Below are 54730 nucleotides of genomic sequence, written 5' to 3'. Positions count from 1 at the left end.
ATCCTCGGCGCGGTCGTACTCGCCGTTGGACACGTCGCCGTGGGTCGACGGGGACTGGCCGGTCGCAAGCGTCGTCTGAGAGGGCAGCGTGACGGCCGGAAACGGCGGTTCGAGCGGCGCCGTCGGCTGCCCGTCGAGCAAGGCCGCGATGTTCGGAGCGAGTTGTTCGTCGACGTGGTGGGGTTCGAGGCCGACCACGTCGAGGACGATAGCGCGCCGTGGTGTGTCGGATGTCGCTGTCATTCCTGTCGGTGTTCCGTGGCGTAGTTCTGGAGCTGTTCGTGCTGGCGCGAGAAGTCGTGTGTCTCGTATGCCATCGGCGATTTGAAAAACGCGGCGAGCTGTGGCTGTACGCCGCTTCTCCCCTGCGCGTCGGCGTGTGAGACGAGTCGAATCAGGTCCAACACTAGGGGTGCAGCGAGCGCCGAATCCGACCCCTCCCAGGTGAACTGCAGTTTCATCTCGGTCCCGAGAAAACCCTCGAAGTGGATGTGGTCCCACGCCGTCTTGCGGTCGCCCAGCGAGGGCGTGTAATCGATGCGGACCCGGCTCTGTGTCTCGTAGCCGAGTATCTCCTCCAGCAGGCCGTCTTTGCTCTGTACCTTGCCCGCCTTGTTGTCGTCGTCTTCGAGGACCAGTCCGTCGGTGTTGCCGAGGATGTTGTGTCCCTCCCACGAGAGGACGCGAAGATTGCGACCCGCGAACATCGGCGCGAGTGCCGACTTCACCAGTGTCTCGCCGGTCTTTGCGTCCTGTCCCATGTGGGGGACGCCGCGCTCTCTCGCCAGCTCGCACAGCCCGTCGAGGTTGCTGCCCGTACTCGGCGTGAAGTTGACGTAGGGGTGGCCGTCTTCGAGCGCGGCGTAGGCGTAGAGAACACTCGCCGGGAGCGCCCGGTCGTCGTTCTCGATAGCCGACCTGACTGCGTCGGCGGTATCGTATCGCTCGGGCTCGTCGATAGGCGGCTCCGTCGAGGCGACGTTGACGACGACGAGCCGGTCGAGGTCGTGGTCGGCGACGAACGCCTCGTAGTCCGCTCGAATCGCCGAGACGAGGTCGGGGACGGTCTGCTCGGCGGTCGCGTCGCCGTGTGCGAGGTCGCCGACCACCTGCCCGCAGTTTATCGCCGTCCCGGTCTCGATTCGGCTGTCGATTGCGTCGAGGTCGTCCTCGACGGCCTCGATTGTCGATTTCGGGGGGACGCCGCTGGACTCGCTCGCGGCCAGTGCCGTCTCCGTGATGGACTGTGACCGGATGTCGTGTCCACCGAAGACGAGGTCCTCGACCGCCGGCAAGTCGAGTGCTGACAGCGGCTCGCGTGCTGTCACCATCCCCGTCGTATCTGTACGGCCCTGCGCGATTGCCTTCGCACCCACCATAGAAACTGCCGCGACGTTTCCGCGCGCGCCGATGAGCCACACACCTGTCTTCATACTCTCCCGTATCGACTGTGCGGTATTATATCGTGCGACTCTGATTCGGACGGCGAAACGATGCTACAACCGCTGTAGTGGCGATAGTCGGGAGTTCTCACCGGTCGACTGCGGTTGTCGCCCTCTCGGCCTGTTCCTTTCAACTGTTCGCCAGTTGTCTCGCTGGCGTCACCAGCCGGTATCTGTGTCCGACTCTCGGCGAGACAGTTGGCTGTCGCTCGCGCTGAAATCGAGGCTCCTGTCGAGTATCGTCTCCTCGGGGTGGCGCCACTCCTCGCCACAGTCCGGACAGCGCCACACCTCGTAGGGGCGTTCATCCGCCGGCGTCCGGCGCTCGGAGTCGACCGGTTCGTCACAGTGCGGGCAGGTCTCGGGCATGGTTCACCCTCGGGCGCGACCGGCAAATATCTGCCGCGCGACGCGTCAACGAAGCGAAAGACTGTGACAAAGAGGGAGGCTATTAGTAGCTTCTCTGCCAAGGTTCAGGGGTATGTCGCTTCCCATCATCGACCCCCACATGCACATGGTCTCGCGCTCGACGAGCGACTACGAGCGGGCGCGACTCTCGGGCATCGAGTGTTGCATCGAGCCAGCGTTCTGGAGCGGGACAGACAAACAGCACGCGGAGTCGTTTTTCGACTACTTCGAGCAGATTATCGACTTCGAGACCAAGCGCGCACAGCGGGCCGCGGGCGTCGACCACTACGTGACGATTGCCCTCGAACCAAAGGAGGCGAACTACCCCGAGATGGCCGAGCGCGTGATAGAGCGCATCCCGGAGTATCTCGACCGCGACAACGTCGTGGGCGTTGGTGAAATCGGGCTCGACCAGGGCACAGAGGCCGAGGAACGAGCGTTCCGGCGACAGCTACAGATGGCCGAAGAGCGCGACCTCCCTGTCATCGTCCACACACCGCACACGAACAAGCCGGAGGGGACAGAGCGCCTGGTCGAACTCATCCAGGACGAAGACGTGACCGAGGAGCGTATCGTCATCGACCACAACACGGAGAACACGATAGATATCTCGCTACAGACCGACTGCTGGGTGGGGTTCACGCTGTACCCCGGCAAAATCGACGCCGAGACGACAATCGACCTGCTCGAAGAGTACGGCACCGAGAAGATGTTGCTCAACAGCGCGGCCGACTGGGACCCCTCTGACCCGCTCGCGGTTCCGAAAGCGCGTGACAAGATGCTCGACAGGGGCTGGGACCGCGACGAGGTCCGGCAGGTCGTCTTCGAGAATCCCTACGAGTTTTTCAGCCAGTCGCCGAACTTCGAATACGAGCTCTGAATCATGGATTTCGCGTTCTCTACCAACGCCTTCCGCCAGTACGACCTCGGCGAGGCAATCGAGATACTGGGCGATATCGGCTACGACGGTGTCGAGGTGCTTCTCGATACGCCTCACCTGTATCCGCCCGAAGCCACCACAGACGAGGTCGAGGGCGTCCGCGAGGCCCTCGACGACGCCGGGCTGGCGGTCAGCAACGGCAACGCGTTCATGCTCACCGCAATCGAGGACTTCCACCATCCGTCCTTTCTCGAGGAAGACACCTCCTACCGACAGCGCCGCATCGACTACACCGTCAGCGCGCTGGAGACCGCCGACGCCCTCGGCGTCGAGCATATCTCCATCGAACCGGGCGGCCCGGTTCCGGACGGCCGCTCGCGAGCGTGGGCGATGGACACCTTCGAGGCTGGCCTCCGTGAGGTGCTCGATGTCGCAGAGAAGGTCGGCGTCGACGTGATGGTCGAACCCGAGCCGGACCTGCTGATAGAGACCTCCGACCAGTTCCTCGAACTGGCCGACCGCATCGACTCGCCGCGCCTGAAATGTAACTTCGACGCCGGCCACTTCTTCTGTGTCGGCGAACAGCCCGCAGACCTCGTCGAGAAACTCTCGTCGTACACCACCCACTACCACCTCGAAGACATTCCGGCGAGCAGGGAACACGAACACACCCAGCTCGGCGACGGCGGCATGGACATCGAGGGCGTGCTCGACGCGATTGCGGCCGACGGCTACGACGGTTACGTTACCGTCGAACTCTATCCCTACGAGGAGACGGCCGCCGAGACTGCCCGCGACGCGATGGCCTATCTCACCGACCACGGCTGGACATGAGTGGCTCCGCGGGGACGCTTCGCGCGTATGCGACGCTCCTCCGCGTGCCCAACCTCGCGACCGCACCGCCGGACGTGCTACTCGGCGCGGCACTCGTCGCGCCCGTCGCCGACATCCGCCTCGCACCGCTCGCCGGTCTCTGTGTCGCCTCGGTCTTGCTCTATGCCGGCGGAACGACGCTGAACGACTACGTCGACGCCGCCGAGGACGCACGCGAGCGACCGGAGCGCCCGATTCCGTCGGGTGAGGTGTCCCGGACCGCTGCTCTCGCCGTTGGCCTCTCTTTTCTGGTCTGTGGCGTCGCCGTTGCGGCGGCCACCAAGCCACAGTCTGGTGGCGTCGCCGCTGCCCTCACAGCCTGTATCCTCCTTTATGACGGCGTGTTCAAACACCGACCGGTCGGCGTGGTGTTCATGGGCGGTGCCCGGGGGCTGAATGTCCTCCTCGGCGTCTCACTGGGCGGTGCGCTACTCGATTTGTCACCTATTGTTCTGGTAGTGCCGGCGGTCGTGTTCGTCTACATCGCCGCGGTCACGTTCATGGCGGCCGGCGAGACGGTCGGGGACAACCGCGGCGCTGTCGCCCTCGCCATCGGCGCCGTCGCTCTGGCTGGGCTGGCGGTCGTGGTTCGTCTCGGTGTCCGCTCGCCAGGACTGGCTGCCACGGCGCTGACCTTCGTGCTGGTGGCTTGTTTTCTCGCCTGGACCGGGCAGGCGCTCCGACGGGCCTACCTCACTCCCAGACCGGAGACGGTCGGACCGGCTGTCGGGACCTGCGTGCTCGCGCAGGTGGTGCTCGACGGCGCGTTCGCGTCGACGGTCGGCCCGGCCTGGGGGCTCGCCACCGTGGGTCTACTCGTCCCTGCGGTCGGTCTCTCTCGAGTCTTCGACGTGTCCTGACCCAGAAGAAACTGGTTTGTCGCTGGCGACGAACCGCCGATATGGTCGAACTCGCCTTCTCGACGAACGCCTACACCGAGTTTACGCTCCCTCAGGCCATTGACCGCATCGCCGATATCGGCTACGACGGCGTCGAGATACTTGCCGACGAACCCCACGCGTTCTTGCCCGGGTTCGGTGACGACGACAGAGCGCGCCTCGAACGCCGACTCGACGCCGCCGGCCTCGACGTGGCGAACGTCAACGCAAACACCGCGGTCGGCTACTACGACGACGCCCCGCCCTCGGCGTTTTTCGAGCCCAGCCTGTGTACGGCGGCCGACGACGACCGCCGCTGGCGTATCGAGTACACTAAAGACGCTATCGACCTCGCACAGCGGGTCGACGCTCCGGCGGTCAGCGTCACCTCCGGCCAACCCCTCGCGGGCAACCCGCCCGAACAGGCCCGCGAGTACCTGAGGCGGTCGCTCCACGAGATTCTCGACTACGCCGAGCCACGGGGCATCGACGTGGGTATCGAGTTCGAACCCGAGCTATTAATCGAGTGTACCGCGGAAGTACTCGACCTCATCGACGAGATGGGTCGGGACGGACTCGGCGTCAACCTCGATATCGGACACGCGGCGGTCTACGGCGAGGACCTCGCGGAGACAATCACACAGAGCGTCGACTACATCACCGGAGTCCACCTCGAAGACATCGTCGGGGGCCGCCGGGGGAAACACTACCACCGGATTCCCGGCGAGGGTGACCTCGACTTCGAGGCTATCTTCGCCGCGCTCGACCGGGCCGGATACGACGGCTACGCCACCCTGGAGCTGTACACGTACCCCGAGGAACCCGACCGCGCCGCCGAAGAGAGCCTGGCATACCTAACTAACGTCCGGTAACCCGGCCTACAGCTCGGGCGCGACCTCGTCGCCGAGACGGTGGATGCAGTCGACCATCTCGTCGGTACCGACGCCGGGGTGGTAGGTGCGGAAGATGAAGTGGATGTCGTCGCCAAGCGCCTCGCTGTAGGTTTCGAGCTCGTCGGTCACCTGCTCGGGCGTGCCGAAGATGGCCTGTTCTTTGAGTTCCTCCTTGCGCTCGGCGTCGAGTTCGTCGACAGCCTCGCCGGAGAAAATCTCCTCGTAGCGCCGCTGAATGTAGAAGTAGCCGTCTTTCATCGTCTCCCAGGCGTCCTCGCGGGAGTCGCCGACCCAGCCGTGCTGGATGACGTAGGTCTGGAAGTCGCCGTCGATTCCCTCCTCGTCTCGGACGGTCCTGATATCCTCGACGCGCTTTTTGACCGCTCCGACCGACAGCGCCGAGGGGGCACACCACGCCTCTGCCTGTCGTGCCGCCCGGCGGACGGCTGGCTTCGCGGCACCGCCGAGCATCAGCGGAATCTCTCGTGCTGGTTTCGGCGTTATCGACACCTCGGGTGACACGTCGTGAAACGTCGACTCGTAATCGAGCGGCCCGTCGCTCCAGCCAGCCCGGAGGAACGGGACGAGGTCTGCCAGTCGGTCGGCACGCTCCTCGCGGGGGACGCCGAATACGTCGAACTCTCGGGGGTTCGAACCGATAGAGAGCCCGAGCGTGAGCCGTCCGTCGGCGATGAGGTCGACCGTCGCGGCGTCCTCGGCGAGCCGAACCGGGTCATACAGCGGGCCGAGTGCGATACAGGGGCCGAGTTCGATGTCGCCGGTTTCGGCGGCCATCGCCGACAGCGTCGGCATCGTCGCCGAGAGATAGCCGTCCTCGGCGAAGTGGTGTTCGGACACCCAGGCGCTATCGAGGCCCGCGGCCTCGATTTCCCGGGTCACGTCGAGTATCTCGTCGTAGAGGTCGGTCGCCGCGCGGTCGTCGTCTGGTCGCTGCTGGGCGGTGAACAGACCAGTGCCGAGTTGCATACACGCACGTCGTGGGCATGGGGGTTAAGGGTTGGTGGCGTCGCCACATACCGACTCACAGACATCGGTCAACGCGTCGTGACGGCCGTGCAGACGCCCACACGCTGTCCGCGCCACCACCGTTGAGACGACGAGACCACTCTCACGGGGCCGGTCGCAGATGTCTCCCCGGACTAGTCGCTCAGGCGGACCGTAACGACTGGCACCGGCGACCGACGGACGACTTTCTCGGCGACGCTACCGATGAGATAGTGGTCCAGCCCGGTCCGGCCGTGGGTGCCCATTACCACCATATCCATCCCCTCGTCTTCGACGTAGTCGAGAATCGCCGTCTTGGGGACACCCTCGACGATAGCCGTCTCGACTGGGACCTCGTCGCCCACCAACTCGACCGTGGTCTCGATGGCGCTTTCAGCCCGGTCGTGTTCGGCGTCGGTCCACGCCTCCACCGAGAGGCCGCCGGTCGGGCTCTCGAAGCGGTTGCGCGTGTCGACAACCGAGAGCACGTGAAGCGTCGCGTCAGAGCGGTCGGCGAGGGTTTTGGCGTGTTTTGCGGCCGCTGCGATACTGTCGCTTCCGTCGGTCGGGAGAAGAATATCGTCGTACATAGTTGCGTGAACAGCCCCCGTCAACTTAGAAACCACCGGCTGCCATCACGAACAGCGCGACGGCGATAATCGCAAAGAGGACGCCGACGCCCTTCTTGATGAGGCTCGTGTCCAGTGCCGCCGAGACGTACGGCGCAATCTGACCGCCGGTGACCGTCGCTGGAACCGTCCAGACGACCATATTCCAGGGGGTTGAGGCGAGGCTGATGCTGTGGCCGCCGGGGACGTACTGGCCACCGAATACGTGGACTAACGACGCCAACACCGCAGTCAGCGCGACGACGATGTGGTTGGTGCCGATAGCGACCCGTACGGGGACCTTGGTCCGAAGCATCGAGATGATACCCAGTTCACCGATACCGAAGCCAGCGAGCCCCTGAAATATGCCGCCGACGCTGTAGTTGGCAAAGCGTTCGAGATACCCCTCGCGGGAGTAGTTGTAGTCGTTGCCGTCGCGGTCGACCCGCGTGACGGTGCCGTCGTCGGCCGTCTCGACGCCGGCCGGGCCGAGTTTTTCGGCGTCGTTCGGCATCGAACCCCCATCGGCCGAAACTTCGGCTCTCTCTTCGGGTTCGTCGCTCCGGCTGGGCTCTTCGTGGCCCAGGTCGGCCTTGAACAAGAGATACGAGGCGGTCAGCAACGCCAGTCCGAGCAGCAGATGAAACACCGGTGCGGGGATGACAAAGGAGAGCAGTGCGCCAGCGACGACGAAGGGCACACCACCCGCAACCAGCGTGAGCGCGAGGCGTCGGTCAACTAGGCCGTACTGGATGAACGCGAGCGCGGAACTGGAGAGACCGAAGGACTCGCTGATGAGTCCGACCTTCACGAGAGTCTCGGGCGTCAGTGTCTCGCCCGCGATAATCGGGAAGATGAATATGAGGAAGGGGACGAACAGCGCGGAGCCGCTGATGCCGACCGTATTGACGATGGTGGCGCCGGTGATGAAGGGGATAAACATCCACCAGTACTCGAGCCAGTAGCTCGTTCCCGAGCCCTCTGTCGGGGCTCCGAAGTATACACCCACCACGAACAACAGCGGGGCGAGGAATACAAACACGTGCTGATACTTGAGAAACGTCTTCTGGACAGTATCCGACCCTGAGGACGTATTCATTGCAGCTTGGCGCCACGATTGGAAATCCCGACATAAGTCCGTTGTCTTCTATGGTATTTGTCTCGATAATTCATGTAATATTTCGAGGAGCGGCGCGTGTGCTACTGTGTCGAATTCACCGTACAGCTCATATGAAGACGTAGATAGAGAGTGCGTGTAACTCTCTCCGAAACGCTCCGTACACCTCGAAACCTCACTCCTCTGTGGCCGCGACCACGTTTCGACGCTCGCGGCGCTGTGACAGGGCTGCGTCTCTGAGCTCCTCCTGGGCCTCGGTGGGACACGCGAGGCACGGGACGCTCGTCGGTCGCTCGTCGGCATCGAGCGCGACGAAGCTGAAAAACGAGGCGGCGGCGTCTTCGGTCAGCCCGTCGCTCGGGCGCTCGACTTGCACGTCGACTTTCACGTTGATACTTGTCTCGCCGGTGTCGAAGACGTATCCCGTCACCGTGACAACGTCGCCGAGTTCGATTGGCTGGATGAAGTCGACGTGGTCCATCGACGCCGTGACGACCTGTCGCTGGCTGAACCGCCGCGAGGCGATTGCGCCACAGATGTCCATCCAGTGCAGCACCGACCCACCGAGGGCTCGCCCGAGGTTATTCGTGTCGTTGGGCATCAGTATCTCGCTCATCTCGGTGTACGACTCCTGCAGGGTCGCCGTCTCCGCGACCGGCTGTTGGGACTGCATACGCCGCGGTAGCGGGTCACTCTACATAACACTGTTTAATTTTCACTAGTGAAACTCTATTTGCAGTATATTCAGACCTGGTCTGTTGGCTGGCGGTACCCGTGAGGGACGGTGAACCTGACAGTTGTCCCGTCGTCCGTCTCGAAGTCGAGTTCGCCACCCATCGTGGTCACGGCCCACTTGAGTTGCCACAGCCCAAGACCGGTGCCGTGTTCGAGCGCCGTCTCGGTCCCGTCGTCCAGCGAGGCGAGTTCTGCCTCCGGGATGCCCGGCCCGTCGTCGGCGATGGTGACCTCGTAGCTGGTCTCTCCCTCGGAGACGGTAATCTCGATGCCACTCTCGGCATAGGTGACGGCGTTTTCGACGGCGCTGTCGAGTGCGCCGTGTAACGCCTCGCTGTTCGTCTCGACGGTCGCACGCTCGGGGAGGTCGAACGAGACGGTGACGCCGTCGGTGGCTGTCTCGTTGACGGTCGTCCTGACTGCCTCGACCACGTCGACCATCGAACTGGCCTGTGAGCAGGAGACAAACTGGTCGATAGTCCGGGCGCTCTGCCCGAGGTCGGCGATGTCGTCGGCGGTGTCGACGATGGTCTCGGCGTGGCCGTTCTCGTGGTGCTGGCCCAGGACCTCCGCATGGCTTTTTACGACCTCGACTTTGTTCCGGAGGTTGTGGCGCAGGACGCGGTTGAGGACCGCGAGGCGTTGCTCGCGGAGGTCGTGCTCGGTCACGTCGTGGAGACTCACGAGCGAGCCGAGTTCGCGGCCGTGCTGGTCGGTCACCGTCGAGACCTGGGCGTCGTACCGACGCGAGCCGTCGGCCGTTTCGAGTGTGACAGTCTCTCGGTCCTGGAACCGCTCGATGTCGTCGTCGAGAACCGTCGAGAGCGGTTTGCCGTGAGTCGTCTCACGGGAGAGGCCAAGTGTCTCGATTGCGGCCTCGTTGAGTTTGATGAGGCGGTCGTGGTTGTCGACGACGAACACGAGGTCGTCGATTTCGCGGGCGATTTCGCGCTCGCCGATTGTTCCGACCGCGGGCGTCGACTCGAAGGTGTCGTACCGGAACAGAGCGAGACCGAGTGCGAGGGTTGGAATCGCGAACGTGACCAGATATGCCTCGGCAATTGTCGCCCGGGTCGAGAGCGCATTCGCCGCGTTAAGGCCGATGACGACGGCGAGCGGGGCAGCACTGAGGCTCACGCCCGCCCGCAGTGACAGGTGGCTGTACTCGGCGGTTGTCTTGAGCACGATACCGACACCCAGGGCCAGGAGACCGAACATGTATACCGCGACGACGCCCCCGACGATCAACGCGAGGACGGAGCCGCCGGCGGGTGCCAGCAACTGGAATGTCAGCCCGCCGATGACCAGCACGTACGGGACCAGAAGAAAAGCGATATTTCGGCGGCTCAGACGGGTGTATCGGCCGGAGTACTGCAGCCCAAACAACCCCCAGGGGAGACACCACAGTGCAACACCGAGCAGTCCAGACACTGCCCAGAAGGCTTGGTCTTGTGCCCCCGCTCCGAGAACAGACTGTCCAATCCCACCGGCGAGGCCGCTGAGTCCGAGTAGGACTGTAAACACTGCAAACGACAGCACACCGGGCTCGTCCCAGCGGCGGTAGCTGTAGAGACCGAGCAGACACAGCACGAGACTTACGAAGATACCGCCGCCAAAGAGCACCGTAGCCAGGGAGACCATTATCGGTACTTTTGTCGCGGAGCTAAAAAGTATATGCCGCGGTAAACAGCTATCTTTCGCTATTGAGGGTGACGGGTGGCGGCGTCACGGCGATAATTAGCGTATGAGGAAAAACACGTCTTTCTGTCTCAGCCCCGGCCGTCACTCGATGCGCGTAATCTCTTCGACCGGCCACTGACTGAGGAGTTCGACGCCGTTTTCGCGGACGACGACCATCTCCTCGACGCGGACACCCTGGCGACCTGCGGGCTCTTGGGTCTCGACGGCCATCGTCATCCCCTCCTCGATTTCGATGGGATGCTCCGGTGAGAGGCCACGCCAGATGAGCGGCGTCTCATAGAGCTGGAGACCCAGCCCGTGTGCCCAGTGGTTGGTGGTCATCTGCCAGGGTTCCTCGGCCCCGTAGTAGTCAGCGTGTTCGCCCGCCATGTCGGGGAACCCTTTTGCGATTTCGTCGGTGGTCGCGCCGGGCTCGATGCGTTCGAGCACGTCGTAGAGGTTGTCGCGGGCGATTTCGTAGGCGTCTTTTTGTTCCTGAGTCGGCTCGCCCATCGAGAACGTCCGATAGTAACAGGAGCGATAGCCAAGATAGCCGATGTTGTAGAAGTCGGCGTACACCAGGTCACCCGGTCGGAGCATCCGGTCGGTGGTGTTGGCTTGGTGTTTCGGCCAGGTGTTCGGGCCGCTCGTGAGGTAGCCGCCGCCGACGAACGCGCCGTGACGCCACAGCTCCTGTGCGGCCTCGCCCCAGATTTCGTTCTCTTTCATGCCCGGCTTGGCCGTCTCGGTGATGCGCTGGAACCCAGCCTCACAGATGGCCGCAACCATCCGGAGACACTCGATTTCGTCTTCGGTTTTGGTCTTGCGGGCGTCGAGCATTACGTCCTGTGCGGTCCCGGTGTCGACTTCGACACCGGCGTCTTCGAGCGCGTTCACAAGACCCTGATTACCGATGTCCAGTCCGAGGCGCTCGTTTCCGACGCCGTACTCCTCCATCGCACCGGCGACCAGTTCGGCCATCTTCGAGAGGAGGAACTGCCGGGCCGAGTCGCGACCGGACGCCCGAGGCACGTTCCCCAGGCCGGGACAGGCATACCGGATGTCGTCTAGCCACGGGCAGTTCTTTCGCTGGTTCGAGGCGTGGTCCGCGGTGTCCCAGTGGACGATATCGCCGTCTTCGGTCAACAGCGTGTAGTGGTCGGCCCCGCTGCCGCCGGTCATCGCCAGCCCGGTCACGTACCGGATGTTCGGGTCCGAAACCAGGAGGAGTGCACCCAGGTCGCTGTCCTGCAAGCGGTCGAGCGCGCGCTGTTTGCGCTCCTCGCGCAGGCGCTGGGTATCGATGCGCTGCTCCCAGTCGACCGCCTGGGTTCCGAGCGTTCCCTCCATGTAGTCGCGTTCGTGAAACGTCATCACTGGCCGTTCGACTGGGGGCCACTAAACCGTGCTGTTCCGCCCTGTCTTCCCGACCGAGACGCGCAGCTGATGCCATGTGATACAGTCACACGTCCTGTGTCGGTGGATTAATGAGAAGTATTATATTACGGTGGGCCATTAACATCTCGCATGTCACCAGACATCGACCGACGGACGTTTCTCACCGGGGTAGGGTCCGTAGCGACGGCTGCACTCGCCGGGTGTAGCGGTGGCGACGACGACCCAGTCGAAGAGAACACCGACGGCGACAGCACCGACGGGACCGACGGCGACACCGGCAGTGACGGCGGCTCCGACGGCGGCTCGACCGGTGGACAGGTCCAACTGGTCCAGATTCCACAGGAGACGACCGACCCAATTGGCATCTCCGGGCCGATAAACGCGTGGACGAACTGGCAGGTCCACGAGCAGCTGTTCACATACGAAGCCGGCACGCCGCCGGTTACCGGCTCGCTCGCACAGGATTACACGGTCTCTGACGACTACCTGACCTACCAGTTCGAGCTCCAGGAGGGTGTGACCTTCCACAACGGCGAGGAACTGACCGCCGAGGACGTGGTGTACTCCTGGCGGCGTCTCGCCGAATCCGAGAACAACCGCGGCCAGTCCGACCGCATCGTCAGGGGCCCGATGTCGGTCGAACACGAGGTCGACGACGACGACGAGACCGTTCCGGACTCGCTGGCGCTGGAAGCGGTCGAGGAATACGTCGTCGAGATGACGCTCGAAACGCCGTTCCACGGCACGCTCGGCAACCTCGCCGACCCGCGGCTCTCGGTCATCCCCGAGGGCGTCGTCGGCGACATCGAGGGCTACGACGGCGAATACGAGTACGACGAGTGGGTCACGCAGCATCTCCACGGCACCGGACCGTTCCAGTTGGATAGCTGGAACCGTGGGAGCGAAATCATCCTCGAACGCTTCGACGACTATCACGGCTCGGTCGCCGACGTCGACGGCGTCAGACTCCAGATTCTCGGCGACTCGAACGCCGTGTTCACGACTGCGGTCAACGAGCAAAACATCGATATCTTCGACCTGCCTCAGTCGCAGTTCGACCCTAACCTGCTCAGCGTCGAGGAGAACCTCGGCGGCGACCGCCGCCAGGGGACCTACGGGCCCGTCGCAAACGACGAGACCCTCAACTACGGCGAGACGAGTCTCCCACGAACCCAGTACGCGATATTCAACACCCAGCGGGTCGAAAAGCCGGCCCGGAAAGCGATTGCGTATCTGGTCAACCAGGAGACGATTACCCAGACCGCTCTCCGTGGGCAGGGAACGCCGGCCTATCTGCTGACGCCGCCGAGTGGCTTCCCCGGCGGGCCCCAGGAGTACCAGCAACTCGCCGAGAGCGACTACCCCTACGGCTACGCCCAGTCCGACATCGAGTCCGCCCGGCAGGTCATGGAAGACGCCGGCTACAGCGAGGACAACATGTACGAGACGACCATCCAGCACCCATCGGACAGGCAGGCATCCGAGTGGACCGCCATTGCCGACCTCCTTCAGGACCAGGCCCAGGCGGCACACATCGACATCAGCATCGAGGAGGCGCCGTCCTCGACGCTGACCAACCGGGCCTTCGAGGGCGATATCACGATATACTTCGTCTGGAACGCGCTGAACTGGCTCGAAGCCGACGCGATGTTGCGCTTTGCGTACCCGAACCAGTACGCCTGGTCACAGTGGGGTGCCGAGGCGGACTTCGAGTACGAACAGCTGTCGGATGCGGCCCAGCAAGCGACCGACGCCTGGGACAGCTACGAACAACACCAGACGCCCTCCGAGGCAGACCAGGAGGCCCGCAACGAGGCCTATCTCGACATCGAGCGGGCGAACTGGGAGGATATGACGATGCTGCCGCTGTGGCATCCAATCGAGGACATGTACTGGTACGACTGGGTCGAAGGCTTCGAGATGCACGGCCCACAGCGCCGGCCTGCGCTCAACAACGTCTCGCTCAACCGTTAACGCGGCTCTTTCTCGCTCGGACTGTCGCTGCCCTCGTGGGCGGCCCACTGTTCGCGGTACGCGCGCTGTTCGTCGGGTATCTCGTCGATATCGACGCCGATAGCGTCCAGTTTCTCGCGGGCAACCGCGCGGTCGATAGCCTCCGGCAGCGGGTGTAGTCCCGGCGAGAGGTCAGCACCCTCGGCAAACGCCGCCAGCCCGCGGCTCATCAGCGCGAACGTGGTGTCCATCACCGGCGTCGGATTCCCCTCACCGTTCGGGGCAGCCAGATTCACCACCTGCCCGTCGGTGAGCAACGTCACAGTCCTGCCGTCGGGGAACTGGTACCGGGCCACGCCCGGCTCCGGCCGGGTCACGTCGCTCGCCATCTCGCCGAAGGCCTCGGTATCGATTTCGATTATGCTGCCGATAGACGCGACCACTGCCCCGTCCGCCAGCGCCTCGATGTGTTCACGCCGGAGGATGCCGAAGCGACCGGTCGCCGTCACCACGAGGTCTGCGTCCGGCACCGCCTCGCGCATCGGCCGGACTTCGTGGCCGTCGGCGACGGCTTCGAGCGCTTTCCGGGGGTCGGCTTCGGTCACGATGGTCCGCGCACCGAGGGCCCGGAGCTTGCGGGCGAGCCCGCGGCCACACTGTCCGTAGCCGCCGACGACCGCCACCGAGCCCGCCACCAGCATATCTGTCAGCGAGGTCAGCGCCGACAGCGAACTCTCTGCGGTCCCGTGGACGTTGTCGAAGTGCTGTTTCATCGGGGCGCCGTTGACGTCGTACACCGGAAACGAGAGGACGCCCTGTTCGTCCATCGCCTGCAGGCGGGTGATGCCGCCGGTCGTCTGCTCACAGGCACCCCGGACGTTTGCGGCCGCCTCGGGGAACTCGTCGTGAGCGAGACTCAGCAGATAGGCTCCGTCGTCGGCGAGCAGGTCGGGCTCAGCCGCGAGGAGTTCCCGGCGGGCGTCGGCCAGCTCTGTTTCCGACATGCCGACCGTCGACAGCGGCGTAATCCCCTCGTGGTCGTCGAGCCATGCGAGCACGTCGGCGTGTGCGCTCCCGAACTCGCCGGTGACGAGAACCTCTGCGCCGCCGGCCGCCAGCACGTCCAGAAACAGGCCCGTGTGTGGCGTCAGCGGTGCCGAGACGCCGATAGTCAACGCCTCGAACGGCGTCGACTCGCGGTAGCGCTCGGCACAGGCACGCAGGAGTGGCGCGCGCTCGCGCACGCCAGACACCGGGCTCTGCTCTGTGGTATTGCTCATGGTCGTACCCCGGATTCGACGGGCAAAACGCTTTGCGTGTTAAGAGTCCGCTACTCCGGCAGATAGTCGCCAGCGTCGCGCAGATAGTCGCCGGGCTCTCTGTACTCCTCCCTGTGGCGGTGACAGCGACTCGACCGGCCGTTGCCGACCTCGTGTTGCTGGGGCGACTCGTGTTCACAGACGGTGCTGAACTCGTCGTCGAGGAGGTCGCGTGCTTCGGTCACGTCGCCGTCGGCGACCAGCTCTGTCGCACGCGTCAGGGTCTCCTCGACCGCCTCGGGGTAGGTCAGCGACCCGAACAGGTCTTCGGCCACCTCCCGAATCGGGGTAAACTGTGTGCCCATCCCCAGACGCTGTTTTGCCCGTTCGAGAGTAGTAGAACTGGCCCGCTCGCGAATCATGCGTCGAAACTGCGCGATTGCGGCCCACTGCTCGTCGCCAAGTTCCTCGTGCTCGGGCTGGCGAATCGCAAACGGACACCGCGTCGAGAAGACACAGCCCGCCGGCGGGTCCCGCGGGTTCGGCGGCGTGCCACGGAGCGTAATCCGGTCTGCACCCACGTCCGGGTCCGGCTGTGGAATCGCCGACAGCAACGACCGCGTGTAGGGGTTCTGTGGGGACGTGAACAGCCGCTCTGTCGGCCCGACCTCCATGAGTTTCCCCAGGTACATCACACCGACCCGGTCACAGATGTGACGCACCACAGAGAGGTCGTGGGCGATGAGCATGTACGTGAGACCAAACTCCTCTTGGAGGTCCGAGAGCAGATTGAGAATCTTCGCCTGGACCGACACGTCGAGCGCGCTGACGGGCTCGTCGAGGACGATGAACTCCGGCTCCAGGGCGAGCGCCCGAGCGATGCCGACCCGCTGGCGCTGGCCGCCCGAGAACTGGTGTGGATAGCGGTGGTAGTGTTCCGGCCGGAGGCCGACCCTGTCGAGCAACTCTTGGACGCGCTCGCGGCGGCTGGCGGCAGTCTCCCAGTTGTGGACCTCCAGCGGCTCGCGGACGATTTCGCCGACGGTCATCCGCTCGTTGATGCTCGACATCGGGTTCTGGTAGACCATCTGGGCGTCGCGGCGCCACTCCTTGAGTCCCCGCCGTCCCAGCGTCGTCACGTCGGTGCCGTCGAAGGACACACGCCCCTCATCGACGTCTTCGAGCTGGAGGATACTCCGGCCAAGCGTCGTCTTCCCACAGCCGCTCTCCCCGACGATGCCGAAGGTCTCCCCGCGTCCAATCTCGAAGGAGACGCCGTCGACGGCCTTGACGGGTTTGCCGCCGACGAGTTGCTCGCTCTCGTAGTAAGTCCGTAACCCGTCGACGGTGACGAGTGGGTTGCTGGCGTCTGTGCGCCCGGCGTCATCGGCTGTCGTACTGTCACTCATGGGTCTCCTCCGTGTCGTGGTGTCGGTCTAGGCGCTCGGCGAGGCCTGCAGATTCGGGGTAAAGCAGACAGGCCGCCGTGTGGTCGCCCTCGCCGACCGAGACGTGTTCCGGGTGTATCGTCTCACACTCCTCGAACGCCTTCGGACACCGCGGTGCGTACCGGCAGTACGTCGCGGGCTCGTTTGGCGTCGGGACGCTGCCGTCGATTGTCGGCAGTCGGTCGACGTCGCCGGTCAGTCCGGGGATGCTCTGGAGCAGCCCGCGGGCGTATGGATGTTTGGGGTCGTCGAACAGCCGACTGACCGACGCCCGCTCGACTATCTCCCCGGCGTACATGACTGCCACCGAGTCCGCTACCTGTGCGATGACACCCATATCGTGGGTGATGAAGACAATAGAGAGCCCGCGCTCGCGTTGCAGGCGCTCTAACAGTTCGAGAATCTGTGCCTGAATCGTCACGTCGAGTGCGGTCGTCGGCTCGTCACAGAGCAACACCGACGGGTCACAGGCCAGCGCCAGCGCGATGACCGCCCGCTGTTGCATCCCGCCGCTGAACTGGTGGGGGTACTCGTCCAGCCGGCGTTTCGGGTCCGGAATGCCGACGCTTTCGAGCAACTCCGCGGCTCGCTCGGTCGCCTCGCTCCCGGTTACCCCCTGATGGATGCCGAGCAGTTCTCGTATCTGGTTGCCGACGGTGTACACCGGATTGAGACTACTGAGCGCGTCCTGGAACACCATCGCAATCTCGCTGCCCCGGACCGACCGGACGACGGTATCTGGTGCGGCCACGAGGTCGACCGACCCGCGCTCGACGGTCACCGAGTCACCCTCACCGGACCCTGCCTCGACGGTGACGAAGCCGTCGCCGTCGTCGTCCCACTGCACCTGGTCGGGGTATTTGCGTGCAATTTGCTGGACGAACGTCGGGTCGTGGTACCGGATTTCGCTGTCAGGGTGGACCTCGCCGGGCGCGTCGACCAGGCCGAGAATCGACCGGGCGGTGACGCTCTTGCCCGACCCGCTCTCGCCGACGACGCCGAGTGTCTGTCTCGAGGGGACGCTGAACGAGACGCCGTCGACCGCGCGAATCTGTTCTTGGTCTGTCGTGAACGTCGTCCGCAGGTTCTCGACGGACAGCAACGGCTCCTCGCTCATACCCCACCACCTCTGGATTCGGTTTCGCTGGCGTCGGCGACGCTGCTGTCGCTCTGTGGGTCGACGGCGTCTCTGAGCGCGTCACCGACGGCGTTGAACCCCATGACCACAAGCGTCACCATGGCCCCCGGAATCAGCGAGATGTGCCAGGACTCGGTGGCGACGAACTTCCGGCCGAGGTCGACGGCACGCCCCCATTCGGGGGTCGGCGAGGTGATACCGAGCCCGAGGAAGGAGAGCCCGGCGACCGCCAGGATGACCCCGCCCAGCACCAGCGAGCTGTAGATGAGCAGATAGCCGAGCAGGTACGGTAGCATATGCAACCGCATGATACCTGTCGCTGACTGCCCGTAACTCCGGGCGGCGTCGACCCAGTCCTCTTCGGCAATCTGGAGCGTCGGGCCGCGGAAGGCCCGCCAGAGGAACGGCCACCCGGTCGCGGCGAGGACGAGCGCCAGCAAGACGCCGCCGTTGTACAGACCACCGAGCCACGTATCACCCAGCAGGACCGTCAGCAGTATCAACAACAACAGCCGGGGAACGCCCATGATGGTGTCGCCGGTAACCACGAGTATCAGGTCTGCAACCCCGCGGTAGTACGCCGAGATGAGCGCGAAGACGGTCGCGAGCAGTGCGCTGGCACCGACACTCAACAGGCCGATAAGTAGGGAGACGCGTGCGCCGTGAACGAGGAAGGTAAAGAGGTCCTTGCCGTTGGTGAGCGTACCGAAGGGGTGGAACCGGTCGAATCGGTCGTAGGTCATCGGACTGACGTTCTCTCCGGGGTATCCCTGCGACCGGGTTTCGAGGTTCGCGTTCCCGACGAGCGTCTCGGTCACCTCCCCAAGCGAGGCGTCGTAGTAGGTGATGCTGTTCGAGAACGGCGCGTAGATGTTCTGGTTGGCGGGAGCGGTCCCGAGGGAAGGGGCAAACGCCGCCATCGTCAGAAAGAGGACGACGATGAGCAGCCCGAACTGCCCCCAGCGGTGATAGCGGAGCCGGCTGACAACGTCGTCACGCGGCGTCCAGTCGGCCTGGCGGTAGTGGCGGCGGTACCGCTGGTACCCCGACCAGAGCCACCCCAGCCAGGCGGCGACATAGAGGTGGATGAGGAGGACTCGCAGTCCCCACGCAAGCGCCGGCGAGAGCCCGAAGAAGGTGCCGTGCCAGGTGCCGTCTGGCGTCTGGTACCCCTGGTTCGGAATCGTCTCGCGGGCGGTCAGTGTCGGAAGCTCTGCCAGTCGGGCGACGCCCGACTGGAGCAGGTCACCGAGCGCGTGGACGACGCCGACCGCGCCGGTCACGACTGCGAGCCCGACGACGACGCCGAGACAGAGCCCGAAGGCCAGACCGTCGAGCAGTCGCTGTGACCGCAGCGGAATCCGGTCGGTGACCCGCAAGACGACCGTGGCACGGGTCGCGGTCACGACCCCCAGCCCGACCAGCCAGAGCCCGGCGAGGAGGCCAACAGCCGTGAGAACGCCACCTGTCCCGCCGGAAGCGAGGCCGTCCGCGAGGCCGCCGTAGCCGGCTCCGGCCGCCGTGACGACCGCGCCGCCGATGTTGTGAAGCCCCGACGCGATACGGCCGAGTTCGATTGCGACCAGCAGGCAGACACCCAGCAGCCACACGACGGCAGGCCAGGGGGTCGCCCGGACGCGTTCGGTGAGTGGTGTGTACTCCATCGTTATCGCCCTCCGTACCCGACTCGCGGGTCAATCAGCAGATACAGCAGGTCCTGAATGATGTTCATCAGGACGACGACCACGATAAAGACGAACACAAGCGCGGTCACCAGCGGCAGGTCGCCGTTCTGTGCCGACTGGAAGAACAGCCAGCCGAGGCCGTTGATACCGAAGACAACCTCGACGATGACGGAGCCACCGATGAGCAAAAACGCCTCGTTGGTAATCGTCGGCACCAGCGGCACCAGTGCGTTCCGCAGGATGTGTTTCCACACGAGCGAGCGCCGGGAGACGCCGTTTGCTTTGGCGGTCTCGACGTAGCTCGAATTTATCGTTTCGAGCACGGCGGTTCGGGCGATGCGGAGTTCACTCCCCATCGACGCCGACCCGAGCACGACCGCGGCCGGTAGCACCTTCTTCGTCGCGGCGATGAACCCGTCGACAGAGGTCAGATTCGACAGGTCGGGCGTCCCGGTGACCGACGTATCGGCCAAAAACGAGTTCCAGTCAAAGCCAAGCAGCGCGTCGGACTGTGAGAGCACGGCGAGCAGGATAATCGCGAGCCAGAAGTTCGGCATCGCCCGCCAGATGATGCCGAACATCGAAATCAGGTAGTCCGTGAACGTATTCGAGTGCAGACCGGCGTACACGCCGAGTGGAATACCGACGAAAATCGGAATCAGAACCGCCCAGAGCACAATCCACATGGTCCGTGGTCCGTAGATGACCAGCAGGTCGACGACATCTGTTCCCGGTGCCAGCACCCACGACTGGCCGAGGTCGAAGGTGAAGAAATCAACCATGAACTTCCGGTAGTGTTCGAACACGGGCTGTTCGAGACCCAGCTGTTCGCGCACTCGGAGATACTCGGCCTGTGAGGCCTCCGTTGCCGTTTCGCCGACGATTGCCGCCGCGGGGTCGATTGGCCCGAACCGGAAAATCACGAAGGTGAGCGTCGCGCCGAAGTACAGTACCGGAATCGACAGCACAAGCCGACGGAGAAAATACCGCAGCCGACTCATTCCGACAGCCCCCCCTGTTCCGGCCGCTGGCCCGGAGCGAGTCTGTACTCGTACACGTAGTCTGTCTCTACGGTCCGCGGCCGTGTACTTAGTGGCTTCGGACCTGCCAGCAGCCTCTCACTCGTCTGGAAAGAACGGCTCGTAGTCGGCGTGCTCGAACGACCCGAGGTGGGTACCGTCGACCTTGAACAGGTGTGTGTACATCTGTCCGTCTGCCCGTGCGTGGCCGCGACAGGTCTCGAGGTCGCTCCGGTCGAGTGCGCCGGCGACCAGTATCGCGGTCTCGGTCGCCGGGTCGAGCACGACCGTCAACAAAAAGAGGTGACTCGCGGTTGTCGCCCGATAGACCTCCGTGCGGGGGAACCCCTCGGAGTCGAACAACGTAGCGAACCTGTCGGCGGCGTCGCCGGGGACGACGTAGCTGTAGCCGTGGCGGTCGGTGCGACCCTCCTCGGGACCGACCGGGGCGGCGTCGCCGGCCGGTATCGACAGCGTCTCCCAGCCGTCGTCGTCGAACTCCGCCGCCATCGCGTCCATCTCGTCGAGGAGCCGGACCCACCCCTCGTTTGTCGCGTCGTCTGACACGGATGACTCCTCGTGAGCCACAGTAAAAAGCCATGCGTTGAGGACTCACTCGCGTGCACTCTGCCACGACCGGGTCGGCTCCCAGCCCAGCACCCGGCCCGCCTTGGCCGTCGAGTACGCCGAGGCGTCGCCCTCGACTGCGTAGTCGTCGGGTACGTCGCCGTAGTGTTCCTCGAACAGCTCCCGGAGCGGGCGACCCAGTGCGTTGTCCGGAGCCACGCAGTTAAAGGCCTCGTGGCCGTCGAATGCGCCCTCACGAACGCCCGCCAGGGCGGCCTCGACGAGGTCGACCACGTCCCGAACGTCGACGTACGACCAGTAGTTGCCCGCTCCGGCCCCGAGGTACTCGACGTACTCGGAGTCGCGACAGGGGTACTCGCCGGGGAGCTGAATCCACGAGGGGCGAATCGACGCCACGCGGATGCCGTCCCGGCGGGCGACGGTCGCGGCGATCTCCTCGGTGACGACCTTCGAGAGGCCGTAGGGGTCTTCGGGTCTGCGCGGGTGGGACTCGGTGATGGGGACCGCGTCTGGAAGTGGCGTCTCCTCGGCGAAAAAGAAGCCGTACGCGCCGTCGGAGGAGGCCTGCACCACCGCCGCGTCGACCCGGCCGGCGGCGGTCAAGACGTTGTAGGCCGCCAGCGTGTTGTTCCGGTACACCTCGACGCCCGGGTGGGTGCCGGCGACGGGGATGGCCGCCCAGTGGACGACTGCGTCGGGGTCGACCGCGGTGACGGTATCGAACACCGCGCCCGCGTCGGTCAGGTCGACGCGCCGGTAGTCGACGCCGTCGCGGCCGCTCTCGGGGAAGCGTCTGTCGAGACAGGTCACCTCGTGTGTCTCGGCGAGGCGGTCGAGAATCCACGTCCCAGATTCGCCGACTCCGCCCGTGACGAGAATCTCCATACCGATACCGGGGGCGCGACGGTCCAAAAGCTGGCGGTCGGTAGGCTGTCGTCGGCCCCGACTGACCGGCACGCTGTCGCGTGGTTGTCCCTGCAGTCATGCCACTGAAACGACATAGTTATCTGTCGGCTGGAAGTGCAGACCGGTATGAACATCGTCGAACTCCCCGCCGAAGAGCCCCCCGTTCGTCGGTTCGTCGAGGAGCTCTGGCTGCCGTACAACCGCGAACTCGAAGCGACAGTCGACGGGTTTGGGCTGGCCGAGGGCGTCGACCTCGTCTCGGCGGAGGTCCCGTTTCGCCTCGACCGCGTCGACACCGAGGGCTACCGCCTGTGGATTGCCGTCGACGGGAGCGTAGACCTCGTTGAGGGAGAGTTGGCCGGCTTCATCGCGGCCGAAATCGACGAGGCACCGACCGTCTTCGACCGCCCCGACCGGCTGTTCATCTGTGACATCTACGTCGAGGAATCCTATCGCGGTACCGGGCTGAGCGAGACGCTTTTCGACCGACTCCGAGAGTGGGCCCGCGAGGCCGGCTGTACGCAGTTCAGTCTCGACCCCCACGTCGACAACGACCGGGCGATCGCCTTCTACGAGAAACTCGGCTTCGAGACCACACAGCAGTACATGCTCGCCGAGGTCTGACTCAGAAGCTGCTGTCGGGGTGTTCCCACTCCTCGTAGTAGGCCTGCTGGCGGTCGGTCAGTCCCTCCGTCGAGAGGCCGAGCGTGTCGAGTTTCCGGCTGGCGACCGCGCGGTCGAGCCGGTCGGGGACCGTATAGAGGCCGGGGTCGAGGTCGGTCCCGTCGGCGAGCATGTCGTACGCCGCGGTGAACATCATCGCGAAGGTGGTGTCCATCACCTCGGCCGGATGGCCCTGGCTGTAAGGGCCGGTGAGGTTGACGAGTCGCCCCTCAGCCAGCAGATTCAGCTCGCGGCCGTCCGGCAGGTGATAGCGGGTGATACCCTCTTTTGGCGTCGTTGTCTTCTCGGCCAGCGCTTCGAGCGCCCCGACCTCGATTTCCACGTCGAAATGCCCCGCGTTACAGATAACGGCGCCGTCGGGCATCCGCTCGAAGTGGCGCTCCCGGATGACGTCACGGTTGCCCGTCGCCGTGATGAATAGCTCGCCCGCCTCGGCGGCCTCGTCCATATCCATCACCCGGTGGCCGTCCATGTGGGCTTCGAGGGCCTTCCGGGGGTCGGCCTCGGTCACGATAGTCTGTGCACCCATGCCCCGGGCCTTGCGGGCGATGCCACGGCCACAGTAGCCGTAGCCACAGACGACCACGTCCCGACCCGAGACCAGCGAGTTCGTCGTGATGGCGACGTTCGTCAGCGCGGACTCACCCGTGCCGTGGACGTTGTCGAAGAAGTGTTTCATCGGCGTGTCGTTGACGCCGTAGACGGGGAACGCCAGTACGCCTTCTTCGTCCATCGCTTCGAGACGCGTGATGCCGGCGGTCGTCTGTTCGCCCCCGCCGATGACGTTCGCGGCCACCTCCGGGTGGTCGGCGTGGACCTTGGCGATGAGCTCACAGCCGTCGTCGAGGATGAAATCCGGCTCGTGTTCGAGTAGGTCGTGTTGGGCCTCGTCGAACTCCGCGTCGGTCATCCCTTCCCAGGCGAAGGCGGTGATGCCGTCGTGTGCCTCGAGCGCGTCGACGACGTCGCCGTGGGTGCTCTGGGGCTCGCTCGGGGCGAACAGTACCTCCGCGCCCGCGGCGTGGAGCGTCTCGATTGCGACGCCGGTCTTTGCCTCCAGATGCGAGGCGAAGGCGACGGTATACCCCGACAGCGGCTGACTCTCGCCGAACTCCTCGCGGAGCGATTCGAGCACTGGCGTGTGGTCGCGCGCCCACGTGAGTGGGTCTGTCTCTGGCATACCTGAGACAACGATGGTATTTCAATAAGCGCTGTGGTCGCCACCGTTCCTGCCACTGTGTGGGTGACATTAACACTCAAGGGTCTGGAACATCTACCAGTCGATATGGTCATCCCAGGCTACGACCCCCGCGACCTCGACGAAATGCTCGAATCGCGCGCCGACACAGCCGACGTGAAAGCACGGTTGACCGATGCGGAGTGGGCGGCCTATCGCAACGGCGAGGAGTCTCTCATCGACCTGCTCGACAGCCAGGCGTTACACGACCTGGCCGAGACCAACGACCTGCCTATCGACGTGCCAGAGAGTCAAGCCGAGTAGGGGCTTACTCGGGCTGGTCGGGACGGATGGCAAACGCCGCCGGGTCCACATCGGTCAGCGGCGGGAGACCGCGTAGCGATGCCCGCGTGGCGAAACACAGCCCCATGAAGCCAAAGCCGGCTGCGGCCAGCCCGAACGTCGCCAGCGGTCCGAGCGTTGCAGCGATGAAACCGCCCGCGAGCGAGCCGACTGGCAGTGTCACCATCGACGCCGTCCCCTTGATAGCGGAGACTCGACCGAGCACGTCCGCGGGGAACACCTTCTGGTTCAACGTCGCGGTCAACACGCTGTCGATGCCGGCGGTCGCGTGAGCGAGGCCGAACAGACAGACGGTCGCCGGTGTCGAGGGGACGACGACCGCGCCCGCCCAGAGGACGGCCCCACCCAGGTACGTGACCGCCAGCACCTTGCCATAGGGCAGTCGCTCCAGGGTCGGCGCAACGACCGAGCCGAACAGGCGTCCGATGCCGAGCGCACCGAGCAACAGCCCGTAGATTACCGGTCCGCCGAGTTGGTCACCGACCGCCGGCAGGATTGCGAGTGTCACGCCCATCGCGAAGTTGGCGACCGCCGCGATGGCAATCATCGGGACGAACACCGTCCCGCGGAGGATGGCTGTCCCCTCGCGCAGGTCGGCGAGGTACGTACCAAGCGCCGACCCAGCAGCGTTGTCGCGGTCGGGGTCGACCGACGGAATGCCCATCCCAGCGAAGAGAACCGCCGCGACTGCGAACGTGGCCGAGTCGAGGACGAACAGCGCTGTCGTGCCGACGGCAGCGATGAGGAGACCACCCAGAGCGTCGAATATCATATCCAGTCCGATGGTGATTGTCTTCAGTGCCGAGTTCCCCTTCGAGAGCTGGGAGTCGGCGACGATACGGGGCAACAGACTCGATTGTGCCGGAGCCAACAGCGTAGCAAGCAGCGATAGCACCGGTACTGTCAGGAAGATGAGCGTGACACTGAGCTGTCCTACGTACGCGGCGAGCGGGAGCGTGAGGATGATGACCGCCTGACTGACCTGCGCTGTCACAAGCACGGGCTTGAGCGGTAGTCGGTCGACAACCGGCCCCGCGATAATCTGTAACACGTATGGCAAGAGCAGCAACGCGCTCGCCACACCCGTCAGCACGGTCGACCCGCTCAGGTCGTGGACGAGCCACATCGTGGCGATGCTGTAGAGGCTGTCGCCCGCGTTCGTGACGAACCGCCCGGCGAAAAACCGCAGGAAATCGCTGTTTCGCCAGAGCGGCGGCTGTCCGTCTGCCTGGGCCGCGGTGGCGCTCATCGCACCCCACCTCGGCCGACAGTGTCCAGGTCCTGTGGCTCACCCGGAGGTGTATCGCGTGTGTTCGTTCGGTCTGGTCGTCGGCTGTGGTTCGATACGACTGTCGTGGCCGGAACTGCGTGTAACATGTACGTGTGCGTTCGCTGGAGAAGATGCAACTACGGGGAACGTAGTGGAGCGACCCGAGTGCTGCAGCTATCCGGCCACTCGCGCGGCGGGCCGCGAGAGGGGATTGTAACACGGACGGCGCGAACGCTGGTCACTCATCGAACCGACTCGTTGCCGTGTTGACAACCTTTTGTAAAATATGTGTCGACTTGTCTGTACAGGCCCCCGAACAGTCTTGAGGCTCGCTCTCGACTTGGCGACCATGGCAGAGCTGTCACCACAGGATTTGCTGGCAAACAGGCGAGCTAACGCGGCTGTCGCCTGGCTGTTCGTCGCTTTTCTCGGGGCTGTCGTCGTCGAGAGTTTGCTCGACGGAGACGTTCCGTGGGCGCTGTTCGTTTTCGGTATCGTTTCGTGTTGCCTCATTCCACCGATTGCCTACCGTGACCCGGAGACGATGCTCCCCTGGGAAGTCGTCGCGCTGGCCGGACTCCCCACCTTCGGGCAGGCGGTCACGCCCGCGCTGATTCCCGGCGAGTTCCTGGTGTACATCTCCGTGGCTGCGCTGGCACTGGTCGTCGCGGTCGAACTCGACCTGTTCACCGAGGTCCAGATGACCATCGGGTTCGCCATCGCCTTCGTCGTCGTCGTCACGCTCGCGGCGGCGGGGGTCGGCGCGGTCGTCCGATGGCGGGTGGACCTGCTGTTTGACACGACGCTGTTGCTCGAACCAGGGGTGAGCGACCAGACCATCCACGACGACCTGATGATCGAGTTCATCTACTCGGCACTCGCGGGACTGGTCGGTGGGTTCATCTTCCAGCTGTACTTCCGCCGGCCCGCTATGGACGACCGGATTGTGGGGCCCCAACAATGAGGATTCGGGACCGCCTCGGACTCTCGAAACGCCAGCAGCGCCAGCTCAGCCGCGGCATGCAGCTGACGCTGTTCGGACTGCTGTTTATCGCCCTGGAGCGACGGGAGCCGGCTCTTCTCGTTACCGTCGGCGTTGGCCTCTCTGTTACCTTCCTGCCGGCGATACTCGAACGCGACCACGAGATTCCGATGGACGCGGGCCTGACGCTGTGGATTACTGCCGCCGCGTTCCTGCACACTATCGGCGTCGTGGGTGTCCCCGGAACCGGTGAGTCGCTGTACGGCGCGATTCCAATCTACGACAACGTCACTCACGCGCTCTCGGCATCGGTCGTCGCAGGTGCCGGCTACGCGGCGGTCCGGGCCGTCGACGAGCACTCTGACGGTATCCACCTTCCGCCCCGATTCATGTTCGTGTTCATCCTCGTCTTCGTGGTCGCCTTCGGCGTCATCTGGGAGATTCTCGAGTTCAGTATCGCCGAGGTCGCCGGCGCGCTCGGCTCCGAGACGACGGGCTTTACACAGCACGGTCTCGACGACACGCTCCTCGATTTGGTCTTCGATGCACTCGGCGGCGTCATCGTGGCAATCTGGGGAACGGCTCACCTCACGGCAGTCTCTGATGCCGTCTGGGAACGCTTGCGCGGTGTCGACAGCTAGCCGGTCTTGTAGACGCCTCGGGCGTCGGCGAGCAGGGTGTCGTCCTCGGCGGCGAACACCTCCACGTCGACGGTCCCGACGTCGTCACCGCATCGGACCACGTCGGCCTCGGCGTAGATGTCGCCCGTGGCGGCGCTGAGGTAGTCGATACGCATGTCGATGGTCGGAACGGGCTGGTCGACCAGCGAGACCAGTGCCGCCCCGCCGACGGTATCCGCGAGCGTGAACGTCACGCCGCCGTGAGCCATGACCGTGTCCTCGTTCCAGGAAAGCTCCTCGTCTACGTCGAGGTGGCCCTCGGCGTGGCCGTCGGCGACCTCGGTGACCTCGATTCCAAGTAGCTGTGCGAACGGCATCCCCTCGAAAAATGCTTCGGCGTCCATACCGCGGGCTATCACTGCTGTCTACATAAACGTACACGCCACGGGACGACCTGTCGGCTCTTCGGACAGGCTGCCCGGGTTGCCCATATTTCCCCTTTCGCTCCCGCTTTTTTCTTCCAGCCCGCACAGACAGATATGAGTCACCTATTTACAGAGTTCTCTCTCGGTGAAACGACGGTTCCGAACCGTCTGATGGTCTCGCCGATGTGTCAGTACTCGTGTGACGACCGCGACGGCCACGCGACGGACTGGCATCAGGTCCACCTCGGCTCACGGGCGGTCGGTGGTGCGGGCATCGTGATGACCGAAGCCACGGCCGTCGAGGCCCGCGGTCGTATCTCGCCCGAGGATTTGGGTATCTGGGACGACGACCACGTCGACTCCCTCCGGCGGGTGACACGATTTATAAGCTCCCAGGGCTCGATTCCGGCGATTCAGCTCGCCCACGCCGGCTGGAAGGGGTCGACGGTTCGCCCCCGGGACGGCCACGACACTATCCCCGCCGACGAAGACGGCGGCTGGACCGTCGTCGGCCCGACAGCCGATAGCTTTCCGTACGACCGCCCGGAGCCGGCACTCGAACGACTTGATAGCGACGGTCTCGACGAGGTCATCGACGCCTTCGGCCGCGCCGCCGAGCGCGCGGTCGAAGCCGGCTTCGAGATTGTCGAAATCCACGCCGCCCACGGCTATCTCCTCCATCAGTTCCTCTCGCCGGTCACCAACACCCGCGAGGACGACTACGGCGGCGACTTCGAGGGTCGCACTCGCCTCACCCGGGAAGTGACCGCAGCGGTCCGTGAACGCGTGCCCGAGAGCGTTCCGGTGTTCGTGCGTATCTCTGCGACCGACTGGCTGCCCGAGCCGTCTTGGACCGTCGAACAGTCGGTCCGGCTGACCGACCGCCTGGCCGAACTCGGCGTCGACCTCGTCGACGTGAGCAGCGGCGGCATCAATCCGGATTCGTACCCCGACTACCAGGGACCGAACTACCAGCTCCCCCTTGCCGAGCGGCTCAAAGACGAGACCGAGACAGAGGTGGCCGTCGGTGCGGTCGGCAAGATTACGACGCCCGAGCAGGCAGAAGCCGTCGTCGCCAACGACCGGGCAGACCTCGTCATCGTCGGCAGAGAACACCTTCAGGACCCCTACTTTGGCCTGCGTGCGGCGGCCGAACTCGGCGCGGAGGAGGTCACCGGTCCGCCGCAGTACCGCGGACTCGTCCAGGAGTAATCCTCACCGCGAGTCGAGGCGTTTCACGACCGTCCAGTTCGTCTCGTCGACGACGACTGTCTCCTCGGGGCCGAAGATATAGAGGTAGTTATCGACGTACATGGCGCGGACACCAGGGCCACCAATGTCGACCCGTAGCTCCTCCTCCAGCGTCCCGTTCTCGTAGGAGAAGACGTAGCTCCCCTCGCCGGCCGGCAGGAAGAAGACGCCGTGGCGTCGGTCCTGCAGGAACGCGCGATGGTTCTCGTTTGCCTCCGAGAAACGTTCGTCGTCGATGATGCGAACGTCCCGCTCGACGGGCGCGCTCCGGTTGCTCACGTCGAACGTCGACAGCTTCACCGCGCCGTCTTCCTCACCGACGCCCAACACGAGGTCACCCTCGTCGTCGAGTGGATGAAGATAGTGCGAGACGCCCGGAATCTTCAGCTCGCCTTCCATAATCGGATTCGCTGGGTCCGAGAGGTCGAGCGTATAGAAGGGGTCTATCTGGCGGAACGTGACTACGTATCCTTTCTCGCCCTCGAAGCGAACCGAGTAGATGCGCTCGGTCTCGCCCAGCCCCGTTACCGAGCCGGTCATCGAGAGGTTCCTGTCGAGGACGTACACGTCGTTTACTGACTCGACGCGGTGCGTGCGGGGCACCGTCGTCGCAATCCGGAGGTGGCCCTCGTGTTCGTCCATCGACCACTGATTCAGGGGAACGCCCGGCACCTCGCCCGTCGCGGTCACGTTCATCTCGTCGAGGCCGACGCTGACGATGCCGGTCGTCGTCAGATTGCGCTTGTTCTCCTCGGCGTAGGCGGCCAGCCCGTCCCGGAGGTCGCGCTGTGCGCTCCGGCGCTTTTCGTCTTTTAGAGAGTCGAGCCAGTCTTCGATGATAACGTCGAGTTCGGTCTGTTTCGCGCGCTGTGAAATATCCAGCGACTGGAGCTCCTCGACATCGGCGACGACATCGTCATCGAGGCGCTCGCTGCCGGGACCGGTGATATACCCTGCAGCCAGCTCGAATCTGCTGGTCGAACGCGTGTAGCTGAGATAGAGCGCATCCTCGGAGACGTACGTCGCGGAGTGACGGGTCGAGCCGACGACACTGGTATCTGCTTCGAGGTCGCCCGTCGCGGGGTCGACGCGGGCGGCGGTGTAGACGGCGTCGGCATCGGCCTGTGCGTCCGGTCGGTACACTTCCGTACACGCGACCGACTCGTCGCCGTATGGCTCGATTGGACAGGGGCTGTCCGATGGTCTGTCGACGAGGACCAGATACAGCGACCCGTCGTAGAGGCGGGCAGTCTGGAGACTCGCGTCCACTCGCTCGGTCCAGCGCTGTGTCGGGTCGTCAGGGTCGGTGATATCGTACCCCCAGATGCGCCCTTCCTCGAAGACGACGAGGGTGTCACGGTCCTCGACGAGCAGGAGCGTTCCGGACGCGGGAATGGTCGCCGCGCGCGCCGGGTCGGCCGGGTCTGAGATGTTGAGGACGGTCGTTTCGTCGGCGGTCCGCTGGAAGCGGTGGCCTGCGTAGTAGACCGACTTGCCGTCTGTTTTCAGCACGTCTGGTTCGTCGAGGGCACCCTCTTGAACGTTCGTCTCAGAGTGGCGGTCGGGTCCATCACCGCTGGCGCCGTTTTCACCGCCTGCGCCGCCGTTTCCACCAGCGGCGCCCCCGTCAGCACTGTCACCCGCTTCTACCGTGACATCGGTCGTTACGAGCTGTTCTCGGAACCGAAAGCGCCGCTGTTCCTGTGCTGTTGCGAAGTACGCCTCGAACGCGTCTGCTGAGGCAAACGTCTCGAGACCCGGGTCGTCGGTTGCTCCTTGGATTCCGCCCGCGAGCGCGAGCCGGTGGTGGTCAAAGTCGTCGCCCGTGTCTGTCGTCCCCGGTGCGTCTAGCAGGCCGATGATGCCGCCGGCGGCCACCGCACCGACGAGCGCCACTGCGAGTACCACGACCCTCTGTCTGTTCGATTCGCTTGTCATACCCGGGAGAATGTGACCTATTCACATAACCGACTCTCAGACTCAAACAATCGTTTGAGCCGACAGCGTGGCCGAAAACGCTAGAAGAACTCGTCGAGTCGCTCGGCGGCCTCCTCGACGCGAGGCGAGACGAGTGCAAAGCGCATCCAGTCCGAGCGTGACTCTCCGAAGGCCTCGCCGGGCATCCCGGCGACGCCAGCCTCGTCGATGAGCATTTCGATGTTCTCCATCGTCCCGGGCGTCCCCGGGAACCGGGCCATGACGTAGAAACTCCCCTCGGGTTCGGTGTAGTCGGCACCGGCGGCCTCAAGTGCCGCCGTGAAGCGGTCGATACGCTCGACCATCCGCTCGCGGACCTGCTCGTAGTACTCGGGGCCAGTCTCGCGGAGCGCCTGCAACACGGCGGTCTGGGCGGGCCGGGAGATGGCCACGTTCGTCAGCATATGTCGAGTCCGGGCCGAGTCGACGAGTCCGCCATAGGGGTCGGGACGGTCCTCGCGGGGAAAGATAGCGTAGCCGACCCGCCAGCCGGTAATCGCCATCGACTTCGAGAAGGAGTTGGTGACGACTCGATTCGGCGAGTCAATCGACAGCGCCGACGTGAACCGGCCGGAGTAGTCGAAGTGGTCGTACACTTCGTCGCTGACCAGCAGGGCGTCGTACTCCTCGGCGACGTCGACCAGTTCCTCGACGGTGTCGCCGCCGTAGGTGACGCCGGTCGGGTTGTTCGGGGAGTTGACGACGATAACAGCCGTCTCCGCGCTCGCGTGTTCGCGGACCGCCGCCGGGTCGAGGTGGCCGTCGTCGTCGACGGGCACGAGTGTCTTTTCGGCGTCGAGGAGATTGGTTCGGCCGTCGTAGTAGGGATACACCGGGTCGGCGAGGATGATTTCGTTGCCGTCCATCGCGTCGAGACCCTCGGCCATGGCGAGGTGATTGGCCTCACCTGCGCCGTTCGTGATGACGACCTGAGAGATGTCGACGCCGCGACGCGTCGCAATCTCCTCGCGGAGTTCGCGCAGACCGACACTCGGCGGGTACTGGAACGCATCGGTGTCGGCGTCGGCGTACTCGTGTAGTCCCTCCCGAAGTGCCTCAGGTGGCTCCCAGTCGGGGTTGCCACTGACCATGTCGATGACGTCCCCCTCGGCCTCGCTGGCGTAGTTCATCACGTAGAAAAACGGTGGTGTGTCGTCGTCCATACCGGAGCGTCGGGCGGTGTCTACCTGTCTCTTGTGGTCACCTCTGTGCGTGACACCCGACGGAACAATTTTGTTCCCACTATTGTCCACCGCATCGTGACAGCGAGTGAGAAAACCCGGTATCGCCGCTGATAACCGCTCGGTCAGGCTTTTGTTCTCTCGGGAGTGCTGTAGGATACGGATGGGACGAGAGACGCAATCGGTCGACACTGAGGAAGTAATTTCACCATCTGGCGCGGCGTCTGCGCTGTTTTGGTCACTCACGGGGCGGACTGCGACAGTTGTCAAGGGGCTCACGCCGCGGTTCTGGCAGCGCACGCTGAACCGTCAGCTGTGGGTCCACGCTGGCATCGCAACTGGGATTCCGCTGTTGTACGCGGCGTTTGTCGAGCAGTCGCTCGTGTTGAGCGTGCTGATTCTCGTTCTCACGCTGGGCGTCGGGGGGTTCATTTACGGCGAGATGTACCTGATTATAAAGCGCCTCCAGGAGGCGAACGCGCAGATAAAAGACGGTACTTACCAGATTCGCATCGACGCACAGCGACCCGACGAAATCGACGCCGTCTACCGCGGTATCGAGGAGATGGGGGCGGACCTCAGCGAGCGCATCGCGAAGGCCGAGGCGGCGACCGAGGAGGCACAGCAGGCCCGCGAGCAGGCCGAGGCGGCCCGCGACGAGGCCCAGCAGGCACGCGAGCAGGCCGAAACGACCGCCGACGCACTCCGGTCACAGGCGCGGGCCTACAGCGAGACGATGAGCGAGGTGGCCGCGGGCGACCTCACCCGTCGCCTCGACGAAGACGTCGATTCGGCGGCGATGGCCGAAGTCGCTGGCGCGGTCAACGATATGCTCGATTCGCTGGAACGCACCGTCGGCGAGGTCGAACAGTTCGCCGAGACAGTCTCGGCGGCGACCGAGACCGCCGCCGACAGTGGGCAGGAGATTCAGCAGGTCAGCGAGGACGTGAGCGCGTCCGTACAGGGGATTGCCGACGATGCCGACCGCCAGCAGAGCGACCTCCAGAATGCGCTCGACGAGATGAACGACCTCTCGGCGACAATCGAGGAGATTGCTTCCTCGGCAACGTCGGTGGCAGAGCGGACGGCCGACGCCGCGGCGACCGGTCGGGAGAGTCAGGAGGCGTCGGCAGACGCTATCGAAGAGGTTCGGGACATCGAAGCCGAGGCCACGGCAGCCGCCGAGGAGATGGCAGCGCTGGACGAGCAAATCGAGCAGATTCGCGAGATCGTCGACCTCATCGACGACATCGCCGAGCAGACGAATATGCTGGCGTTGAATGCTTCCATCGAGGCTGCACGGGCGGGCGAGGCCGGCGAAGGCTTCGCCGTCGTCGCCGACGAAATCAAGAGTCTGGCTACCGAGACCTCCGAGGCAACGACAGAGGTCGAGTCCCTCATCGAGGAGATGCGCGCTCAGGCCGACACGTCGGTCGAGCGCATGGAGAGCATGGAGCAACGCGTCGACAGAGGGGGCGACACCATCGAGGAGACCATCCAGTCACTCGAAGAGATTGTCGACGTGATAGAGGAGGTCAACACCGGCGTTCAGGATATCGACGACGCGACCGACCGCCAGGCGAAGACGACCGAACAGGTCGTCTCGACGATGGACGAACTCTCGGAGGTGAGTGAGTCGACTGCCGACCGGGCGCAGTCGGTGTCGGCCTCCGCACAGCAACAGACCGCCGCGGTGACCGAATTAACTGGGACCGTCGAGTCACTGAGCGACGACGCGACGAATCTCAAGCGGGCACTCGACGACCTCCAGATTTCGCGGACCGCAGACAAACAGCGACCGTCCTGAACGCGCTAGCCGTCCCACTGCCATTCTTTTGCCGTCTCGACGAAGGCCTCGACGGAGTCGACCGGCGTGTCTCTGTGGACGCCGTGGCCGAGATTCAGGATGTGTCCTTCGGGGCCAGCAGCCTCGATTATCTCACGGGTCTGCTCGCGAACGGCGTCGGTATCGCCGTACAGCGCCGTGGGGTCGAGATTCCCCTGGACGGGCACCTCGCCCAACTGCTCGCGGGCGGTCGCCATATCGACAGTCCAGTCGAGGCTCACCGCGTCGGCACCGCTCGCCTCCAGCAGGTCGAGTCGGCCGTTCATGCGGCGGACGAAGATAATCGTCGGCACGTCGAGCCCGTCGAGGATTCGCTGGTGGAGCGGCAGGAGAAACTCCCGGTAATCGGCGGTCGTCAGTTCGCCGGCGTAGGTATCGAACAACTGGAGTACATCGGCACCGTTGTCGATTTGAAACCGAAGGTACTCGCGGACGACCTCGGCAAACGAGTCGAGCAGCGCCCGGAACGCGTCGGGATTGCGCGCTCGAAGCGCCCGCAGGGGTCGGTGCGTTCGGCTCGGCTCGCCCGCCACAGCGTACGATGCCAGCGTGAACGGGCCGCCGGCGAAACCGATAATCGTCGTCTCGTCGCCGACGCTCTCGGTGAGTCGACGGAGCAATGCACCCACGTAATCGAGTTCCTCGCGCACGTCACCCATCGACCGGTCGGCGTCCGCGGGACCCTCGACAGGGTTCTCGACGACAGGGCCGACGCCGCTCTCGATGTGATATGAAAATCCCAGTGGCTCCAGCACGGTCAGAATATCGGAGAACATCACGAGCCCGTCGGGACGGTAATACTCCCAGGGGAGGAGGGTAATTTCCTCTGCGACCGCGGGCGTTTTGATTGCGTCGAGAAAGCTGTACTCTTCGCGTATCTCGCGGTACTCGGGGATGTGGCGGCCTGCCTGTCGCATCATCCAGACAGGGGGCCGCTCGGTCCGCTCTCCACGCGCCGCGCGAACGAGCAGGTCGTCCATTGTAGGTTGATTCGGTCAGGAGGCGTTAAGCGTTTGCGAACCGTTCCGGCCGGAAGGTTCAAACCGCAGTGCATGTGAATAGTGAACATGACAGAGCGTGTCCTGTTACCACTGGACGGAAACGACCACGGCAGGCGCGCCTACGAGCACGCGGCACAGCTCTTTCCGGAGGCCACCTTCGTGTTGTTACACGTCATCAACCCCTCGGACGCGAGCGTTCCGGTCGACGGCGCAATGTCGAGTTTTCCGGAGGGTTGGTACGACCAGCAACAGGACCGCGCCGAACAGGTCTTCGAGGGCATCGAGGAGCGTGCCGCCGCCGACGATATCGAGACGACACAGGTCGTCGAACTCGGCAAGCCAACGCGAAAGATACTCGACACCGCCGAGGCCGAGAACGTCGACCACATCGTGATGTCGACCCACGGCCGGCAGGGCGTCTCGCGGCTCCTGCTCGGGAGTACCGCCGAGACCGTCGTCCGGTGTTCGTCGGTCCCGGTCACGATTGCGCCGTGAGTCGTCACCGTGTTCTCTGTCGATTCCCGTCAGGTCGTACCAATGTGTAAGGACTTAGTGGATGGGCCGCGGATTATCGGGCAGTATGAACGTCGAAGATGTTATGACAAGTCGTGAGGAGGTCGTCACCGTCGAGGTGCCGGGGACGCGTGACGATGCACTCGATTACCTTCAGGAGCGTCAGTTCTCTTCGGTTCCCGCGGTCAAAGAGACCGACGACGGGGAACAGTTTCGCGGTATCGTCTCGCGGAGTTCGCTTATCAAGCGCCCCGACGAGGACCAGCTCGCACTGCTCGCCGAGGAGGTCGCCTCGACGACGACCGGGACGCCGGTCAGTGAGGTGGCCGACCTGATGCTTCGGGAAGGTGAACGCCGAATCCCGGTTCTCGACGCCGACGAACTCGACGGTATCGTGACCGTTACCGACATCGTGCGGGCAATCGCCCGCGGTGCGGTCTCTGAGGATGTCGAGGTCGGCTCCGTCGAGGGCGAGGAGGTCAACTGCGTCTACAGCGACACGCCGCTTCCCGTCGCCGAGCGGCAACTGGCTCACGCGGGCGTCCCCTACGCGGTCGTCTTGGGCGAGGACGGCAACATGACCGGGATGTTGACCGAGGTCGACATTCTCGACGTTGCCCGCGTCGTCGAGGGCGAGGAAGATATCGGTGAGTCTATCGCAAACGAGGACGACGAGTGGGCCTGGGAAGGCATCAAGGCGGTCGGCAACACCTACATGCCGACCCGGAACGTCGAGATTCCGAACGGAGCAGTCGAGGCCTTCATGACCGCCGATGTCGTCTCGGTGAGCTCGAAGCGCCCGGTCACGGAGGCCGCCCAGCTCATGATCGAACACGATATCGAACAAATTCCCATCGTCAGCGGCGGCCAGCTCTCGGGTATCGTCCAGGACGTGGACTTACTGGAGGCGATACGATGAGCGAGGGCGACCGCCTTTCCGAACTCGCCAAGCGCCGCGGCTTTTTCAACCAGACCGCGGCGGCATACGGCGGCGTCGCCGGCTTTTATACCTACGGTCCCCAGGGTGCGGCGCTGAAAGACAACATCGAGGCCGCCTGGCGCGACCGCTACGTGACCCGCGAGGGCCACATGGAAATCGACGCCCCGACCGTGCTCCCGGAACCGGTCTTCGAGGCTTCGGGCCACGTCGAGACGTTCACCGACATGCTCGTCGAGTGTGTCGAGTGTGGCGAGAGCCACCGCGCCGACCATCTCGTCGAGGACCATCCCGAGTCGACGGTCGAAGACGCCGAGGCACTGCCAAACGAGGAGGTGGGCGAACTCATCGCCGACCACGACATCGATTGTCCGGCCTGTGGCACGCCGCTGGCCGAGGAACCAGTCGAGGACTTCAACCTCATGTTCGAGACGAACATCGGCCCCGGTAGTTCCTCGCCGGGTTACCTGCGCCCGGAGACGGCACAGGGTATCTTCGTCGATTTCCCCCAGTGGGCCGAGTACGCCCGCAACCAGCTCCCCTTCGGCGTCGCCCAGATTGGCAAAGCCTACCGCAACGAGATTAGCCCCCGGAAATCCATCATCCGGGTCCGGGAGTTCTCCCAGGCCGAACTCGAACACTTCGTCGACCCCGACGACGAGCCGCCACTGGAACGCGTCGAGGACGTGGAGATTCCCCTTTACTCCGTCGCCCAGCAGCAGGGCGAGGGCAGCGTCAAGGAGATGACCGTCCGGGAGGCCGTCGACGAGGGCGTCGTCGACAGCCCCTGGCTGGCCTACTATCTCGGCATCTCGAAGGAGTGGTACGAGCGCATCGGCGTCGACATGGACCGCTTTCGCTACCGCCAGCACCTCGCGGGAGAACTCTCTCACTACGCCTCGGAGTGTTGGGACGCCGAGAGCGAACTCGGCGGCGACTGGGTCGAGCTGACCGGCTTTGCCACCCGTGGCACCTACGACCTCGACAAACACGCCGAGTACACCGGCGAGGACTTCTCTGTCTTCCAGCAGTACGACGAGCCTGTCACCGTCGAGCGGCCGACGGTCGACCCCGAGATGAGCTATCTCGGCCCGGAGTTCGGCAACGCGGCCGCCGACATCGTCGCCGAACTCGAAGCGCTCGCAGAGCGCGACCCCGACGCCTTCGACGCCGAGGCCGTGACAGTCGAGCTCGACGGCGAGACCTACGAGATTCCCACGGAGAAGACCGGCTTCGCAGTCGAGGAGGTGACCGAATCCGGCGAACACGTCACGCCACACATCATCGAGCCCTCGTTTGGCGTCGGCCGGCTCATCTACACCGCACTCGCCCACAGCTACCGCGAGGACGAAATCGACGGCGACCAGCGGACGCGGCTTGCGCTGCCGCCGGAAGTTGCGCCGACGACTGTCGGCGTCTTCCCGCTGATGGACAAAGACGGCCTCGGCGAGCGAGCGCGCAAGCTGGCGAGTGAGCTCCGGGCCGCCGGCCTCGAAGTCACTTACGACGACTCCGGCGCAATCGGCCGGCGCTACCGCCGCCAGGACGAGGTCGGAACGCCGTTCTGTGTCACCGTCGACTACGACACGCTCGAAGCGGAGACGGTGACCGTCCGCGAGCGCGACAGCACCGACCAGGTACGGGTTCCCATCGCGGAGCTTCCAGCGACGCTCTCCGGGCTCCGTGACGGCGACATCACGTTCGACGACATCTGAACCAATGGGCACAGTCGACCGGGTCAAAACCGTCCTCGAAGCCGGGGAACTCGCCCGTCGACTGGTCCACGCGAGCGGGAGTGTGCTCCCGTTGGTCTATCTTACCAACGTCGGGACGTGGCCCCAGACCCAGGCGCTGTTTGTCACCGGCGCGGCGGTCGCGCTGGCGCTCGAAGCGCTCCGTCACACCGGCCGCATCGACTGGCGTATCTACGACTATCTCATCCGCGAGTACGAGGCCGACAACGTCGCGGCGTACGCGCTGTATATGCTTTCGAGCGCGGCTGTCGTCTTGCTGTTCGAACCCTCGATTGCCGTTCCCGCGGTGTTCATGCTGACGGTGGGTGACCCGATAAGCGGGCTGGTCGCGGGCAACGACTTCCGCCGAGTCAAGCGACCGCGGGCGCTCGCTGCCATGTTTCTCACCAGCGCAGCACTCGCCGCGCCCTTCCACCCCGAGACGCTGCTCGCGGTCGTTCTCGGCGGCGTCGGCGCGACCGTCGCCGACGGCTACAAGCCGGTGATTCGGACCTACGTCATCGACGACAACCTCACCATCCCGCCCGTCGGAGCGGCGGCGATGGCCCTCGGCATCGAACTGACGGCGCTCGTGTGAGGGTGCCAGAATGACCAGACGACGCTTTCGAGTATCTCCGCTGTCACGAGGGTACCCCTCTCGCTGGACATTCCGTAATAATCGAAATCACCTCACTTATCAATACTCCAATCAGTGCTGCCAGTATGTTACAGGAATACGGCTACGTCGTCAACGTCGACGCCGCGGTCGTCCGCGACGGCGAGTACCTCCTCATCGAGCGCGGTGCCGCGGAAAGCCACGCTGCGGGCGCGCTGGCATTTCCCGGTGGCAAAGTCGAACAGCCACCCGGCGGCGAGGAGACCATCAGGGAGACGGCCAGGCGCGAGGTGCGCGAGGAGGTCGGCGTCGAGGTCGACGGCGTCGAGTTCGTCACGAGCGCCACGTTCGAATCCGACACCGGAACGCCCTGTATCAATATCGTCACGTGCTGTCGGTACACGGGTGGCGAGGCCCGCCCCAGAGAACCAGAGGAGGTGGCCGCCGTTCACTGGCTCACCCCGACGGCGATTCGTGACCACGACGCCGTCCCGCCGTACCTCGTCGACTATCTCGACGCCATCGAGGCACGCCGAGACGCCGAGTGACCGACGCTACGACTCCGGCTCGTCGTCGGTCCGCCGCCACAGATACCCCACGCCGACGAGCGAGGCAAGCGCCGTCGGCACCCCGAAACCCGGCCCTAGTCCGTCGAGGTTCGGCCCGAGGCCGGGCTCGTTTGGCTCGCGCGTCCGGTTGCTGCTCGTGCCACCAGCCGACCCAGCGCTCGGACCGTCGGCGTCCGCGTCACTGCCGCCGCCGACGCTTGCGCCGCCGTCTGGTTGCTCGACTGGCGTTTCTTCCTCGGTGTCCTCGGAGGACTCTGTGTCAGACGCCGCTTTTGACTCTGCTTCGGACTCGGTCGGTTCGGCTGGCGTCTCGTCGGAACTGTCCGCCCGCGCGGTCTCGGGTGGCCACGCGTCGTGGTGTCCGAGCGTACCGCGCGCGACGCGCGAGCCCGTGCTCTCGCCGGCCGCGTCGGCGACGGTCGGCGAGGACCGTACCGAACTCGTCGGCTCGGTGAACTGCCAGTGTTTCTCGCCGGTCGCCGCGTCGACGGCGTACAGCGTCTCGTCGCCGGACCCAGCGTAGACGACGCCCTCTGCGACCGTCGGCGAGGACTGGACGCTTCCCGACGGCTGGGCGAACGCCCACGTCTGCCCGCCTGTCTCGGCATCAACGGCGTACAGCGTCCCGTCGTCGGACCCGACGAAGACGGTGCCGCGGGCGACTGTCGGGGAGGACCGCACCGCGTCGGTCGGCTCCGTGAAACGCCACTCCTCCTCGCCGGTCGCCGCGTCGATTGCATACAGTGTGTCGTCGCTGGCCCCGACGAAGACGGTGCCGTCGGCGACTGTCGGCGAGGACCGTACCGAACCCCGGGGCGTCGCAAACGCCCACGTCGTCTCCCCCGTTTCGGCGTCGAGAGCGTACAGCGTGCTGTCGACGCTGCCGACGTAGACGGTGCCGTCGGCGACTGTCGGCGACGCGGACACGCCGCCTGTCGGTTCGGTAAACCGCCACTCTTGTTCGCCCGTACTGGCATCGACAGCGTACAGGTTCCCGTCCATGCAGCCGACGTAGACGGTTTCGTCGGCGACCGTCGGCGAGGACGCCCAGATTTGGCCCGACGGTCCCGCAAAGGTCCATTCTGCGCCCCCCGTCTCAGTGTCGACGGCGTACAGCCGACTGTCCATACAGCCGACGTAGACGGTGCCGTCGACGACCGTCGGCGAGGACTCGACACCGTCGCCGGGCTCTTCGAACACCCATGTCCGTTCGCCAGTTTCGGCGTCGACGGCGTACAGTTGTCCGCCCATCGTTCCGACGTAGACGGTGCCATCGACGACCGTGGGCGAGGATTGTACCGGCGCCTCGGAGCCGGTGAACGCCCACCGTTGCTCGCCAGACGCGGCCGCGACCGCGTACAGATTGCTGTCGAACGAGCCGACGTAGACCGCCGCATCCGCCGCAGTTGCCGTCGCCGTTGCCGCGAGGGTGACGCCCGTGACCCCTCCCGCGACTGTCTGGAGGAACGTCCGCCGGGAGCCCCGCAGTCGGCCGGCCGTCTGGTACATGCCAGGCCGTTCGCGACAGCAGCCAAAAAGCCACTGGTCAGCCACGGGGCCGACTCCGGGGGGTATAAGCCGCTCAGGGAACGAGTGTCGGTATGGACCCCGAGGACGTTCGTCAGGACTGGGCCGACCGTTCCGGGAAGTTTTCGCCGGCGTACTACGCCCGCCTCGGCCCAAACGAGGTGAGCGAGACACTCGTCGACGTACTCTCACACTACGCCGCCGACTCGGCCGCCGTGCTCGAAGTCGGCTGTGGCTCGGGCCGGCACCTGAATCAGCTTCGCGACCACGGCTTCGATAACCTCACGGGTATCGACATCAACGACGAATCCTTCCAGGTGATGGACGAACACTACCCGCGACTCGCAGACACGGGTAGCTTTCACACCGGTGCCATCGAGGACATCCTCCCGGAGTTCGACGACAACGCATTCGACGTGGTCTACTCCGTCGAGACGCTCCAGCACGTCCACCCCGAGGACACCTGGGTGTTCGAAGAGCTGTGTCGGGTAACCGACGACCTCCTCGTCACCGCCGAAAACGAGGGCAACAGCCCCGAGCGTGGCCGCGACAACGATGTCAGCTACGTCGACGACGACTTCCCGCTCTATCACCGCAACTGGAAGGACGTGTTCACCGACCTGGGGCTGGCTCAACTGCTCTGTGAACCTACCTCCCGTGACACAATTCGCGTCTTCCGGACGCTCTAGGCTGACGGCTGTGCGGTCAATCTTCCAGTGAATAACCTATATTTTGTTCGCGACACAGCCCTTAGATATGCCTTCCGCACTCGTGGCTGCAGTCCGAAACCGCCTCTCGCTCCGGACGACGCTCCTCTGGGCGGTTACACTTGCCGCGGTCGTCGCCGTCACCGGCGACCCCGCAATCGTCCTCGGTATCGCGACCGCGATGGTCGCCAGCGAAGCACTCGACGTTCTCGTCGACGTTCCAGGTGTCGACGAGCGCTGGGGTAAGGCCGCATTCGGGGTGGTGGTGACACTCGCGAGCACTGTCTGGCTGTGGACCGCCGCCTCCGGCGCGCCAGTCGACGCCGTGCTCCCTGTTCTTGCCGTCGCCACGGGCCTCTGGCTGGTGCTCGATGCCCGGGCCGACTTCGTCCGAGGACGGCGTGCCACCGAGCCCGAGGGCGTCGAGGAGATGGACAGCGGCGAGGCGATGCTCGTCATGCAACATATCCGTCTCGTGGCGGTCGAACTCCAGTCGGGGCCGAAGACGGTGTCCGAGCTGGCGACTGCCTGTGACCTCACCGAGTCGCGGGTCCGCGAAGCACTCGACCTCGCCAGTGAAGACGGGACCATCTACCGCGTCGAGACCGAGGCCGACGAGTTGCGGTACGCGCTCGACGAAGAGATGCTCGGGGCGAGCGGCGTCGGACGCATGGTTGGCGGTGGCCTCCAGACGTTTACGAGCCGACTCCTCCGTCCGTTCTCTGAACAGTCCAGAATAGACAGTAAAACAGAAAAATCAGATTAATAACCAATAGCCGCAAGCGTCGGAACACGATGGCCGACTCCCGCGAGACAAACCGGCAGCTCTGGTGTGAGTGGAGCGAGGACTTCCAGGCGCTGTAAAACACCGAGACGGCCGACGGAGACCTCCCGTCGACTCCGTCGCCGCTCGCGCCCGACGCGCCGGGCGACCCTGATATTCTCGATACCGTCGAAGGAACCGAGGGCGTCGAACTGGGCTGTGGCGGCGGCCAGGGAGCCGTCGGGACCGCCCAGCTGGGGGCTGAGACCGTTGTCGGCGTCGACCTCTCTGCGGAGCAGTTGGCTCACGCACGGAAACTACGGGCGCTGTACGGCGTCGATGTCCAGTTTCTCCAGAGCGACGTGACCACGGCCTCGCTCGCCGACGACAGTTTCGACGTGGCCGCCTCCGTGGCGGCCTTCCAGACGGTCGAACAGCTCGACCAGACCCTCTCAGGCACATTCACCGCGCTCGCTGCGGGCACGGCTCGGGCAAAAACTTGGAAAAAAGGCCGCGTCTCACTGCGTTCGATGTGGTGATACTCACTCCAGTTCAGCCCGAAGTAGCTGATTCACGTCGCCGGGGTCGGCGCTGCCTCCCGTCTTCTGCATGACCTGTCCCACGAGGAAGTTGATAGCGCCGCCCTCACCGTCGTGGTAGTCTTCGACGGCGTCGGGGTTCTCCTCGATTGCCGCCTCGACGGCCTGCTGAATCTCGTCGCCGCTCGATTTTCCGAGCCCCTCTCGCTCGACGACCGCGTCGGGGTCGGCTCCGTCGTCGAGCATCTCGCGCAGGACGGTCTCGCGGGCGTTCTTGGCCGTAATCTCGTCGGTCGCGACCAGTTCGATGAGCCGGCTCACCTCGTCCAGACGGCCCTCGATTTCGGTCACGTCCATGTCGCGGTAGTTCAACTCGCCCAGCAACTCGTCGGCGACCCACGTCGCCGCGAGGTCGGGGTCGAACGCGGCCGCCACGTCTTCGTAGAAGTCGGCGACCTGTTTCGTGGTGGTGAGCTTGTCCGCGGCTTCGCTGTTGAGGCCGTACTCGGTCTGGAAACGCTCGCGGCGGGCGTCGGGCAGCTCTGGAATCTGGATTTCGTCTTTCCAGTGTGCGACCCGGAGCGGCGGGAGGTCTGCCTCCTCGAAGTAGCGGTAATCCTTCTCCTCTTCTTTCGAGCGCATCGAGACTGTGATACCTCGGGACTCGTCCCAGTGGCGTGTCTCCTGTTCGACAGCACGCCCTCGTCGGATGGCGTTTTTCTGCCGGGTCGCCTCGTAGGAGAGGGCCTTCTCTGCGCCCTTGTGACTGGAGATGTTCTTGACCTCCGTGCGGTTTGCCGATTCGAGTGCTTCCTCGGCGACGGCTCCGTCTGGCTCGACGGCGTCGTCGTCGACGACAGAGAGGTTCGCGTCGATGCGGAGACTACCGTCTCGCGTGGAGTCGAAGACGCCGAGATATTCGAGCACCTCTTCGAGCTTCGCGAGGAAGGCCCGGACCTCCTCGGCCCCCCGGAAGTCCGGCTTCGTGACGATTTCGAGCAACGGGACGCCGGCGCGGTTGTAGTCGACCAGCGTGTACTCGGCGGTGTCGATGGAACCGCCCTGGTGTTTGAGGCTGCCGGGGTCTTCTTCGAGGTGGGCACGGCGGATGCCGACGGCACGACGGGTCCCCTCGACAGAGAACTCGAGTTCGCCGTCCTGACAGATGGGGTCGTCGTACTGCGTAATCTGGAAGTTCTTGGGGAGGTCAGGGTAGTAGTAGTTCTTCCGGTGGAATCGGGTTTCCTCGGGAATTGAGGCGTCGAGCGCCTTACCGACCTTGACGGCTGCCTCGACTGCTGACTCGTTGAGGACGGGCAACGCGCCGGGCAGGCCGAGACAGACCGGACAGGTCTGGGTGTTGGGTTCCTCGCTGGGGTCGGTCGAACACCCGCAAAAAATCTTGGTGTCCGTCTCGAGCTGGACGTGGACTTCCAGCCCAATGACCACCGCGAGGTCGTCTTGTTCCTGTGCTTGTGCCATTATCTGCGATTCGACGTGCTGGGGCTAAAGCCTGACGACACTACGTGCCTTCCCAACCACACGCCTTTTTGACCGGACGCCCTTGCTTCGAGTCAATGCGGGTTACGCTGCTCGGGACCGGCGACACGACTGGCACGCCCACGGTTGGCTGTGACTGTGACACCTGCCAGCTCGCACGGGACCCGTCCGACGAACTCCGTGAGCAACTCCGTCGGCGGGACGTGACGTTCACTGCCGACGGCGGCGTTGAGCGGACCCGGTTTTCGGTCCACATTCACAACGAACGCACCGACGAGTCGCTGCTCGTCGATTTCAGTCCCGACTTTCGCCACCAGTTCCTCCGCGAAGACGTGGCCCTCCCCGACGCGGCCGTCGTCACGCACGTCCACTTCGACCACCTCGACGGGCTGGGGAACTGTTATCGCCTCGTCGACGATATCGACGTTTTCGCCGCCGACGAAACCGACCCGGAAACCGGCGAGAGCGTCGCCGAAACCGTCGCCAGCGATTACGCGTATCTCGACCAGGTGAGCGTCGAGGCCCAGACGCCGCTCGAGTCCTTCGAGACCTGTGGCTTCGAGGTGACGCTCGTCCCGGTCGTCCACCCGCCGCTTCTCTGTTACGGACTGACCGTCGAAGACCCCGAGACGGGCGCGAGGTTCGCGATGACGGGCGACACCTGTTACGATATTCCGGCGGCATCACGCCGCCAGCTTGCGGGCGCGGACCTCTTGCTTGCCGAGGCACTCGTGCCGGCCGACCTCTGTGAGTACCACCCGCTCGGCGGCGACCACCACGACAGCGACGGCGTCCCCCGGACGTTCGGGACCAAACACATGACACGAGAGGGTGCACTCGCGCTCGCCGAGGAACTCGACGCGACACAGGCCCGCCTCGTCCACGCCGCTCACTTCTACCCGGCCGAAGAAGCCTTCGAGGCAGCGCTTGCAGTCGACGGCGAGCAGTATCTGTTACCCTGAGGAGTTGTTTCGCGACTGGTATTCATCCGGCTATTTTATCAGGCTGGTTTTCATGCAGTTAGATATGACACGCACAGGCTCGCGGCTGACGACTACCTACGAGCGGACTCTCTGGAAGACGATGGAGCTGCTCGGTATCACGGAGTCGATAGAACGGAAGGTGCTGACAGCTATCGTGCTGCAGTTTCTCGCCACCGTCGCTATCTTTCTGCTGCCGTTTTTTGTCTCCGGGGCCGTCTTTTTCGTTCTCGCGGGAGTCCTCTTTGTCCTCGCGGCGATGGCCGCGGTCAACACGGTGCTCGTCGTTCGCCGTGATTTCATCACGCCGGTTCTCAACCTCGAAGCGACTGCGACGGAGATGGCACAGGGGAACATCGACGTGCAGGCCGAACAAAGTAACCAGCCAGACGAAATCGGCTCGCTCCAGAACGCCTTCGTCGACCTGGAGCAGTTTCTCGATACCGTAGGACGGCAGGCCGACGCGCTCTCGCGCCAGCAGTTCGACGACCCGGTCCTCGACGAGGATGTCCCCGGCGAGTTCGGAGAGTCGATGTCCCGTATGACGACGAGTCTCCGAGAGTACACCGAGAACCTCCAGGATATGAGCAACCAGATGGAGCGGCGCTCGATGCACCTCCAACAGCTCGTCACCGCGTTTAGCGATGCCGCTGAGCGCGCCCAAGAGGGCGACCTCACGGCGACTATCGACGAAACTACCCTCCAGCTCGAAGAGGAACAACACGAACAGCTCGTCGACAACTACAACGAGCTCATCCAGACAATCGGTGAAACGGTCAGCCAGGTTCAGACGTTCGCGACTGACGTTTCCGAGGCGAGCGACGACGTGACCGACACGATGGACGAGGTAGAGGGTATCAGCACGGATGTCGCTCAGTCGATTCAAGAGATTTCCGAGGGCGCAGGCACCCAGACAGAGGAACTCCAGGCTGTCGCCGAGGAGATAAACAACCTCTCGGCGACGGTCGAACAGATTGCCGCCTCGGCCGACAACGCTGCCTCGACCGCCAAGCAGGCCGCCGAACGGAGCCGAAGCGGTCGCGAGGCTGCCGAGGACGCAATCACCGAACTCGACGAACTGGAAGCGAGCATCAGCGAAACCTCGACTGCCGTCGAGCGGCTCGTCGAAGAGATTCAGGAAATCGACGAAATCGTCTCCTTTATCGACGATGTCGCCGAGGAGACCAACCTGCTCGCGCTGAACGCCTCCATCGAGGCTGCCCGTGCCGGGCAGGCGGGTGAAGGGTTCGGCGTCGTCGCCGACGAGGTGAAGAATCTCGCCGAGGAGACCAAAGCCTCTGCGAGCGAAATATCGGCGCGCATCGAGGCCGTGCAGACACAGTCCGAGGAGACCGTCGCCGACGTTCAGGCCATGGAGTCACAGGTCTCTGACAGCGTCGGTACCATCGAGACGACGCTGCACAACTTCGAGGACATCGTCGACGAGGTCGGCACGGTAAACACGACTATCCAGGAGATAAGCGACGCGACCGACGAACAGTCCCGGACCGCACAGGACGTGGTCGCAATGGTCGATTCCGTGGCCAGCATCAGCGAGGAGACGGCCGCACAGGCCGAGGACGTGGCCGCTGCGACCCAGCAACAGACCGCCTCTGTCTCCGAAGTCAGCCGCAGCGTCCGGTCACTGTCGGCTCAGTCCGACGACCTGCGCTCGTTGCTCGAACAGTTCACCGTCGAGTCCGCCGTCGCGTCGCGTCCGAAGTAGCTACTCTGCCTCGCCGGTTTCGATTGGCGCGCGAATCGTGTTCCCCCACTCCGTCCAGGAGCCGTCGTAGTTCTCCACGTCGTCGAAGCCGAGCAACTCGGAGAGGACGTACCACTCGATCGAGGAGCGCTCGCCGACGCGGCAGTACGTGACGACGGATTGGTCTTCCTCGATGCCGACCGCCTCGTAGAGTTCGCGCAGCTCTTCGGGGCTCTTGAACGTGCCGTCCTCGTCGTTCAACACAGTCGTCGTCGGGACGTTACGGGCACCGGGGATGTGGCCGCCGCGCTGGGCAGTCTCCTGCAGGCCCTCGGGAGCGATAACCTCGCCCGTGAACTCCTCGGGCGAGCGCACGTCGACCAGCGGGACACCGCCCTCGATTGCCTGCTCGACGTCGCTCTTGTAGGCCCGGATGCTCTCGTAGGGGCCGCTCGCAGTGTACTCCTGCGGTGTGAACTCTGGTGTCTCCGTCGACAGTTCGTAGTCGTTCTCGACCCAGTACCCCTTCCCGCCGTCCAGTACGCGGACGTCGTCGTGGCCGTAGTACTTGAACTCCCAGTAGGCAAACAGCGCGAACCAGTTGGGGACGCGGCCGCCGCCGTAGAGGACGACTGTCGAGTCTTCCGTGATACCTGCTTCGCTGTTCAACTCCTCGAAGGCTTCCTTGTCGAGGATGTCTCGGGTCGTCCCGTCGCTCAGGTCCTCCTCCCAGTGGAAGAAGGTTGCACCCGGAATGTGGCCGTCCTCGTACGGTGTGTACTCGGAATCTGCGGTGACTGTCGGATTGTTGACTTCGAGCAGACGGTACTCAGGGTCGTCCGCCTGGAAGTGGTCGAGGTGTTCGTCTACCCACGCTGCCGTGACGAGTGCGTCTGTTTCGTGTGCCGTCATCATGCCCATATTGGGCTCTATGAATAAAAACCAACTCCGTAACGGGTATGTTAGCAGCCCTCGACGACAGCAGTAACTGCCGAATATTCGTTGTACGTGGGATAAAAGGGCAGATTTTAGGAGTATAGCCGTCTGCTCGCTGTCTCCGGTAGCGGCAATACTATCTTGGTCTGTCACAGACTATCCCACAGCTCTCAGAAACCGGCTCGTGTGACAGCGGTCAGGCCTGCTGGAGGTTGTCCTGGAACTTCTCGCGGACCTTCTCGACTTTGGGGCTCGCGTGCATCTGGCAGTACGCGTCGTTTGGATTCTTCTCGAAGTAGTCCTGATGTTTCTCCTCGGCGCGGTAGAACGTCTCCAGTTCGGTTAGCTCGGTCACGACCTCGTCGTCGTACTCCTCGTCGACGGCCTCGATGTAGGCTTCGGCCTGGCGATGCTGTTCGTCGTCGTGGCTGAGGATGATAGAGCGATACTGGGTGCCCACGTCGGGGCCCTGACGGTTCAGCTGTGTGGGGTCGTGGACTGTGAAAAAGACTTCGAGCAGGTCAGCAAACTCCAGCGTCTCGTCGTCGTACGTTACCTGGATGACCTCTGCGTGGCCTGTATCGCCGCTACAGACCTCCCTGTACGTGGGGTCGTCGGCGTGGCCGCCCGCGTATCCCGAGGTGACGCTCTCGACGCCGTCGAGCTGTTTGAATGCCGCCTCGGTACACCAGAAACATCCGCCACCGAACGTTGCGTTTGGCATAGACTGGTTTGGGGCGCGACTCGTATGAATCTGACTGCTACGGCCAGTGTCGCCCACGCGCCGTCAGTCGCTTGCGCCGCGGTTCGAACGCGACGGCGGTGGAATCTGTACCTCGGGGTCGGGCACGTTTGGAAGGACACAGCGGGCCGGCTCGTCGTTGACGTGTGCGTACCGGTCTGGCGTGTTCGCCAGCGGATGTGCGGGGTTGCGGTCGCTGTTGATACGGGCGGCGCGCACGTCGGCGAAATCGCGGAGCCGATTGCGGATGCCACGCCAGTGCAGTCCCGTCGGTTGCGGGACCGAGATGTCGTGGTGTGGCCGGGACTGTGTACCCGGCCCCGCCAGGACGGCGGCGTTGACGTTCGCGGCGAGGTCGTCGTGGTCGAGCAATATCCCGATGCGCGCGTCCGCGGGCGAGCGTGCAGCGAGCACGTCGAGCCCGAGATGGAGCGCGCGATACTCCGCCACGTTGTTGTCGGGGCAGTCCTGTGGCCGGGACAGCCGGGCGACCCGCTGGCCGTCCCGTGTCTGGATGACAGCCCCGAGACCACCACCCGACTCTCTGAACGACCCGTCTGTCGCTATGTAGAACTCGAGGTGGTGTGTCTCCGGCGGATGGGCAATGTGCGGCGTCGGTGCCTCGTCGAACAAGTCTCGAAGTGACGGCCGGCCGTATGCGGCCATATCTCCTGTAGTGCGTCTGTTTATAAATAAGTACTGTCCAATTACCTCGTCACTCCAGTGCCTGTGGGCTACCGACGTAGACGGCGACGGTGTTCAGTATCACCAGTGCCACGAACGCGAGCGTCGTCGACCGCGATTCGAGGCCGGAGACCAGAAGTGAGAGGTGGAGGAAGGGGAGGACGATTGCAGCCCAGAACGCGAGCCGTCGAATCGGCCGAACGACGAACTCGCGGATATCTGGGCGAGCACCTAGCAGGGCGGCGGTCTCGGACAGCGAGGAGCTTGACATTGGAGGGGTCACCTGAATACGTCTACAACGCATTCCCGCATATAACCGGTCGAGCGTTCAGTTTGTTTCGGCTTGCTTAACGCTACCAGTCCCGATTTTATACCATTTATATTATCTTTTATAACGCGTTTAGAATTGCGTAGACGTTTTATACGATATTCTCGTTACTTTCCGGCGGTTCGTGCTCTGAAAGGTCGCCGAGCGGGGCGACCTCGACTTCGTGGGGGGCAGGCGTGTGAATCGTCGCTCGCTCTCGGATGGCGTCGGCGACAGCGCGCCGCCAGTCGGCCACCGCATCCACGTGACGCTCGTGGTGGCGGTCGACGGTGTAGGTCTCCGTCGGGTCGTCTCTGAGCTCCTGTTCCGTATCGACGGCGTTGGGATAGGCAGGCGCATCCGGCCCGACGAGTGCGCTCGGTTCGATGTACAGCGTTTCGTTGTCGTCGCCTGCCGCAGTAGCGACGTGTAGCCGGGCACGCATCCGGCCGCTGAACGGCGGTGTCACCCGGAGCACCGCCCGCCGTGGGGTCGACTGATTCAGCTCCATCGCCGTTACGAGATCCTCGACGGTGACTGCGAGCGACCGAATTGCTGTTGGGTCCCGCTCGGTTGGCATAGTGGGTCGTCAGGACCGCAGCATCAAGTACCTGCTGTCCGCCGGAACCGGTGACTGCTCTGTGTAGATGTCCGCTCTCTGCAGGACAGTGAACTACCCCACCTTGCTCGCGCTGACGCGCTCGCTGAGGGTGGGGCTTCCTGCTTTCACGACGCGCTTTGCAGGAACACTCGCAGTCCCCGCAGGGAGCGCAGTCTCGATAGGCGTTGATGAATCGCTCTGCAATTCGTTCACACACCAGAACTCTCTGATTCTCGAACGACTCCTTGAGGGAGGGGGCTTAGCGCCTGCTATCAGCTAAACCGCAAGCGTCGACGGACGCGAAGCCGATACTATTTTACTTCCAGTCCATTATAGTAGAACTGTGCATCGCGCGGGCCGACCTGGAGTCGCCTTACCGACAGAGTGCATCGCTCTCTTGCCGGACGCCGGGAGCCAGAAGACATTCCACGAGCAATGACTGACGAACTCACTATTCTGGTCGTTGACGACGAACAAGACATCGCCGACCTGTATACGACGTGGCTCCAGATGGACCACGAGGTTCGCAAGGCCTACGGGGGCGACGAAGCGCTCGAGAAGGTCGACGACGACGTCGATATTGTCTTTCTCGACCGTCAGATGCCCGACTATTCCGGTGACGAAGTCCTCGAACGGATTCGTGACCAGGAGCTTGGCTGTCGGGTTGTTATGGTGACTGCCGTCGACCCCGATTTCGATATCGTCTCGATGGAGTTCGACGACTACCTCACCAAGCCGGTCATGCGCGACGACCTCGACGAAGCCGTCGAAACCATGCGCGAGCGCGACGAGTACGACCAGACCCTCCAAGAGTACTACGCGCTCGCCTCGAAGAAGGCGACTCTCGAAGCCGAGAAGACGCCATCCGAGCTACAAGACAGCGAGGAGTACCAGGAGATGGTCGACCGCCTCGACGACCTCGAAGAGGAGGCCGACCCCGCGACGGCCGGGTTCGACGACGACTACGACTCGCTGTTTCAGGAGTTTCCCGGGGGCGAGTAGAACGCCGTTTGCGGGTTCGCTGGCGGCGTAGCGTTAATGAGACGCGCGTACCTACCAGCGGGCAGTGAGTGACCGTACCGCCGCCCTCGACGCTGTTATCTTCGGTGTCGACATCCAGAGCGGAGACGTGCGGGGCGATTCACCCTCGTACGCAGTTGTCACGTTCGACGGAGAGGCACTCGAACGCGATGTCATCAGCTACCGCAAGCTCCGCCGCCGCATCGACAGCGAGGAGCCCGCGATGGTTGCGACGGACAACATGTACGAACTCGCCGAGAACAAGGACGCACTGGTCCACTTTCTCGGCTCGCTCCCCGACGCGACGCAGCTCGTTCAGGTGACGGGCGCCCACGAGCCAGAACCGCTCTCCCGAGTCGCCTCCCGGCACGGGGTTCCGTACGAGAAAAAGCCCATCGCCGAGGCCGAAGCCGCCGCGCGACTGGCGGCCGCCAACGTCGGCCAGGAAGTGACCGCATTCACTGACACGACCGAAGTGAAAGTTGCCCGCGGGCGCTCGACCGGCAGCGGCGGCTGGAGCGAAGACCGGTTCACCCGTCGCATCCACGGCTCGGTCAAGCGCCGTGCCCGTGAGGTCGAGTCGGCTCTGGAGGACGCCGGTCTGGACTACGAGCGCGACGTAACCGAGAAATACGGCGGCTTCGCCAACGCCATCTTTACAGTTGAGGCGCGCCCGGCTGACATCCCCGTGTCGGCCAACCGTTCGGGCGACACCCGCGTCGAAATCGAGCGCGTCCGCCGAGACGGCATCGAGTTTCAGCCGTTAGCCAAACGCCGGGACCCTATCGTCGTCGGCATCGACCCCGGAACGACGACCGCGGTGGCGACTGTCGGCCTCGACGGCGAGGTACTCGACGTGTTGAGTACGCGAACGGCGGACACGGCGGCGGTCATCGAGTGGATTATCGAGCGCGGGCGGCCGATACTGATCGGCGCAGACGTGACGCCGATGCCCGAGACAGTCGAAGATATCCGTCGGAGCTTCGACGCCGCGGGGTGGGTCCCCGACCGCGACCTGGCTGTCGACGTAAAGAAACACCGCACGCGGGAGACAGGGTACGACAACGACCACGAGCGCGACGCTATCGCGGCCGCGCTCGGAGCCTACGACGCGCACAAAGACCAGTTCGACCGCATCGCTGCCAAGGTGCCCCCGCGACAGGACCTCGGCACCGTCGTGGCCCGAGTCGTCGCCGACGAGGAGTCCGTCGAGGCGGTGCTCACCGACCTCGCCGACGACGAGCCAGACGAGGAAGACGACCACGAACACGTCGAGCGCGAGCTAACCGACGAAGAGCGCCGGATTCGCCAGCTCGAAACACAGGTCGAACGCCTGCAACGCCACGTCGACGACCTCGAAGCGACCGTCGAACAGAAAGACGAGGAAATCGCCGACCTCGAAGACGAACTCACAGAGACGCGCAAACAGGAGCGCCGGGAGGCACGCGAGCGCCGCGAAGTCACTCGACTCGAACGTGAGAACCGCCGGCTCGAACGCGAGCGCGACGAGGCACGCGAGGAGGTCGAAGCCCTCGAAGGCAAGCTCGAACGGCTGAAGGCACTGTGGAAACTCGACCACTCGAACTTCGCCGACGTGGCCGAGAAAAAGGCCGGATTAGCGCCGGTGAAAGTCATCGAACAGTTCACCCACGACGCCATCGAAACTGCCCACGAGCGGTTCGGGCTCGCCGAAGACGACATCATCCTGCTCCGTGACGCGAGCGGTGCGGGTCGCTCGACCGCCGAGCTACTGGCCGAGTTCGACCCCAAAATCGTCCTCCGGAACGGCGACCTTTCGGATATGGCCGACCGGGTCCTGTTTGACCACGAGATACCGGTCGCGCCCGCAGACCTGGTGACCGTTCAGGAGGTAGACGAACTCGCCGTCACTCGCGAGTCCGAGGTCGAGGCAGCGATTGCGGACTGGGAACGGCGCGCTGCGGAACGCCGCCGACAGCAAAGCGCCGAGATGGTCGACAGACTCATCAGCGAACATCGGGCCGACCGGCCTGACCGATAGTGATTATCGCGGCACGTTCCGTGACCACGCCACAGGTCTGGTCGTGTCACATTGTGTGAATTCATCTGTTGTTGTGACGGCAGTAACGACTCGCAATACGCACGAGTGCTGTCACTTGTCGACTCGAATCAGCTGTTTGGAGAATTCACAATACAATAATCTTCTGGGGATTCTTGCCGGTGGCGGATTGTCACAACTGGTTCCTATCTGTGTCTCCAACCACTAGTCGCATGTCAACAGAACGTGTTATCGAGCTACTCGAAACGGCGTACATGGACGAGCTGGAGACGGTGATGAACTACCAGACGAACGCAATTGTCCTCGACGGCGTCCGAGCCGAGGAAATCAAAGAGAGCCTTCAGCAAGACATTCAGGAAGAACTGACTCACGCACGGCAACTCGGCGAGCGACTCAAGCAACTCGACGAGCGGCCGCCCGGGTCTGCGGAGTTCTCCTCGCGACAGGACTCTCTCCAACCCCCCGAAGACTCGACGGACGTTCTCTCGGTTATCGAAGGTGTGCTCGACTCCGAAACGGACGCTATCGACACTTACCGGAGCCTCATCGATGCGGCGGACGCGGCTGGTGACCCGGTAACCGAGGACCTCGCAGTGACGATTCTCTCGGACGAAGAGGCCCACAGGACCGAGTTCCGTGGGTTCCGAAAAGAGTACAGAGCCGACTAGTCAGCCCTGCTCGGGACTTACATCAACTGGCCCATCCCCATCGCCTGCATGAGATTCGTGACGAGTCCGTAGACGATGAGACCGAGGCCGGCGATGACGAGCGCGAGCGCGCCGCCGACGAGGAGATTCACCCACGCTGCGAGCGCGACACCGCCGACGAGCATGAGGAGACCGACAATGCCGACAAATCCGATATTCCTGAGCATACCGGCACGTCTTGGGCCGTGAGTATAAACGTCTCCTTTCGACGCCGACGCAGGTGGTGTTCAGATAAGGATTGAAGAGTGAGGCGTAGCGTTTTCTGAGTGATCATGCCCGAAAACGCTAGCCTCAGCGGTAGTATCGACCAGATCAACTTAGAGTTTATTGAACGAGAAGCGACACCGCGATTTCTGATGAAGCTCAGTATTCAGTTGCATCTTGCAGGACTATCGCTTTCGAATACTGTTTCTGTTCTTGAAATATTCGGTGTCGATCGTGCGCGTTCGACTGTTCATAACTGGGTTCATAAGGCAGATCTACAGCCCGAAGATGGGCAAAACCCGGATCACGTTGCGGTTGACGAGACTGTGATCCAACTCAATGACGAGCAATACTGGCTGTACGCTGCTGTCGATCCCGAAACAAACGAATTACTCCATACAGAGCTTGAACCGACAACAAACAAGGTAATCGCTCATGCATTCTTTGCTGAACTTCGCGAGAAACACAACGTTGACGATGCGGTGTTTCTCATCGATGGCTCGCATTCACTGAAAGACGCCTGTTCACGACATGGCCTCGATTTCAGATACGAACGCAATGGAAATCGCAACAGCGTCGAACGTGTCTTTCGAGAAGTAAAACGTCGAACCACTAGCTTTTCAAACTGTTTCAGCAACGCACAAGCAGACACAGCTGACGACTGGCTTAGATCGTTTGCCTTCGCATGGAATCAGCTTATCTGAACACTACC

The 54730-nt window shown here is 64.0% G+C and carries 57 protein-coding genes (1 of these 57 cut by a window edge); 25 read left to right on the top strand and 32 right to left on the bottom strand.

Translation table 11 applies throughout. The features are described 5' to 3' along the window. The 3 genes from BLR34_RS08370 to BLR34_RS08360 all read right to left on the bottom strand — a co-directional run. Positions 1-243, bottom strand: the start of a protein-coding gene (locus tag BLR34_RS08370; protein ID WP_092701931.1) for an alkaline phosphatase family protein. It extends 1131 nt beyond the left edge of the window; 243 of the gene's 1374 nt are visible here — the first part of the coding sequence; it begins with the start codon at positions 241-243; the stop codon falls past the left edge of the window. Beyond that, the gene (locus BLR34_RS08365; protein ID WP_092701929.1) at positions 240-1433 is read right to left on the bottom strand and encodes an inositol-3-phosphate synthase; all 1194 of its coding nucleotides are present in this window, start codon (positions 1431-1433) and stop codon (positions 240-242) included. Before BLR34_RS08365 ends, BLR34_RS08370 begins: the two co-directional genes overlap by 4 nt. A 168-nt stretch (positions 1434-1601) precedes the next feature. After that, the gene (locus BLR34_RS08360; RefSeq protein ID WP_092701927.1) at positions 1602-1811 is read right to left on the bottom strand and encodes a hydrogenase expression protein HypA/HybF; all 210 of its coding nucleotides are present in this window, start codon (positions 1809-1811) and stop codon (positions 1602-1604) included. 139 nt (positions 1812-1950) lie between these two features. Here BLR34_RS08360 and BLR34_RS08355 point away from each other — a divergent pair, with 139 nt between their 5' ends. Genes BLR34_RS08355 through BLR34_RS08340 form a run of 4 tightly spaced genes read left to right on the top strand, consistent with a single transcriptional unit; the run spans position 1951 to position 5353 of the window. Further along, positions 1951-2730 carry a TatD family hydrolase gene (locus BLR34_RS08355; protein WP_092702184.1) on the top strand — a complete coding sequence of 260 codons (780 nt, stop codon included), beginning with the start codon at positions 1951-1953 and terminating at the stop codon, positions 2728-2730. A gap of 3 nt (positions 2731-2733) precedes the next feature. Continuing rightward, positions 2734-3564 (top strand): sugar phosphate isomerase/epimerase family protein, encoded by an 831-nt coding sequence (locus BLR34_RS08350; RefSeq protein WP_092701925.1) that lies wholly within the window; start codon positions 2734-2736, stop codon positions 3562-3564. Continuing rightward, complete coding sequence (locus BLR34_RS08345; protein ID WP_092701923.1) at positions 3561-4463, top strand: UbiA family prenyltransferase; 903 nt, start codon at positions 3561-3563, stop codon at positions 4461-4463. The genes BLR34_RS08350 and BLR34_RS08345 overlap by 4 nt, the downstream gene beginning before the upstream one ends. 41 nt (positions 4464-4504) lie before the next feature. Beyond that, a complete protein-coding gene (locus tag BLR34_RS08340) occupies positions 4505-5353 on the top strand; it encodes a sugar phosphate isomerase/epimerase family protein (protein WP_092701921.1) in 849 nt (282 codons plus the stop codon). Between the two features lie 6 nt (positions 5354-5359). Here the strand turns inward: BLR34_RS08340 and BLR34_RS08335 are convergent, their stop codons facing one another. The 6 genes from BLR34_RS08335 to BLR34_RS08310 all read right to left on the bottom strand — a co-directional run bounded on the left by BLR34_RS08335 (position 5360) and on the right by BLR34_RS08310 (position 11893). Continuing rightward, positions 5360-6361, bottom strand: a complete 1002-nt coding sequence (locus BLR34_RS08335; RefSeq protein WP_092701919.1) for an LLM class flavin-dependent oxidoreductase — start codon at positions 6359-6361, stop codon at positions 5360-5362. A 173-nt stretch (positions 6362-6534) separates the two neighbouring features. Further along, on the bottom strand, positions 6535-6969 hold the full coding sequence (locus BLR34_RS08330; protein ID WP_092701917.1) for a universal stress protein: 435 nt from the start codon (positions 6967-6969) through the stop codon (positions 6535-6537). A gap of 25 nt (positions 6970-6994) precedes the next feature. Next, entirely contained in the window at positions 6995-8086 is a 1092-nt protein-coding gene (locus BLR34_RS08325) for a sulfite exporter TauE/SafE family protein (RefSeq protein WP_092701915.1), read from the bottom strand. Positions 8087-8279: 193 nt separating this feature from the next. Then, entirely contained in the window at positions 8280-8777 is a 498-nt protein-coding gene (locus BLR34_RS08320; protein WP_092701913.1) for an acyl-CoA thioesterase, read from the bottom strand. 71 nt (positions 8778-8848) lie between these two features. Beyond that, positions 8849-10480, bottom strand: coding sequence for an ATP-binding protein (locus BLR34_RS08315; protein WP_092701911.1), 1632 nt, complete (start codon positions 10478-10480; stop codon positions 8849-8851). Between the two features lie 141 nt (positions 10481-10621). After that, entirely contained in the window at positions 10622-11893 is a 1272-nt protein-coding gene (locus tag BLR34_RS08310; protein WP_092701909.1) for a M24 family metallopeptidase, read from the bottom strand. A 153-nt stretch (positions 11894-12046) separates the two neighbouring features. On the opposite strand from BLR34_RS08310, the gene BLR34_RS08305 reads away from it, so the two are divergent. Continuing rightward, positions 12047-13891, top strand: a complete 1845-nt coding sequence (locus BLR34_RS08305; protein ID WP_092701907.1) for an ABC transporter substrate-binding protein — start codon at positions 12047-12049, stop codon at positions 13889-13891. Here BLR34_RS08305 and BLR34_RS08300 read toward each other — a convergent pair. The 7 genes from BLR34_RS08300 to BLR34_RS08270 all read right to left on the bottom strand — a co-directional run bounded on the left by BLR34_RS08300 (position 13888) and on the right by BLR34_RS08270 (position 21892). After that, the gene (locus tag BLR34_RS08300) at positions 13888-15150 is read right to left on the bottom strand and encodes an adenosylhomocysteinase (RefSeq protein ID WP_092701905.1); all 1263 of its coding nucleotides are present in this window, start codon (positions 15148-15150) and stop codon (positions 13888-13890) included. The genes BLR34_RS08305 and BLR34_RS08300 overlap by 4 nt on opposite strands. Positions 15151-15200: 50 nt before the next feature. After that, positions 15201-16538 carry an ABC transporter ATP-binding protein gene (locus tag BLR34_RS08295; RefSeq protein ID WP_092701903.1) on the bottom strand — a complete coding sequence of 446 codons (1338 nt, stop codon included), beginning with the start codon at positions 16536-16538 and terminating at the stop codon, positions 15201-15203. After that, positions 16531-17694, bottom strand: a complete 1164-nt coding sequence (locus tag BLR34_RS08290; RefSeq protein ID WP_092701901.1) for an ABC transporter ATP-binding protein — start codon at positions 17692-17694, stop codon at positions 16531-16533. The genes BLR34_RS08295 and BLR34_RS08290 overlap by 8 nt, the downstream gene beginning before the upstream one ends. Continuing rightward, positions 17691-19379: an ABC transporter permease gene (locus tag BLR34_RS08285; protein ID WP_092701898.1), complete on the bottom strand. Its 1689-nt coding sequence runs from the start codon at positions 19377-19379 to the stop codon at positions 17691-17693. The genes BLR34_RS08290 and BLR34_RS08285 overlap by 4 nt, the downstream gene beginning before the upstream one ends. 2 nt (positions 19380-19381) lie before the next feature. Beyond that, entirely contained in the window at positions 19382-20401 is a 1020-nt protein-coding gene (locus tag BLR34_RS08280) for an ABC transporter permease (RefSeq protein ID WP_092701896.1), read from the bottom strand. 117 nt (positions 20402-20518) lie between these two features. Beyond that, positions 20519-20986, bottom strand: coding sequence for a DUF7529 family protein (locus BLR34_RS08275; RefSeq protein WP_092701894.1), 468 nt, complete (start codon positions 20984-20986; stop codon positions 20519-20521). A 45-nt stretch (positions 20987-21031) separates the two neighbouring features. After that, a complete protein-coding gene (locus BLR34_RS08270; RefSeq protein WP_092701892.1) occupies positions 21032-21892 on the bottom strand; it encodes an NAD-dependent epimerase/dehydratase family protein in 861 nt (286 codons plus the stop codon). 147 nt (positions 21893-22039) lie between these two features. Here BLR34_RS08270 and BLR34_RS08265 point away from each other — a divergent pair, with 147 nt between their 5' ends. Then, complete coding sequence (locus tag BLR34_RS08265; RefSeq protein ID WP_092701890.1) at positions 22040-22537, top strand: GNAT family N-acetyltransferase; 498 nt, start codon at positions 22040-22042, stop codon at positions 22535-22537. Between the two features lies 1 nt (position 22538). Here the strand turns inward: BLR34_RS08265 and BLR34_RS08260 are convergent, their stop codons facing one another. Further along, a complete protein-coding gene (locus BLR34_RS08260; RefSeq protein WP_092701888.1) occupies positions 22539-23777 on the bottom strand; it encodes an adenosylhomocysteinase in 1239 nt (412 codons plus the stop codon). A gap of 105 nt (positions 23778-23882) precedes the next feature. On the opposite strand from BLR34_RS08260, the gene BLR34_RS08255 reads away from it, so the two are divergent. Then, positions 23883-24098 carry a DUF8027 family protein gene (locus BLR34_RS08255; RefSeq protein ID WP_092701886.1) on the top strand — a complete coding sequence of 72 codons (216 nt, stop codon included), beginning with the start codon at positions 23883-23885 and terminating at the stop codon, positions 24096-24098. 4 nt (positions 24099-24102) lie between these two features. Here the strand turns inward: BLR34_RS08255 and BLR34_RS08250 are convergent, their stop codons facing one another. Next, positions 24103-25386, bottom strand: a complete 1284-nt coding sequence (locus tag BLR34_RS08250) for an MFS transporter (RefSeq protein WP_092701884.1) — start codon at positions 25384-25386, stop codon at positions 24103-24105. Between the two features lie 370 nt (positions 25387-25756). Between BLR34_RS08250 and BLR34_RS08245 the strand changes: the two genes are divergently transcribed. Then, positions 25757-26371, top strand: coding sequence for a hypothetical protein (locus BLR34_RS08245; RefSeq protein ID WP_092701882.1), 615 nt, complete (start codon positions 25757-25759; stop codon positions 26369-26371). After that, on the top strand, positions 26368-27030 hold the full coding sequence (locus BLR34_RS08240) for a DUF2238 domain-containing protein (protein WP_092701880.1): 663 nt from the start codon (positions 26368-26370) through the stop codon (positions 27028-27030). The genes BLR34_RS08245 and BLR34_RS08240 overlap by 4 nt, the downstream gene beginning before the upstream one ends. On the opposite strand, the gene BLR34_RS08235 is transcribed toward BLR34_RS08240, so the two are convergent. Next, positions 27027-27413, bottom strand: a complete 387-nt coding sequence (locus BLR34_RS08235) for a PaaI family thioesterase (RefSeq protein ID WP_092701878.1) — start codon at positions 27411-27413, stop codon at positions 27027-27029. The genes BLR34_RS08240 and BLR34_RS08235 overlap by 4 nt on opposite strands. 135 nt (positions 27414-27548) lie before the next feature. Here BLR34_RS08235 and BLR34_RS08230 point away from each other — a divergent pair, with 135 nt between their 5' ends. Beyond that, on the top strand, positions 27549-28646 hold the full coding sequence (locus BLR34_RS08230) for an NADH:flavin oxidoreductase/NADH oxidase (protein WP_092701876.1): 1098 nt from the start codon (positions 27549-27551) through the stop codon (positions 28644-28646). A 3-nt stretch (positions 28647-28649) separates the two neighbouring features. Here the strand turns inward: BLR34_RS08230 and BLR34_RS08225 are convergent, their stop codons facing one another. Next, a complete protein-coding gene (locus BLR34_RS08225; protein ID WP_092701874.1) occupies positions 28650-30623 on the bottom strand; it encodes a beta-propeller domain-containing protein in 1974 nt (657 codons plus the stop codon). A gap of 80 nt (positions 30624-30703) precedes the next feature. After that, entirely contained in the window at positions 30704-31825 is a 1122-nt protein-coding gene (locus BLR34_RS08220) for a pyridoxal phosphate-dependent aminotransferase (RefSeq protein ID WP_092701872.1), read from the bottom strand. 181 nt (positions 31826-32006) lie between these two features. On the opposite strand from BLR34_RS08220, the gene BLR34_RS08215 reads away from it, so the two are divergent. Then, positions 32007-33650 carry a methyl-accepting chemotaxis protein gene (locus tag BLR34_RS08215; protein ID WP_092701870.1) on the top strand — a complete coding sequence of 548 codons (1644 nt, stop codon included), beginning with the start codon at positions 32007-32009 and terminating at the stop codon, positions 33648-33650. A 5-nt stretch (positions 33651-33655) separates the two neighbouring features. On the opposite strand, the gene hemE is transcribed toward BLR34_RS08215, so the two are convergent. After that, positions 33656-34669, bottom strand: coding sequence for a uroporphyrinogen decarboxylase (hemE, locus tag BLR34_RS08210; protein WP_092701868.1), 1014 nt, complete (start codon positions 34667-34669; stop codon positions 33656-33658). Positions 34670-34756: 87 nt separating this feature from the next. On the opposite strand from hemE, the gene BLR34_RS08205 reads away from it, so the two are divergent. From BLR34_RS08205 to BLR34_RS08185, 5 genes are all read left to right on the top strand, one after another. Then, entirely contained in the window at positions 34757-35185 is a 429-nt protein-coding gene (locus tag BLR34_RS08205; RefSeq protein ID WP_092701867.1) for a universal stress protein, read from the top strand. A gap of 85 nt (positions 35186-35270) precedes the next feature. Continuing rightward, entirely contained in the window at positions 35271-36122 is an 852-nt protein-coding gene (locus tag BLR34_RS08200) for a CBS domain-containing protein (protein ID WP_092701865.1), read from the top strand. Further along, positions 36119-37855 carry a glycine--tRNA ligase gene (glyS, locus tag BLR34_RS08195; protein WP_092701863.1) on the top strand — a complete coding sequence of 579 codons (1737 nt, stop codon included), beginning with the start codon at positions 36119-36121 and terminating at the stop codon, positions 37853-37855. The genes BLR34_RS08200 and glyS overlap by 4 nt, the downstream gene beginning before the upstream one ends. 4 nt (positions 37856-37859) lie before the next feature. Further along, positions 37860-38471 carry a diacylglycerol/polyprenol kinase family protein gene (locus BLR34_RS08190; RefSeq protein ID WP_092701861.1) on the top strand — a complete coding sequence of 204 codons (612 nt, stop codon included), beginning with the start codon at positions 37860-37862 and terminating at the stop codon, positions 38469-38471. A gap of 125 nt (positions 38472-38596) precedes the next feature. Then, positions 38597-39037: an NUDIX domain-containing protein gene (locus tag BLR34_RS08185; RefSeq protein ID WP_092701859.1), complete on the top strand. Its 441-nt coding sequence runs from the start codon at positions 38597-38599 to the stop codon at positions 39035-39037. Positions 39038-39043: 6 nt separating this feature from the next. Here the strand turns inward: BLR34_RS08185 and BLR34_RS08180 are convergent, their stop codons facing one another. Continuing rightward, a complete protein-coding gene (locus tag BLR34_RS08180) occupies positions 39044-40567 on the bottom strand; it encodes a PQQ-binding-like beta-propeller repeat protein (protein ID WP_092701857.1) in 1524 nt (507 codons plus the stop codon). Between the two features lie 92 nt (positions 40568-40659). Here BLR34_RS08180 and BLR34_RS08175 point away from each other — a divergent pair, with 92 nt between their 5' ends. Together BLR34_RS08175 and BLR34_RS08170 are read left to right on the top strand one after the other, a co-directional pair. Further along, positions 40660-41274 carry a class I SAM-dependent methyltransferase gene (locus BLR34_RS08175; protein ID WP_092701855.1) on the top strand — a complete coding sequence of 205 codons (615 nt, stop codon included), beginning with the start codon at positions 40660-40662 and terminating at the stop codon, positions 41272-41274. A 67-nt stretch (positions 41275-41341) separates the two neighbouring features. Continuing rightward, entirely contained in the window at positions 41342-42058 is a 717-nt protein-coding gene (locus tag BLR34_RS08170) for a hypothetical protein (protein ID WP_092701853.1), read from the top strand. On the opposite strand, the gene BLR34_RS17375 is transcribed toward BLR34_RS08170, so the two are convergent. Beyond that, complete coding sequence (locus BLR34_RS17375) at positions 42055-42363, bottom strand: hypothetical protein (protein WP_245683197.1); 309 nt, start codon at positions 42361-42363, stop codon at positions 42055-42057. The genes BLR34_RS08170 and BLR34_RS17375 overlap by 4 nt on opposite strands. Here BLR34_RS17375 and BLR34_RS08165 point away from each other — a divergent pair. Then, on the top strand, positions 42268-42594 hold the full coding sequence (locus BLR34_RS08165; RefSeq protein ID WP_368086083.1) for a class I SAM-dependent methyltransferase: 327 nt from the start codon (positions 42268-42270) through the stop codon (positions 42592-42594). The genes BLR34_RS17375 and BLR34_RS08165 overlap by 96 nt on opposite strands. A gap of 3 nt (positions 42595-42597) precedes the next feature. Here BLR34_RS08165 and gatB read toward each other — a convergent pair whose 3' ends face one another. After that, complete coding sequence (gene gatB / locus BLR34_RS08160; RefSeq protein ID WP_394327687.1) at positions 42598-44076, bottom strand: Asp-tRNA(Asn)/Glu-tRNA(Gln) amidotransferase subunit GatB; 1479 nt, start codon at positions 44074-44076, stop codon at positions 42598-42600. A 95-nt stretch (positions 44077-44171) separates the two neighbouring features. Here gatB and BLR34_RS08155 point away from each other — a divergent pair, with 95 nt between their 5' ends. Next, positions 44172-45056: an MBL fold metallo-hydrolase gene (locus BLR34_RS08155; protein ID WP_092701849.1), complete on the top strand. Its 885-nt coding sequence runs from the start codon at positions 44172-44174 to the stop codon at positions 45054-45056. Positions 45057-45120: 64 nt separating this feature from the next. Further along, positions 45121-46800: a methyl-accepting chemotaxis protein gene (locus BLR34_RS08150; protein WP_218120870.1), complete on the top strand. Its 1680-nt coding sequence runs from the start codon at positions 45121-45123 to the stop codon at positions 46798-46800. Here the strand turns inward: BLR34_RS08150 and BLR34_RS08145 are convergent, their stop codons facing one another. From BLR34_RS08145 to BLR34_RS16930, 6 genes are all read right to left on the bottom strand, one after another. Continuing rightward, the gene (locus BLR34_RS08145; protein ID WP_092701847.1) at positions 46801-47691 is read right to left on the bottom strand and encodes a sulfurtransferase; all 891 of its coding nucleotides are present in this window, start codon (positions 47689-47691) and stop codon (positions 46801-46803) included. It abuts the gene before it with no gap. Between the two features lie 220 nt (positions 47692-47911). Beyond that, complete coding sequence (gene msrA, locus BLR34_RS08140) at positions 47912-48439, bottom strand: peptide-methionine (S)-S-oxide reductase MsrA (protein ID WP_092701844.1); 528 nt, start codon at positions 48437-48439, stop codon at positions 47912-47914. A 63-nt stretch (positions 48440-48502) separates the two neighbouring features. Further along, on the bottom strand, positions 48503-49123 hold the full coding sequence (locus BLR34_RS08135; protein WP_092701842.1) for a ribonuclease HI: 621 nt from the start codon (positions 49121-49123) through the stop codon (positions 48503-48505). Between the two features lie 49 nt (positions 49124-49172). Beyond that, positions 49173-49412, bottom strand: coding sequence for a DUF8028 family protein (locus BLR34_RS08130; protein ID WP_092701840.1), 240 nt, complete (start codon positions 49410-49412; stop codon positions 49173-49175). Positions 49413-49560: 148 nt separating this feature from the next. Then, entirely contained in the window at positions 49561-50028 is a 468-nt protein-coding gene (locus BLR34_RS08125) for a DUF8009 family protein (RefSeq protein ID WP_092701839.1), read from the bottom strand. A 93-nt stretch (positions 50029-50121) separates the two neighbouring features. Continuing rightward, on the bottom strand, positions 50122-50262 hold the full coding sequence (locus BLR34_RS16930) for a hypothetical protein (protein ID WP_176765271.1): 141 nt from the start codon (positions 50260-50262) through the stop codon (positions 50122-50124). Between the two features lie 222 nt (positions 50263-50484). Here BLR34_RS16930 and BLR34_RS08120 point away from each other — a divergent pair, with 222 nt between their 5' ends. From BLR34_RS08120 to BLR34_RS08110, 3 genes are all read left to right on the top strand, one after another. After that, positions 50485-51051 carry a HalX domain-containing protein gene (locus BLR34_RS08120; RefSeq protein WP_092701838.1) on the top strand — a complete coding sequence of 189 codons (567 nt, stop codon included), beginning with the start codon at positions 50485-50487 and terminating at the stop codon, positions 51049-51051. A 64-nt stretch (positions 51052-51115) separates the two neighbouring features. After that, positions 51116-53089: a DUF460 domain-containing protein gene (locus BLR34_RS08115; protein WP_092701836.1), complete on the top strand. Its 1974-nt coding sequence runs from the start codon at positions 51116-51118 to the stop codon at positions 53087-53089. A gap of 230 nt (positions 53090-53319) precedes the next feature. Next, positions 53320-53775, top strand: coding sequence for a ferritin-like domain-containing protein (locus BLR34_RS08110; protein WP_092701834.1), 456 nt, complete (start codon positions 53320-53322; stop codon positions 53773-53775). A gap of 17 nt (positions 53776-53792) precedes the next feature. On the opposite strand, the gene BLR34_RS08105 is transcribed toward BLR34_RS08110, so the two are convergent. Continuing rightward, the gene (locus BLR34_RS08105) at positions 53793-53981 is read right to left on the bottom strand and encodes a DUF7470 family protein (protein ID WP_092701832.1); all 189 of its coding nucleotides are present in this window, start codon (positions 53979-53981) and stop codon (positions 53793-53795) included. Between the two features lie 105 nt (positions 53982-54086). On the opposite strand from BLR34_RS08105, the gene BLR34_RS08100 reads away from it, so the two are divergent. Continuing rightward, positions 54087-54722: an IS6 family transposase gene (locus tag BLR34_RS08100; protein ID WP_092700659.1), complete on the top strand. Its 636-nt coding sequence runs from the start codon at positions 54087-54089 to the stop codon at positions 54720-54722. The last annotated feature ends 8 nt before the right edge of the window (positions 54723-54730 follow it).

Origin of the sequence: Halovenus aranensis (assembly GCF_900100385.1) — an archaeon.
Lineage (GTDB): Archaea > Halobacteriota > Halobacteria > Halobacteriales > Haloarculaceae > Halovenus > Halovenus aranensis.
This window is presented reverse-complemented; position numbering and strand designations above follow the sequence as displayed.

What these genes read in the sequence shown, in the direction of transcription:
- BLR34_RS08220 (WP_092701872.1), bottom strand. Translation starts at nt 31,825, where the DNA reads ATGGACGACGACACACCACCGTTTTTCTACGTGATGAACTACGCCAGC.
- BLR34_RS08300 (WP_092701905.1), bottom strand. Translation starts at nt 15,150, where the DNA reads ATGAGCAATACCACAGAGCAGAGCCCGGTGTCTGGCGTGCGCGAGCGC.
- BLR34_RS08175 (WP_092701855.1), top strand. Translation starts at nt 40,660, where the DNA reads ATGGACCCCGAGGACGTTCGTCAGGACTGGGCCGACCGTTCCGGGAAG.
- BLR34_RS08145 (WP_092701847.1), bottom strand. Translation starts at nt 47,691, where the DNA reads ATGACGGCACACGAAACAGACGCACTCGTCACGGCAGCGTGGGTAGAC.
- BLR34_RS08350 (WP_092701925.1), top strand. Translation starts at nt 2,734, where the DNA reads ATGGATTTCGCGTTCTCTACCAACGCCTTCCGCCAGTACGACCTCGGC.
- BLR34_RS08345 (WP_092701923.1), top strand. Translation starts at nt 3,561, where the DNA reads ATGAGTGGCTCCGCGGGGACGCTTCGCGCGTATGCGACGCTCCTCCGC.
- BLR34_RS08130 (WP_092701840.1), bottom strand. Translation starts at nt 49,412, where the DNA reads ATGTCAAGCTCCTCGCTGTCCGAGACCGCCGCCCTGCTAGGTGCTCGC.
- BLR34_RS08135 (WP_092701842.1), bottom strand. Translation starts at nt 49,123, where the DNA reads ATGGCCGCATACGGCCGGCCGTCACTTCGAGACTTGTTCGACGAGGCA.
- BLR34_RS08110 (WP_092701834.1), top strand. Translation starts at nt 53,320, where the DNA reads ATGTCAACAGAACGTGTTATCGAGCTACTCGAAACGGCGTACATGGAC.
- BLR34_RS08215 (WP_092701870.1), top strand. Translation starts at nt 32,007, where the DNA reads ATGGGACGAGAGACGCAATCGGTCGACACTGAGGAAGTAATTTCACCA.
- BLR34_RS08280 (WP_092701896.1), bottom strand. Translation starts at nt 20,401, where the DNA reads ATGAGTCGGCTGCGGTATTTTCTCCGTCGGCTTGTGCTGTCGATTCCG.
- gatB (WP_394327687.1), bottom strand. Translation starts at nt 44,076, where the DNA reads ATGGCACAAGCACAGGAACAAGACGACCTCGCGGTGGTCATTGGGCTG.
- BLR34_RS08290 (WP_092701901.1), bottom strand. Translation starts at nt 17,694, where the DNA reads ATGAGCGAGGAGCCGTTGCTGTCCGTCGAGAACCTGCGGACGACGTTC.
- BLR34_RS08330 (WP_092701917.1), bottom strand. Translation starts at nt 6,969, where the DNA reads ATGTACGACGATATTCTTCTCCCGACCGACGGAAGCGACAGTATCGCA.
- BLR34_RS08245 (WP_092701882.1), top strand. Translation starts at nt 25,757, where the DNA reads ATGGCAGAGCTGTCACCACAGGATTTGCTGGCAAACAGGCGAGCTAAC.
- BLR34_RS08170 (WP_092701853.1), top strand. Translation starts at nt 41,342, where the DNA reads ATGCCTTCCGCACTCGTGGCTGCAGTCCGAAACCGCCTCTCGCTCCGG.
- BLR34_RS08250 (WP_092701884.1), bottom strand. Translation starts at nt 25,386, where the DNA reads ATGAGCGCCACCGCGGCCCAGGCAGACGGACAGCCGCCGCTCTGGCGA.
- BLR34_RS08100 (WP_092700659.1), top strand. Translation starts at nt 54,087, where the DNA reads ATGCCCGAAAACGCTAGCCTCAGCGGTAGTATCGACCAGATCAACTTA.
- BLR34_RS08230 (WP_092701876.1), top strand. Translation starts at nt 27,549, where the DNA reads ATGAGTCACCTATTTACAGAGTTCTCTCTCGGTGAAACGACGGTTCCG.
- BLR34_RS08150 (WP_218120870.1), top strand. Translation starts at nt 45,121, where the DNA reads ATGACACGCACAGGCTCGCGGCTGACGACTACCTACGAGCGGACTCTC.
- BLR34_RS08205 (WP_092701867.1), top strand. Translation starts at nt 34,757, where the DNA reads ATGACAGAGCGTGTCCTGTTACCACTGGACGGAAACGACCACGGCAGG.
- BLR34_RS08235 (WP_092701878.1), bottom strand. Translation starts at nt 27,413, where the DNA reads ATGGACGCCGAAGCATTTTTCGAGGGGATGCCGTTCGCACAGCTACTT.
- BLR34_RS08200 (WP_092701865.1), top strand. Translation starts at nt 35,271, where the DNA reads ATGAACGTCGAAGATGTTATGACAAGTCGTGAGGAGGTCGTCACCGTC.
- BLR34_RS08225 (WP_092701874.1), bottom strand. Translation starts at nt 30,623, where the DNA reads ATGACAAGCGAATCGAACAGACAGAGGGTCGTGGTACTCGCAGTGGCG.
- BLR34_RS08270 (WP_092701892.1), bottom strand. Translation starts at nt 21,892, where the DNA reads ATGGAGATTCTCGTCACGGGCGGAGTCGGCGAATCTGGGACGTGGATT.
- BLR34_RS08355 (WP_092702184.1), top strand. Translation starts at nt 1,951, where the DNA reads ATGCACATGGTCTCGCGCTCGACGAGCGACTACGAGCGGGCGCGACTC.
- BLR34_RS08185 (WP_092701859.1), top strand. Translation starts at nt 38,597, where the DNA reads ATGTTACAGGAATACGGCTACGTCGTCAACGTCGACGCCGCGGTCGTC.
- BLR34_RS08155 (WP_092701849.1), top strand. Translation starts at nt 44,172, where the DNA reads ATGCGGGTTACGCTGCTCGGGACCGGCGACACGACTGGCACGCCCACG.
- BLR34_RS08315 (WP_092701911.1), bottom strand. Translation starts at nt 10,480, where the DNA reads ATGGTCTCCCTGGCTACGGTGCTCTTTGGCGGCGGTATCTTCGTAAGT.
- BLR34_RS08285 (WP_092701898.1), bottom strand. Translation starts at nt 19,379, where the DNA reads ATGGAGTACACACCACTCACCGAACGCGTCCGGGCGACCCCCTGGCCT.
- BLR34_RS08320 (WP_092701913.1), bottom strand. Translation starts at nt 8,777, where the DNA reads ATGCAGTCCCAACAGCCGGTCGCGGAGACGGCGACCCTGCAGGAGTCG.
- msrA (WP_092701844.1), bottom strand. Translation starts at nt 48,439, where the DNA reads ATGCCAAACGCAACGTTCGGTGGCGGATGTTTCTGGTGTACCGAGGCG.
- BLR34_RS08105 (WP_092701832.1), bottom strand. Translation starts at nt 53,981, where the DNA reads ATGCTCAGGAATATCGGATTTGTCGGCATTGTCGGTCTCCTCATGCTC.
- BLR34_RS08240 (WP_092701880.1), top strand. Translation starts at nt 26,368, where the DNA reads ATGAGGATTCGGGACCGCCTCGGACTCTCGAAACGCCAGCAGCGCCAG.
- BLR34_RS08295 (WP_092701903.1), bottom strand. Translation starts at nt 16,538, where the DNA reads ATGAGTGACAGTACGACAGCCGATGACGCCGGGCGCACAGACGCCAGC.
- BLR34_RS08180 (WP_092701857.1), bottom strand. Translation starts at nt 40,567, where the DNA reads ATGTACCAGACGGCCGGCCGACTGCGGGGCTCCCGGCGGACGTTCCTC.
- BLR34_RS08190 (WP_092701861.1), top strand. Translation starts at nt 37,860, where the DNA reads ATGGGCACAGTCGACCGGGTCAAAACCGTCCTCGAAGCCGGGGAACTC.
- BLR34_RS08255 (WP_092701886.1), top strand. Translation starts at nt 23,883, where the DNA reads ATGGTCATCCCAGGCTACGACCCCCGCGACCTCGACGAAATGCTCGAA.
- BLR34_RS08265 (WP_092701890.1), top strand. Translation starts at nt 22,040, where the DNA reads ATGAACATCGTCGAACTCCCCGCCGAAGAGCCCCCCGTTCGTCGGTTC.
- BLR34_RS08365 (WP_092701929.1), bottom strand. Translation starts at nt 1,433, where the DNA reads ATGAAGACAGGTGTGTGGCTCATCGGCGCGCGCGGAAACGTCGCGGCA.
- BLR34_RS08325 (WP_092701915.1), bottom strand. Translation starts at nt 8,086, where the DNA reads ATGAATACGTCCTCAGGGTCGGATACTGTCCAGAAGACGTTTCTCAAG.
- BLR34_RS08360 (WP_092701927.1), bottom strand. Translation starts at nt 1,811, where the DNA reads ATGCCCGAGACCTGCCCGCACTGTGACGAACCGGTCGACTCCGAGCGC.
- BLR34_RS08125 (WP_092701839.1), bottom strand. Translation starts at nt 50,028, where the DNA reads ATGCCAACCGAGCGGGACCCAACAGCAATTCGGTCGCTCGCAGTCACC.
- BLR34_RS08335 (WP_092701919.1), bottom strand. Translation starts at nt 6,361, where the DNA reads ATGCAACTCGGCACTGGTCTGTTCACCGCCCAGCAGCGACCAGACGAC.
- BLR34_RS08310 (WP_092701909.1), bottom strand. Translation starts at nt 11,893, where the DNA reads ATGACGTTTCACGAACGCGACTACATGGAGGGAACGCTCGGAACCCAG.
- BLR34_RS08305 (WP_092701907.1), top strand. Translation starts at nt 12,047, where the DNA reads ATGTCACCAGACATCGACCGACGGACGTTTCTCACCGGGGTAGGGTCC.
- BLR34_RS08120 (WP_092701838.1), top strand. Translation starts at nt 50,485, where the DNA reads ATGACTGACGAACTCACTATTCTGGTCGTTGACGACGAACAAGACATC.
- hemE (WP_092701868.1), bottom strand. Translation starts at nt 34,669, where the DNA reads ATGGACGACCTGCTCGTTCGCGCGGCGCGTGGAGAGCGGACCGAGCGG.
- BLR34_RS08260 (WP_092701888.1), bottom strand. Translation starts at nt 23,777, where the DNA reads ATGCCAGAGACAGACCCACTCACGTGGGCGCGCGACCACACGCCAGTG.
- BLR34_RS08340 (WP_092701921.1), top strand. Translation starts at nt 4,505, where the DNA reads ATGGTCGAACTCGCCTTCTCGACGAACGCCTACACCGAGTTTACGCTC.
- glyS (WP_092701863.1), top strand. Translation starts at nt 36,119, where the DNA reads ATGAGCGAGGGCGACCGCCTTTCCGAACTCGCCAAGCGCCGCGGCTTT.